Below are 56,603 nucleotides of genomic sequence, written 5' to 3'. Positions count from 1 at the left end.
TGCCGAACGGCTTGCTGCGCGTGCAGGGCGAGAAAACCCTGACCCTGAACCAGGGCGAGGAATTCGTGCGCCTGCGCGGCTACCTGCGCGCCGCCGATATCGATTCGAACAACCAGGTGTCATCGTTGCGCATCGCCAATGCACAGATCGCCTACTCCGGCCAGGGCACCCTGGCCGAAGCCAATACACCAGGCTGGCTGACGCGCTTCTTCGTCGGCCCATGGATGCCGTTTTAAGGTGACCTCATGAAATTTCGTTCCGCCCTGCCCCTGGCAGCCATGCTGGCCGTGCTCTCCGGCCTTGCCCTGCCCGCCAGCGCCGCGCAAGTGCTGCGCAACCTGGTCAGTATCGAGGGCGTGCGCGACAACCCGCTGGTCGGCTACGGCCTCGTCGTGGGCCTGAACGGCAGCGGCGACACCACCCAGGTGAAGTTTTCCAGCCAGTCCGTGGTCAACATGCTCAAGCAGTTCGGCGTCAAGATGCCGGACGGCGCCGAAGCGAAAAGCAAGAACGTCGCCACCGTCATGGTCAGCGCCGTGTTTCCACCAGGATACCGCCGTGGCCAGGCCATCGACGTCACCGTGTCGTCCTTGGGCGATGCGAAAAGCTTGCGCGGCGGCACCTTGTTGCTGACGCAATTGCGCGCGGCCGACAATGAAACGTATGCGCTGGCGCAAGGCAACGTCGTCGTCGGCGGCTTGAACGCCACCGGCAAGAGCGGCTCTTCCGTCACCGTCAACACGCCCACCTCGGGCCGCATTCCCAACGGCGCCAACATCGAGCGCGAGATTCTCAGCGATTTCTCGACCAAGCCGACCGTCACCCTGAACTTGCGCCACCCGCATTTCGAGACGGCCATCAATATCGTCGAAGCCGTCAACCGCCGCTTTGGCGCCGTCGCCACCACGCGCGACGCCACCAGCGTGGAAGTGCTGGCGCCTGAAAACCCGACCCAGCGCGTGGCCTTCATGGCCAAGCTTGAAGCGCTGTCCGTCGATGTCGGCGTCGATACGCCGAAAGTGGTCTTCAATTCGCGCACGGGCACCGTCGTCATCGCCGAAGGCTTGCGCGTGAAGGCGGCCGCCGTCACGCACGGCTCGCTCAAGGTCGTCATCTCCGAAAGCTCGGCAGTGAGCCAGCCGGCACCGTTCGGCCGCGGCCAGACCACCGTCACGCCGCAATCCAAAGTGTCCGTCGACCAGGGCAACGGCAATATGTTCAAATGGCCGGCCGGCGCCAAGCTGCAATCGATCATCGACGTGGTCAACAGCCTGGGCGCTTCGCCTGATGATATCATGGCAATTTTACAAGCCCTCGACCAGGCTGGCGCCATCGAAGGCGAACTGGTGGTCATATGATCAACATCAACGACAGCAGCAGCGCCCTGCCCTCGGCGCTCGACGACAAATCCCCTGCGGCCGCCGCGCCGGCCGATCCCCGCTATGCGGCCAAGGCCACCGAGGCGGCCGTCAAGTTCGAAGCCTTCTTCATCTCGCACATGCTGCGCCAGATGCGTTCTGGCACGCGCGAGATGGCGGGCGAGGACAGCGTCTTCAAGGACCCCGTCAACAGCGACATGCTGGAAATGGCCGACAACCTGGTGGCCGACAAGATGGCTGGCCAGCGCGCCTTCGGCATCGCTGACGCCATCCTGCGCCAGCTGCTGCCGGCAGCCGGCGCCCCCGTGGCCGCCAAAAGCACTGTCAAGACCGACAATATTGCGGCCCCGCTTAATAAATCCGTCTGAAGCGTCGCCTGTACAAGGTAACAACGATTCAATGCCTGCCCACCCGCATGCGCCACACTCTTCACGAAAGAAACTTGCCCAATGAGCATCATCAGCAATGCATTGTCAGGCAGCATCGCCGCCCAGGCCGCACTCAATGCGGCCAGCCAGAACATCGCCAACCTGCAAACGGCGGGCTATACCCGTCAAGGCGTGCTGTTGTCTTCGCTTGGCGCCACCGCCGGCGTACGCTCGGCCGGCAATGGCGTGGAAGTGTCCGCCCTGCTGCGCTTTGCCGATGCTTATAAAAGCCAGCAAATGTGGCGCGCCGCGTCCGACCAGGGCGCCCGTTCGCAGACCCAGCCTTACCTGACCCAGCTCGAGCGCGTGATGGGCGACGATGCCTCCAGCATCAGCAACGGCATCGACGGCTTTTTCGCCGCACTCAACGCCTCGGCCGTCGACCCGACCTCGACACCGCTGCGCCAGCAGATCATCACCTCCGCCGACGCCATGTCGCAACGCTTCAACAGCATCAGCACCGTCATGGGCAACCAGTTGCTGTCGCTGCAGCAACAACGCGCAGCGATCGTGCCGCAAGCCAATACGACGCTGGCCAATATCGCCGCACTGAACCAGCGCATCAGCGCCTCCACGGCCTCGGGTACGAACGTGTCGTCGCTGATGGATGCGCGCGACCAGCTGATCGACGGCCTGGCCTCGCAAATGGGCATCGACGTCCTCGACCAGCCGGACGGCTCGCGCAATATTTCGCTGAAGTCAGGTCAGCCGCTGGTGATCGGCAGCCTGGCCGGCACCTTGACCAGCAACATGACGAACACGGGCGAGCAAACCCTGAGCCTCGATTTCGCCAAGTCGTCGTACACCCTCGATCTGGTCGCCATCGGCGGCCAGATGGGCGGCCTGGGCGAGTTTGAGAAAAATACCCTGAAACCGCTGCAACAGTCGCTGCAAGACATGGCCACCCAGTTGACCAGCAAGGTCAACGCACAGCTGGCCTTGGGCAAGACCATGGCCGGCACATCCGGCGCCCCCCTGCTGGCCTACGCGAATGGCAAGCTGAGCATTACTCCCGGCTTCAACGCCAAGGACCTGGCCCTGTCGCTGACGGGTGCGGCCGGCGACAGCGGCAACTTGCAAAAATTGATCGATATCAAGAATCAATCGATCAACGTCAGCTGGGTGGGTACGGTCCTGATGAGCGATGCGGATACGCAGCTGGTCGGCAAGCTGGCTATCTACAGCCAGCAGAACCAGGCCCTGCTGAAGACGTCCAACACAGTGCGCGCGCAAGCGATCGATGACTGGAAGTCCACCAGCGGCGTGAACAAGGACGAGGAAGCGATGAACCTGGTCGAATTCCAGAATATGTATCAGGCAAACATGAAAGTCATTTCCGTGGCGAATACCTTGTTTGATGCCACTTTGCAAATGATGGGTTAAGGAGAAGATCATGCGTGTCGCCAGCAGCCAGTACCAATCGCTGATTAATATTTCGCTTCAGCAAAATCAAGAACGCATCAATTACCTGACCCAGCAAATGTCGTCGGGCTTGCGCATCCAGCTGCCATCGGACGATCCGATCGGCAACGTGCGCATTTCGCGCCTGACGCGCGAGCAAGCCATGGTCACGCAATACCAGGACAATATCGCCACGGTGAAAGTGCGCCTGCTGAAGAACGAAAACTACCTGTCGAGCATGGTCACCGACATGGGCCAGGCACGTGATCTGCTGGTGTGGGCCGCCGACGGCGGCAATGCGCCGGACGACCTGAATGCGATGACGCAATCGCTGATCGCCATGCGCGACAGCGTGCTGTACACGGCCAACCTGAAGGATCAGGAAGGCCGCTACATGTTTTCCGGCACCGCTACCGACCAACCCGCCATCAAATACGATCCGGCGGCAACTGCAGGTTCGCGCTATACCTACATCGGCAATACCGACACGCAGACCGTGGTGGTGGGCAATGGCGTGACGCAGGCGGCCAACGTCGACGTGAAGAACCTGGAAGTATGGCTGAACAAGATCGACCAGGCCATCACCACGCTGGGCGTGCCTGGCGTCAGCCCGAACGATCCGGCCGTGCGCAGCGTGGTGGGTGCGGCGCTCGATGGCACCGATGACGGCATGGATTTACTCTCCGGCAAGATCGCCATCTTCGGCGGCGCGCAAAACATCCTCACCACGCTCTCCGGCAACCTGGCCAATGTGTCGCTGTCGAACAATTCGGCCCTGCTGGACCTGAAAAAGACCGACATGGGCGCGGCGGCCATTGAACTGACCGGCTACCAGACGGCCTTGCAGGCAACCTATAAAGCCTACGCCAAGGTTGGCACCATTTCCCTGTTTGATCTTCTCTGACCATCATGCAAATCGTTCAGACCTCCTCCTCTTCCGGCGTCAATGCCAAAGGCGCCGGCACAGCGCGCGTCGTCGATGACGCGTCCGCCGCGGTCAAAGGCAGCGCCAGCGCGCGCAGCGAAGCGCCGGCAGCGAGGAGTTCGACGGCGAGCCTGCAGCGTGGCCTGAGCAACTGGGATCACCAGTTGCAGGGAGAAATTTCTAACGCGCAACAAACCCTCGACTACCTGGAACGCAGCAGCAGTCAGTTGCAAGCGCTGAAAAGCGAGCTGGCGGCCAAGCTGGCCGCGCGCCAGGGCCGCGAAGGACAAGTCGAGGCCAGAGTACGCCAGTTCAGCAATACCTGGCGTCAGCGCGCCAGCGCCTCGGGCGGCACGCTCGATGCGCAACTCAGCTATACCAGCCCGCAGGCGGCACAGCAGAACTTCAGCATCCGCGGCCTGACCATGGCCAGCCTGCAGGAAGGCCCGCAGGAAGTGCTGGCCTTTTCCGTCGGCGGCGCGAACCAGGCCTTGCGCTCGGTGAATATCGAACCTGGCCTGAGCGCGAACGAAATCGTCTCGCGCTTCGACCGCGCACTGATGCCGTCCGGCATCGGCGTCAAGCTGGGCGAGAATGGCGAACTGGTGTTCAGCACCTCGGAAGCGGCCTGGACCAACGTGCGCGACAGCCTGTCCGTGCGCGGCAGCGGCATCCGCTACCCGACCGGCCAGATGAGCCGAGTGCGCACGGATGCGGAACCGGCCGCCATTTCCCCGGAAGAATGGCATACCGGCGATACGGAAGCGCTGCGCGCCACCTTGCAGCAAGTGGTGCAGGCGCTGGCGCAGTTGCAGGCGGCGCGCAGCTCCGTCAGCCTGGCCCTGGCGCAAGCCACGGGACGGGTGGCCCGCGCGCAACCGGTGCAAGTGCACGTCAGCATGGATACCCTGGCGGAAAACTTCACGGAAAAGGCCAGCCAGCCCGGCTATGAATCGCTGCTGGCGATCAGCTCGGCGCTGGTCGGCATCAGCCGCGAGCGCGTCGTCGCGCTGCTGGGCCTGGATTAAAAACGCCGGCCCGCCGCCAGCATCGCACTCAACTGCTCCACAGGCACCGCGCCTGAAAATACATAACCCTGCGCATAATCGCAACCGGCGGCCCGCAGCAAGTCACGCTGCGCGGCCGTTTCCACGCCTTCCGCCACCACTGTCAGGCCCAGTCCCTGCGCCAGGTTGATGATGGCCACGCAGACGGCCAGCGCAGCGTCGCCCGGCCCCAGTTCCCGCACCAGCGAGGGGTCGAGCTTGAGTACCTCGAGATCGCCCCGCTTCAGGCAGGCCAGCGAGGCGCTGCCGGCACCAAAGTCGTCGAGCGCCAGCGCCAGGCCCATGGCGTGGAACTGGCGCAGGCGGTCGGCCACCTGGCGCGCCTCGTCGAGCAGCACGGCTTCCGTTGTTTCGATGACGATGGCGCCCGGCGCCAGGCCCGCCCGCGTCAGCGCATTGCCCCAATCCTGGTACAGCGCGGCATCGCAGCGAAATTCCACGGCCGACTTGTTGATACAGACCTGGAACACGGCGCCATGCGCGTCTTGCCACTGCCGTGCCTGGCGCACGACCTGTCGAAAGACCCATTCGCCGATATCGATGATCAGGCCGTTGGCCTCGGCAAAGCCGATGAAATCGGCGGGCACAAGCAAGCCGCGCAGCGGATGGCGCCAGCGCAGCAGCGCCTCGGCCCGCTCGATGCTGCCGTCGCACAGGCGGATGATGGGCTGGTAATGCACCTCGAACTGTTCCTGCGCCAGCGCCAGGCGCATCTCGCGCACCGTGCTGCGGCGCAGGTCGGCTGCCTGCTGCAAGGCGGGCGTGAAATAGCTGTAGCCATTGCGCCCCGCGCTCTTGGCCGCATACATGGCCTGGTCGGCATGCCGCAGCAAGGTGTCCGTTGCCTCGGCGTCGGCCGGATACAGCGCCACGCCCACGCTGGCCGACACTTGCGCCGTGTCGCCGTCGAGCACGAAAGGCAGGGCCAGCGCCGTCGTCAATTCCTGCAGCACGCGCTCGATGCCGCCCAGCTGCCCCACGCCGGCCAGGATGACGGTGAACTCGTCGCCGCCCAGGCGCGACACCGTATCCGTGGAACGCACGCGCTCGCTGATGCGCAGCGCCGCCTGGCGCAGCAGCATGTCGCCCTTCTCGTGGCCGAGGCGGTCATTCACCTGCTTGAAATGGTCGAGATCGATGAACAGCAGGGCCAGGCAAGCGCCTTCGCGGCTGGCGTGGCGCGCCTCGTGCTGCAAGCGATCGAGGAACATATGGCGGTTCGGCAGTCCCGTCAACGGGTCGAAATTGGCTTGCCGCCAGATGCGCTCGGACGCGGCGCGCTGCGCCGTGATGTCGCTGACCAGCGCCAGCGCGCCCAGGTAGGTGCCGCCGGAATCGAAGATGGGATTGGTGGCCAGGGTGGCCCACAAGGTGCTGCCGTCACGCCGCTGGAACTTGAATTCATGGCGCTCGACGATGCCATCCTGGCGCCGCGCGATGTTGCGCTCCAGGATGGCGCGCCCCTCGTCATCCATGAAGGCGGCCAGCGGCTGGCCCAGCATGTCCTCGATCTGGCAAGCGAGCATGTGCGCCATCTTCGGATTGACAAAGCTGGTCAGCGCCTGCGCATCGATTTCCCAGATGCCCTCCTCGGCGCTGTGCACGATGCGCCGGAAACGCTCTTCGCTGCGTTCGAGCGCGGCCAGCTTGCCCTCGGCCTGCTCCAGCACCAGGCGCAGGGCCTGGCCGTTCGGATCGGCGCTGCCCAGCAGGCTGACGGGCAAGCCTGCCTCGCGCACGCCGGGGCGCAGCCGCACCTGCAGCTGGATGCGTTCGGGCTCGCTGCTATTGAGCACGCGCTGCACGAACTGCTCGAAATCGTGCCGGAACGCCTCATGCACATACGAACGGAACAACACGTGGCCAAGGCGTTCGCGCACCAGGCCGAACAATTCGGCCGCCACCAGGTTGACCTGCACGATCGCGCCATCGAGACCGAGCACGAAATAGGCGACCGGCGCCAGCAGGTATAAATCGTTGAAGTAGGCCTGCTCGCGTTCGGCCTTCACCCGTTCCGGGCTGAAGACGCCATCGTCAAGCAAGGGCATGGCCGGCCATGGCACGGGGGCCTGGCCATGCAGGGAGGAATCCGGAGCTGAGACCGCATGCGGTGTATTGTCCATGGCTATCCTTTGCACCACCGCCCAGGCAATCAGGCGGATGCTGTCCCGAGACTAGCATGCGCAACGCTCAGTGTCGAGCGATGCATGCCAGCATGCCATCCAGCACAGGCGCAGCGGCCGCCAGGATGGCTAGGCGCGCGGCGCAGCCGGGCGCGAGCGGCCATGCTTGAGCGCGTGCAGGCCTGTCCGCAAGGCAAGCAGGCAAGCATCGCCGAATAACGCCGCGCCGCCGTTGAGGCGCCGCCGCAATACCCGTGCCGCCATCCGGTAGCGGCCGGAGCGATACAGCTGCTTGATCAGCCCGCGCGCGACTGGCGCATGCAGCGTGGCATCGTCGCACTTGCGCAGGTAGTCGGTCAGTTCCGCGTCGTCCAGTACTTCGCCAAAGTTGAAAAAACCATGGAATCCGAACGTGGGACCGGCCGGCATAATGCCTTCGAAGGCAAAGCTCGAGGCCAGGCCGGCATCGGCGAAACGCACGCCAAACTCCTGGCGCAGACGGTCGCCATGCAGTTCGCAGATCGCATAATCCTCTGGATGGGGTTGCGTGATGGCCAGCTGCGGCAAAACGTCATACAGGCGCCGCGAACGCAGCGAAAAGCCACCATTGCCGACAGCCACGGGGCGATGCGACCACGGTGCGCCGATATAATCGCAGTCCAGGAAAGCGCTCTGCCATTGGCGCGCATCCACAATGAAACTGTCCCACTGCATGACGAGCGCATGCGTGCCGCTGAAATGGGCGCCCAGTTCATGCACCATGAATGCCGAATACGCTTCCACGCTCTCGATGGGGGCGATCAGCACCTGGCGTATATGCGGGGGCAAGTCATGCCGGCGGGAAGTGAACAGCAGGCATTCCTTGAAATCGGCGCCGGCCAGGCAGCGCTCGATGGCAAAGCTGGCCAGCTCGGGATAACGCGTTTCCACACACACCAGGCTGATGTTACGAAGGTCCAGTTTGTCATTATGCATTACAGGCTTTTCATCGGAGTGCAGGTGGAAGGCATGCCAGGCGCGGGCATGGCTTATTTTGCAACGCCCGCATGATACAGCGCAAACGGGAGCGGGACAAGGGGTATGGCCGCGCGAACGGCTCAGCGGCCCATGCCGCGCCGGCGCAAGCCGAAATCATGGCCCACCACCAGCAAGGTACTGGCCACCAGGCTCGATAGCCCCACGATCAGCTGGATCAATTTGTCGTCAGGCAAGATCCACAGCGACGAGTCCGGCGTCTCGCAGCCCGTGGCCGCGCTGATCAGGGGAGAGACCCAGGCCGCGTCCGGCGTCACGTCCAGCACGACGGCGCCGTCGGCGCTTGTCTGCATATAGATATCGCCGCCCTCGGCCAGGGTAAAGCAGATGCCCACGCCCGTTTCCGTGGCGCGGATATTGTCCTGCATGCTGCGGTTATGTTCTTCGATCCACACCTCCACGTCGTATGGCGTTTCCAGGTGCTCCCACGGACGGGGGCGGAAACGGGGACGTTCGTCCGCGCTGGCGAGGGTGTCGGGAACGTCGGGGATGTTGCTGTCTGCTGCGCCTTGCATGCTGGTTGACCTTTTCTGCGGTGATGCGGCGGGACCGGTTGCCTGCCAGCCGCCATTATCCACCGTTCACGGCATGCATGGTATTCCCACGGCGAATCCATCAGAAAAACTGACAGCTATCGACTTCAAACATCAGCACACCTGACTTAAAATACGCGCCATCTCTTCTTTACAGGCTTTACATGCAAGGCATCAAACGCAAAATCGTCTACGTCACCGCCTTTGAAATCATCGGCATGGCCATTTCCACGGCTTGGCTGACCCTGCTTTCGGGCGAGTCGCCCACCAGCACGGGGCCGCTGGCCATCATGATCACCACCATTGCCGTGATCTGGAACCTGCTCTACAACACGGCCTTCGAATACTGGGAAATCCGGCAAGTGTCGCGCACGCGCACCGTCTGGCGCCGCATCCTGCATGCAATCGGCTTCCAGATCACCTTGGTGATTTACCTGATCCCATTGATCGCCTGGTGGCTCGACATCAGCTTGTGGCAGGCGTTCGTGCTGGACTTCGCCCTGATGCTGATCATCCCGTGCTACAGCTTCATTTTTAATTATTTCTTCGACGGCCTGTTCGGTGTGCCCCTGTCGGCGCAGCAGCCGAAGGAAGAGCCAGCGGACGTTCAGGCCGCTTCGCTGAGTAACTGAAGAAAGGACCGCGCCGCCATGCCCAGCGGCCGGTCCTTCATCCACACCAGGTGGATGGGCACGACCAGACCATTGCCCGTATTCTTGAACGCCACGCAGCGCACCCGCCCCGCCGCCAGAGAATGCTGGATGGCCGAGGCGGCAAAGTTGCCCCATCCCAAGCCCGCTTCCACCATCGCCAGCGCCATCGGCAAGCTGTCCGTGCGCCAATAGGACAGCCCCACCACGGGACGCGCATCGGCCAGGTCGAGTTCGCGACTGGCGACGATGATCTGACGCAAATTCACCAATTCCTCGATATACAAGGGCTGGCCGGCCGCGCTGGGCGGATGCTGGGTGGAAATAATCGCCAGCAAGGCATCGCTGCCCACCAGCTGGAACTGTTCCTCGTGATTGATGCGTCCGCCTGCGAAAGCCATGCAGGCGCTGATGCGCCCCCGGTGCAGCATGTCGAGCACATCGTCCTGCGGCGCCGTCAGCACTTCGATGTCGAGCAGCGGATGGCGCTGCGACAGCGCGCGCACGGCGGCCAGGAATGGCGTATGGTCAAGCTCGGCCGCAATGCCCAGCGAAATGCGGCTCTCCAGTCCCTGCGACAATTCCTGCACGTGCAGGTGCAACTGCTTCAACTGCTCGGCGATCAGGCGCGCGTGCGGTATCAGGGCCATCGCGGCCGGCGTGGGCACGGCTTCGCGCGCGCCCCGGTCAAACAGGGTGATGCCCAGTTCCGCCTCGATGTTGGCCATCGCCATGCTGACCGCCGACGGCGCCCGCCGCAAGGCGCGCGCGGCGGCCGAGAACGAGCCGCCGTCGACGACGGCCAGGAACAGTTCGATGTTATGGCTGGACAGTTTCATGGAATCGGAAAGTGGGAAGCGGAAAGCGGGCGGCACGTTTGCGCCGCTGGCGATAGAATGAAAGAAATCTCGATAGCAGGAGGAGCCATGACTCATCCACTTCCCTACCGCCGCGGCGGCTATGTCTCGGAATTCACGCGCTTTATCGACGGCTACCTGCGCGACCATCCCGAAGCGCAAACCAGCCAGCGCCTGGGCTGGCGCATTTACTGGGAACGCCCCGTGAATTTCGATGAATGGCGGCGCACCGAACGCGATAGCGTGCCGGAGCCGCCCTACCATTACGACTAAAAAGTCTTAGCCTTTCCAGGTGCGCTGCAAGCCCGTATCGGCATGGATCCAGCCGCCACGGGGGCCGGAGCGGTAATAAAAGCCCACGCCTCCCTGTTTGAAGCTGCGCACGAGCGAACCGAGCACTTCCGCGTTCAGATTTGCCACGCGGATGTCGGCGGCGCGGCCGGAAATGTGCAGCGACTGGCGCGCGGCCGGTACGCCCGCCTCGCGCAGGCGGCTGTTGGACTCGGCCGTGCGGTAGCCCGACAGGATCTCCAGCGGCTGCTCGATGCCGTAACGGGCCACGAACGCTTGCGTACCCCACAGGGTTTCCAGCAGTTTCGGGTCGATGGGCGCCGTCTTCTTGCCATTCACGTCGCGCAGCAAGTGGCAAAGTTCCTGGTAGGCCGAATCGATGACCTCGCCATCTTTCCAGTACAGCAGCTTGGCTTTTTCATTGCTGGCCGGGCGCACCACTTCCAGGGTGCGGGGCTTGAGCCAGAATTCCAGGTCCAGCGCCTGCGCGTCGAAGATGTCGGGAGGCGGTTCCATCTCGGTGATGACCTGGCGCGACTGCGAGGTGACCGAGCGGTCAATGCTGGCCAGCTGCGTCGGCTGGGGTGGCACGCCCGTGCGCGGCGCGCGCGGCTTGGCGCTGGCCGAAGCCGAGGCGGGAGCGGCCGTGCGCGAGGCGCAGCCGATGAGCGGAGTGGCAACCAGGCCCAGCGCGGCCAAGCCCATACCGTGGTGTAGAAAATTTCTGCGCGATGCCATAGTCAGTCCAATATAACGATGGGAATACTATAGCGTATTGTGCCGCGAAGAAAAACCCTCAATGCCTATCGTGTCGCCCTCATTTCACCTTCGGGCGCCCTACGCGGCGGCGGCGCTGGCCACGCTGTCCCGATTTGCCTGCGCCAATGCCGTCAAAGGCTTGTCGAGCAGATAACCCTGGGTGACGATGGGCAATCCCGTGGCGGCGGCGATGCGCTGCAGCGCGGCCAGCGCGGCCGGCGTGTCGAGGCGTTTGAAAATGACGCGGATTTTCGCCGCATGGCACACGGTGACGAAGCTGGCGACGGCCTGCTCGTCGCTGAGGTTGCCCGCGTCAAGCTTGAATGCATGCGGATGCAGGCGCTCCAGCATGCCCGTGGCCTCCTGCACGCTGGCCACGTTGATGGCCAGGCGGAAGCCGTTGCGGCGGTAATTGTCGGCCACATAGTTGAGCAGCCAGCCCTGGTTCGGCGTCACCGTCGGCAATTGCAGCACGATGCGCTCGATGGGCAAGCCCAGCGCGTCGAGGATGCGCTGGAAGGCGTGGCCGTGATTGCTGCTGACGGCGCTCAGCAGGCGGTCATGCACGTTCAGATACAGGTCGGCTTCCTCCGCTTCGCTCTGGCGGAAAAAATTAATGGCGTGCAGCATGCGGCACAGCCGGTCCAGCTCCACGGATTCATCGTCGCTGGCCGCGTGATCGAGCAAGCGCCACAGCGACAAGCCTTCGTCCGCCTTCGACACGCTGCGCGCCAGCCCCTCGAACGCCACCAGCTTGCCGCTTTCCAATTCGCGCAGCGGCTGGAAAGCGCTGGTCATGGTGCAATTGAAAAAGCGCCCCAGCGCCCTGCCCTCCCCGTCGAGCCAGACGCTGGTGCCGGCCTGGGTTTGGTGCGACAGGCGGGCCAGGTAATTTTTCAGGACGGGAAATGGCATACGTGCTCCTTCATCGGGCTGCGCCAGCTGCCCTCATGGGGAAGACGGCGCCAAAGTGTGCAGAGTAAGGCAGCGCCAACCAAAGGAGAACGAATGGTTTCGCCATTTGATATGCGCCCAGCACATATGGGATGCGGCGACCAGCGCATAACGATACTCGGAAACATTCCTTCCAGCCACCTGCCCCGGCCTTTACTGTGCTCATGTACCGATACCATCAGGAAGGGCCGCCATGTGCCAGTTACTCGCAATGAACAGCAGCAAGCCCGCGGCGCTGGGTTTTTCCTTTGCCGGCTTTGCCGAACGGGGCGGACGCACGGACGAGCACCGCGACGGCTGGGGCATCGCCTATCATTCCAGTAGCGGCTGCACCCTGCTGACGGATCACCTGGCTGCCATCGATTCGCCGCTGGCAGCCCGGGTGCAGCAGCATCCCGTGAAGGCGAAAAACATCGTCGCGCACATCCGCAAGGCCACGCAGGGCCGCATCGCGCCGGAAAACACGCATCCGTTCGCTCGCGACCTGTGGGGCAAGACCTGGTCGTTCGCCCACAATGGCGACTTGAAAACGTGGCGCGCGCCCGCCAATGCGCACTACCGCGCCAGCGGCGACACGGACAGCGAGCAGGCCTTTTGCCACTTGCTGGCCCGTTTGCGCACGCGCTTCCCCTTGGGCGAACCCGCGCGCGCCGACTTGCGCGCCGCCATCGCCGAGGTCGCCACGGAAATCGCCGCGCACGGCACATTCAATTTCATCCTGTCGGACGGCGAGCTGCTGTTTGCCCACTGTTCCACGCATTTGCACTTCGTGATACGCGAATACCCGTTTTCCGTCGCGCAACTGATCGACTGCGAGCGCAGCATCGACTTTCGCCAGCATAATCACCTGGACGACCGCATCGCCGTCATCGCCACGCATCCGCTGACGCAAAACGAGGACTGGCTGGCGTTCGCGCCCGGCGAACTGAAACTGTTTGCGGGCGGCACTTTGCTGCCGGCAAACGAGAGCGTGCCGCAAGGCGTGTATATCCAGATCAGTTACTGAAGGGAAATATTCAAACGGAGGAAATGGCCCGCCGCCGGATGGGCGGGCTGAAGTGCAGAAAAGCCGTCAGGCCGAATTGCAGTTGCAAAAGCGCTTGCGCTTGGGGTCGCCGCTAGCGATACCCGCGGGGTCAATCTGTTTCCAGCAAAAAATCGTTTCCACGCCATACGGCGAACGCACATTGCCCGCCTCGACATACCCTTGCTTGACGAAAAAGGACTGGCTGCTGGCCGTGCTGTGCAGTTGCAGGGCCTTGATGCCCCACTCGCGCGCCTGCGCCTCCAGTTGCTCCACCAGCGCCTTGCCCGCGCCGCGGCCTTGCGCCTCGGGCAGCAGGTAGCACAGGGCCAGCTTGCCGGCGCGCGTCAGCAAGCCGACGCCGACAACGGCGCCCGCCTCGACTGCGACCAGCGAAAAATTGGTAGGCGACGCAAACCAGCACGCCACCATCTGCGGTGTTTTATTGCCCAGCCAGGCTTCCAGGATGGCCGGATCGTCCCGATGATCGAGGCTGCAGCATTCGACGATGGAGCGTCGTAATACGTTGCACGCCTCGAAAGCGTCGGTCGATGTTGCAATACGAATTTCAAGACTCATGTACGCTCACAAAATATTCCAGTTGCCGATGCAGACGGTTTTACCCCTGTATCGTGCGATTCGACTATACACCAAGCGGCGCTTTCGGGTTTTTTGCCGCGCGCCACGGACCGGTTTTGCCTATGGTGCGATGCCTGCAGACTAAGTGCTGATGCGCATCTTGCCCACGAATGTTTCCAGAAATCGATATCTGTTTTTTAGCGCAAACGGGAATCGAATCTAAGCATATTACGAAAAATTCGTTTCTTTTCCGGCCGGAATTTTAGACTATGTCTATCTATTCTCACAACAAGAGTTCAACATGACCCATTCCAACGCCGTATCGACTGCCGCAGCAACGCTCACCCAACGCTCGCGCCGCTGGTTCCTGGCCAGCGCCCTGGCCGCTTCCGCTGCCGCCATGAGCCTGCCGATGGCCGCCAGCGCCGCCGAACCCGTGGTCTTGCTGAACGCGTCCTACGACGTGATGCGCGAACTGTTCAAGGACGTGAATCCCGCATTTATTGCTGATTGGAAAGCCAAAACAGGCGAAACCATCACCATCAAGCAATCGCACGGCGGCTCCAGCAAGCAGGCGCGCTCCGTCGCCGATGGCCTGGAAGCGTCCGTCGTGACCATGAACCAGGCGAATGACATCGATATCCTCGTCGACCGCGGCCTCGTGGTGGCCGACTGGGCCAAGAAATTCCCGAACAATGCGGCGCCGTTTTACTCGACCATGGTGTACCTGGTGCGCAAAGGCAACCCGAAACACATCAAGGATTGGGACGACCTGGCCAAGCCCGGCATCAAGGTCATCGTGCCGAACCCGAAAACCTCGGGCAATGGCCGCTACACCTACCTGGCGGCGTGGGGTTATGCCGTGAAAAAAGGCGGCAGCGAAGCGCAGGCGCGCGACCTCGTCACCAAGCTGTTCAAGAACGTGCCCGTGCTGGACGGCGGCGGCCGCGGCGCCACCACCACCTTCACCCAGCGCGAAATCGGCGACGTGCTGGTGACGTTTGAAAATGAAGTGCAACTGGTGCGCGCCGAATTCGGCGACAACTTTGAAGTGGTGTATCCAAGCATCTCCATTTTGGCCGAGTCGCCGGTGGCCGTCGTCGACAAGGTCGTCGACCGCCGCGGCATCCGCAAGGAAGCCACGGCCTACCTGCAATACCTGTACTCGGAACCAGGCCAGGAATTGGTCGCCAAGCATTATTTGCGCCCCCGTTCGGCTGCCGTCGCCAAGAAATACGCGGCCAGCTTCAAGCCGATCACCCTGTTTACCATCGATGACGTCTTTGGCGGCTGGAAACAGGCGCAAAAGAAACACTTTGACGATGGCGGCGAGTTCGACAAGATTTATCAGAAGTAAGTTTGCGCCATATCAACAAAAAACCGGGATTTGTCCCGGTTTTTTCATGCCTCCACACATCACTGCTTCTTCAGCAGCAGCTTGAATTGCGGCACCCAGCGCCCATCCACCAGCATCTCGCTGGCCACCTCATAGGCATCGCCCGACGGCGTCCAGCGCACGCGATAGGTCAGCGTCTTGCCATTCGCGCCCACGTATTGCGTGGCGGGAAAGTCGAGGCCGCCGTCCGCCGGCAGCATCGTGCCGCGGCTATGGCCGCCGCTGTTTTCCACATACAGGAAGGCTACCTTGCCTGCGGCGGGATCGTGGTAATACGTGGTTTCGCCCACGTAGTCGGGCTTGCCGGGGCTGCGCACCGTGTGGACGTCGCGCAGCATCTGGCCGCCATACAGCCACTGGAAACAGTGCTCATCCGTTTGCTTCCCGCCAGGGAACTCGCCCTTCCAGCAATGCCCGGCCAGGAAAGCCATCGGTTGCAGGGCGGCAATGGGTTGCGCCAGCACGGCGACTGTGGGCAACAGCAAGAGCGACAGCAGGAATGGACGCATGGCACACCTCCGGTAGATGCTCGAGTATAGGCGAATAATATGCTTACAGCAGCGCTGGCGCACACTTTGCGCATATCGATATGCGCATCGATTCGTGGTCAAAAGCGTGCGCGCGCCGTACTCTGGCCTTGTCGCGCCGCATGGCGTATTACGGGCTCAAAGGAAATATCATGGCTATCTCGGAAGTGAATGTACGCAACCAGTTTCGCGGCAAGATCAAGGAAATCATCTTTGGGCCCGTGGTCTCGGAAGTGGATGTGGAAACGCCGCACGGCATCGTCACCTCGGTCATCACCTCGCGCTCGATCAAGGACCTGGACTTGAAAGTGGGTAGCGAAGTCATCGCGTTGGTGAAATCGACGGAAGTGTCGATCGCCAAGATCCAGTAGCCTTGCCCTGAACGGCCTCGCTGGCGGCCAGGCCGCCGGCCTCCCCGCGCGTCCTGGCCACTCAGCCCAGTTTGACGAGGTTCTGCAAGATCAACGGACCGCCCATACCCAGCAAAACGCCGCCTTCTGCGATTTTCCCCAGGTTCACGGCAGCAAACCCCAGCTGTTCCACCAGCCTGGCGACCGTGATGCCCGAGGCGGCATCGTTACTTGAGACAAACATCACGCGGCGCCCTCCCCCTTCTGCCGGGTCCGCCGCCAGCAAGCGTGCCGGTAGCTGGTTGAAGGTCTTGACCACGAGCGCATCCGGAAACGCAGCGGCCACCACATCGCTGGAGGCCTGTCCCTGCAGCTCCTCGATCGGGACCCCATACGTATTCATCGCGTCGATCACGATCTTGCCGTGCCAGTCCGCTGCCGCACCTGCCAGCGCCAGGTGGGCGCGGAAAGGAATGGCAAGGATAATCACCTTCGCCTCCAGCGCCTGCGCCACGTCCATGACGGTAACGAGGTCGCCCAGCTCGGTGCTCAATGCCGCCAGGGAGGCCGGGCCACGGCTATTCGCCAGCCCCACGGCAATACCGCTGCGCACGAACTGGCGGGCCAGGGCTGTGCCGACGTTACCGGCACCGATAATGGAATAACTCATGCTGATCCCCTGATTAATTAGTTGAATGAAAAGAGAAACAAAGCGCCCGCATACGGCTCAGGCAAGCCATGATGCGCGCTGGACCTCAATCTGAGAAGCCGGTATATTGCGATCTGATCCATCTCATATTCAGATACAGGAGTCCGTCATGCTGGATGGGGTTTCACTTGATCAACTTCGCACCTTCATTGCCGCAGTCGATGAAGGCAGCTTTTCGGCGGCCGCCCGCAAGCTGCACCGGGTGCAGTCGGCGGTCAGCGGCTGGGTGGGCAGCCTGGAAGGACAACTGGGCGTGCGGCTGTTCGACCGCGCTGGGCGCTTTCCGGTCCTGACGGCCGAAGGCGCGCTGCTGCTGGCCGATGCGCGCAGCATCGTCGCCGGCGTCGATACGCTCAAGGCGCGCGCCAGCCTGATGGCGTCGGGACTGGAAGCGGAATTGTCCGTCGTGGTCGATGTATTCTTCCCCACCGATGCCGTTACGCGGGCGGCCAAGGCCTTCGCGCAGCGCTTTCCGCTGACGCCGCTGCGCCTGTTCGTCGAAGGTTTGGGCGCCGGCTATCAGCCCGTGCTCGACGGGCGCTGCAGCGTCGGTATCCTGGCGGCGCTACCGCTGGCATTTCCTTCGCTGGCGACTGCCAGACTGGGCGAACTGCCGCTGGTGACGGTGGCCGCGCGGGACCACCCGCTGGCCAGCCTGGGCGGCCGCATTTCCAGGAGCGAACTGGCGAAACACGTGCAACTGGTGCTGACGGACCGCTCGGCACTGATGGCTGGCCAAGACTATGGCGTCTGGTCCCCCGCCACCTGGCGGCTGGCCGACCTTTCCACCAAACATGCCTTCCTGAAAGACGGCGTCGGCTGGGGCAGCATGCCGCTGCACCTGGTCGAGCGCGACATCCACGCAGGCGCGCTGGCGCTGCTCGACACCGAGGACATGGCATCGTCAGGCTTCATGCTGGCCATCCATGCCGTTCACCGGGCCGGCGCGCCGCCCGGGCCGGCCGGAAGGTGGTTCATCGACTATCTGCGCACCAGCACCGCCGCCGCCTTCAATCCCGGAACAAATACGTAAACGTGCGGCTGACGGGCAGCTTTTCCGTGCTGCCGCGCAGCAGCACCTGCATGCGTTCGGCATCGATGCGCTCGGCCGCCTCGATGGCTTTCACGTTGACCATGGTGCCACGGTGGATTTGCCAGAACTGTTCCGGATCGAGGCCGCCCAGCAAATCCTTCAACGGCGTGCGCACCAGCGCCTCCGAGCCGGCCAGCACCACACGCGTGTATTTTGTGTCGGCCTGGAAGAACAGCACGTCATTGATGTCGATCAAACGGATCTGCTTGCCCACGCTGGCCCTGATCCATTTCAATTTTTCGCGCGGCGGCGCCGGCAGCGCCGCGCGCAGCGATTGCAATAAATTCGCCATGTCGGCCGGCTGGGCGCCGAGCTTGTCGCGCAGCCGGGCCAGCGCCCGCTGCAGCCGCTCGGCCTGTACGGGTTTCAACAGGTAGTCGACGGCGCCCGCGTCAAACGCATCGACGGCGTACTGGTCGTAGGCCGTGACGAACACGACGTGGGCGCGCTTGCCGATGCGCTCGGCCACTTCCAGGCCCGACAGGCCAGGCATGCGGATGTCGAGGAAGACCACGTCCGGCTCATGCTCGAGAAAACCGTCCCAGGCATCGTTGCCGTTTTCCGCCACCAGCACGATGCGCGCCTCGGGCCAGGCCAGCGCCAGCATCGTTTGCAGGCGTTCGCGCATCAGGGGTTCGTCTTCGGCGATCAGGATGGTGGCATTCATGCGGCAAGTTCCTTGATATTCATCGGCAATACGATCTCGGCGAGCACGCCCTCGTCCTCGCGATTTTGCACGTGCAGGCTGGCAGCGGCTGCGGCCAGCTGCAGCCGGCGGCGCACATTCTCCAGGCCCAGGCCGCCTCCGGCCGCACTCGCGGCGCCCAGGCCCACACCGGTATCCTGCACGCGCAAGCGCATGGCGCCGTCCGCGTCCAGCAGGGCCGAGACGGCGATTTCGCCGCCCCGCAGCGATGGCTCGATGCCATGCTTGATGGCGTTTTCCACCAGGGTCAGCAAGATCATGCTGGGCACTTGCATCTGCGCCAGGCCGGGCGGCAAATCGAGGCGGAAGGACAGGCGCGTGCCCATGCGTACCTGCATCACTTGCAGATACGCTTGCACCACGTCGAATTCCGTTTGCAGGGGCACCTGGTCGGCGCGCATCTCGGCCAGGCTGGCGCGCAAGAAGGCGATCAGGTTGGCCGTCAGCGCGGCCGCCTGCACCGCCCCGCTGGCGCCCTGCTCGGCCAGCTGCTGCACGGCGCCCAGGGTGTTGAACAGGAAATGCGGTTCGATCTGCGCGCGCAGCAAACGCAGCTGCGATTCGCTCAGCTCGCGCGCCAGACGGTCGCGCTCGGCATCCTGCTGCAGCTGCAGGGCCAGCGCCTCGTACTGGCGGTTGCGCCACAGAACAACGATGGTCATCGGTATCATGTAGACCAGCCCGGCCGTCAGCGCGGCCCAGCCGCCCACGCGCGCACCGCGCTCGATGGCCACGCCGATGGAACTATTACCTTCCAGTATGGCGCGCAGCACGCCAATCGCCACACCGCCCAAGGCCGGCACCAGCAGTAGCAGCAGCAGCGTCTTGAACTTCTTTTGCGCCAGCTTGCGGTAATTGAACCAGACCCCCAGCACGCCCCAGGCCATCGCTAGGCCGAGCACATTGCTGAGCACCACGGCCTTGGTCCAGCCCACCTTGTCGGGCAGCAGCAGATGCAGCACGACGCCGACGATACTGAACAACAGCACCAGCCTGGCTGCCGCCAGGTAAAAGCCGGCGCCCCGGTACTTGAGCATGAAGGCGTGGAATTGCTGGCGCTCGATCGGCGTCAGGGTGACGAGGCGCAACGCCACCCAGCGCCGCCAGCCATGCGGCAACTGGGCCGCCGTGTCCGGATGCGCGAGCACCCTGAGGGTTTCATCGTCGTAACAGCGATACCATCCCGCAAATTTTTTCCACATGCTGCGTTCTCCTTGTCGTCTCAATCAGGCATGAACGCAGTCTACGGCGCCCTTGTTGCAGGGCATAGCGTGGGGCGACGAAGCACGAAGCGACAGGCATCAGCGACGAAACGCGCGGCGCCTGCCGGACCATGGCTGCCAATATTGCTGAAATAATACGAAGTTTCCAAGACGAAATCAATAATCGCGCAACAATTTTCACTACGGCAAGATTAGCCCCATTTATTTGCCAAATTGGCCGCAACGCCGCTTGTCACGGGCTTATACCGTAGACATCGCTTGATCTTTAATGGTATTGTTTAAGCTTGGCAAATATTGCCTCCGAGATACACGCCGCGTCCCCGCGCGGCCCGTTTCCGGATTTGCGCGCAGCGCCCACGATGGCGCCCCAAAACTGCTTTCCCACATACAATCCCATGCTCAAAAAAATGTTCGCCGCGGTGCTGATGACGCTTTCGACAGCGGCCATCGCCGTGCCCTTCGGTTCCCAGTCGATACTGGTGGTCGAAGACGGCACAGGCAAAGTCTTGCTTGAAAAAAATTCCAACGTGGTGGTACCCATCGCCTCGCTGACCAAACTCATGACGGCCATGGTCGTGCTCGACTCCAAGGCGAATATGCAGGAAGAGATCAGCATCGACCGCGAGGATGTCGACACCCTGAAACACAGCACCTCGCGCGTGCCCGTGGGCGCCACCCTGAGCCGCCACGACGTGCTGCAACTGGCGCTGATGTCATCCGACAACCGCGCCGCCGCCTCGCTGGCGCGCACCTTCCCCGGCGGCCCGACCGCGTTTGCCGTGGCCGTCAACGCCAAGATCAAGGCCCTGGGCATGCGCCAGACCGTGATCGAAGAGCCGACGGGCCTGTCGCCGAACAATCAGTCGACGGCGGCGGATCTCGTCAAAATGGCCGTGGCCGCCTCGCGCTACCCGGAAATCAGCCGCATCACGACGGACTCGAAGGACATCATCCAGATCAAGGGCCGCGACGTGGAATACCACAACACGAACCGCCTGGTGGGCGCCAAGGGCTGGGATATCGGCCTGTCGAAAACGGGCTATACGAATGAAGCGGGCCGCTGCCTGATCATGCGCATCAAGTCGGCCGGCAAGTTCGCCACCATGATCCTGCTCAACGCGCGCGCCAATTCCGTGCGCGCCATGGACGCCGTCAACATCCGCCGCATGCTTGCGGCCGAGAACGGCATCGAAGAACCGAAAGTGATGCGCGCCTCGGTCAGCCGGCACAAGAAGGCGCCGGCGAAACCTGGTAAACGCCGCCGCGCCCGCTGATTATTTCGCTTGCCGGTTGGTCATCACCACGCCGGCAATCGTCACCGCGCCGCCCACCAGCATCGAAACCAGCACGGGTTCGCCCAACAGCACTGCCGCCAGCACGATGCCGAATACGGGCACGAGGTTGTTGAACACGGCCGTGCGCGACGGACCCAGCGCTTTCACGCCCTCGTAATACCAGACAAAGCCGATTACCGTGCCGAACACGCCCAGGTAGCCGATGGCGGCCCACACTTGCCAGCCAAAGCTGTGCCATGGCACGTTCGGGAATTCCACCACCGCGCCCACCAGCAAAAAGGCCAGGCCCCACATCGACGCATACGTGGTGGCGGCAATCGGGCTCAAGCCCTTCAGCGCGACCCGGCCGATCAGGGTGTAGGCGGCCCAGCTGGAAATACCGCAAAACATGAACACTTCGCCCATGCCGATGCCGCCGCCCGTGCCATGCAGCACGCCGGCCAAGTCGCCGCGCGTGATGACGATGGCCGTGCCGCAAAACGCCAGCATGATGCCCAGCCACTTGAAGGAACCGAGCCGTTCGCGGAACAGGAAGGCCGAGGCCAGCGCCGTGACGATCGGGTTCAGGGCCACGAACAGAGCCGTGCGCCCGGCCGGCATGCGCGACAGGGCCGCCAGGAAGCACAGGTTGTACAGAAAGATGCCCGTCAGGCCAAGCGCGGCCGTCGTCATCAGCTGCTTGCGGTCCAGGCGCGGCAAGCCGCCTTCGAGTTTCCACGCCAGCACGAGCAGCAACAGCACGGCCACGCCGAAGCGTCCGCTGGCCGCCGTCATCGGAGGCATCTGCTGCGCCAGCACGCGGCCGGCGATAAAGGTACCGCCCCAGAACAGGGCGACGAAAATCAGTTTGAGATAGACGAGCGGCGATTGCACGGAAGGCAAGGCGGCGGAAGGTATGGCGGTAGTGCGCATGGAAAGTCCTATGATATCGCTTGTACAGCGGACGCTGTACATATATATTAATACTAATATTAACTCATGAAATAATGAGCAAATACTCATATCTCAAAGAAACCACACCATGACCTTCACGCAACTGGAAATCTTTACCCTGGTAGCCGAACTGCACGGTTTTTCCGCCGCCGCCGCGCAGCTGGGCATCAGCCAGTCAGCCGTCTCGCATGCCTTGAAAGCGCTGGAAAAGGAGATGGGCGTTGACCTCATCGTGCGCCACCAGGCCTCGGCCGAACTGACCGATGTGGGCCGCCAACTGCTCGTGCGTGCGCGCGAAATCCTCGGTTTGTCGGAAGCCATGCGCCAGGAAGCGGCCGACGTGCTGGGCCAGCGCCAGGGCACCCTGCGCATCGGCTCCTTCGGCCCGACGTCGTCGTTGAATCTGCTGCCGGCCATCACGGCGCAATTTCGCCTGCGCTATCCGGGCATCGACCTGCGCATCGACGAGGGCGCAGACCATGAAGTGGTGCAGTGGATACGCGAACGCAGGGTCGACGTCGGCTTCGTCGTGCTGCCCGACGAGCGTTTCGATACGGCGCCGCTGGTGGAAGACCAGATGATGGCGCTGGTGCCGCGCAGCCATGCGCTGGCCAGCGAAACGTCCATCACCCTGGCGCAGTTGTGCGAAGGTCCGTTCATCATGTCCGAAGCGGGATGCGCCTGCCTGATCGAACCGCTGTTCGCCAACGCGGGCTTGCAGCCGAACGTGCCCTACCGCATCAGCCAGGTGATCACCATCCTCGACATGGTCAGCCGCGGCGACGGCCTGTCCATCGTGGCCGAACTGGCCCTGCCGCAGCGCCTGCGCGAACAGTATCCGGAGCTGGTCGCCCTGCCGTTAAACCCGCCCGTCAGCCGCAAGGTGGGCCTGGCCGTGCGCGACCGGCGCCAGAACACGCCCGCCACCAACGCTTTTTTCGAGGTGGCGAAACAGATGGCGCCGACCCTGGCGCCCCGCCGCGCTTGAAAGTCCAAAAGAGCTTAAAACGTCTCCCACTCTTCGCTGCGCTCCGGCCTGGCGACGGGCACCGTTGCGGGACGGCTGGCGATGCGCGGCGCAATCGATGCGCGCGCCGCGGGCCTTGCCGGCGGTTGCTGCGGCGCCTGCCCGTCATCGAGCTTGAACACGCCCACCACCTGCGCCAGGGTGCTGGCCTGGTCTTGCAGGCTTTCCGCCGCGGCGGCCGCCTCTTCCACCAGGGCCGCGTTCTGCTGCGTCACCTGGTCCATCTGCGCAATCGCCTGGTTCACCTGCTCGATGCCCGAGCTTTGCTCTGCGCTGGCCGCCGTGATCTCACCCATGATGTCCGTTACACGGCGCACGCTGTCGACGATTTCCTGCATCGTCGCGCCAGCCTCGTCGACCAGGCGCGCGCCCGAGTCCACCTTGCCCACCGAATCGTCGATCAGCAGCTTGATTTCCTTCGCTGCGCCAGCGGATCTTTGAGCCAGATTACGCACCTCCGTCGCCACCACGGCAAAGCCGCGTCCCTGCTCGCCCGCGCGTGCCGCTTCCACGGCCGCATTCAAGGCCAGGATATTCGTCTGGAAGGCGATGCCGTCGATGACGCTGATGATGTCGACGATCTTCTTCGACGAGTCGTTGATCGAGGCCATGGTATCGACCACCTGTGCCACCACTTGCCCGCCCTTGCTGGCCACGCCGGACGCCGATTGCGCCATCTGATTGGCCTGGCGCGCATTGTCGGCATTCTGTTTCACCGTGCTGGTCAGCTCTTCCATCGAGGCTGCCGTCTCTTCCAGCGAACTGGCTTGCTGTTCCGTGCGCGATGACAGGTCCTGGTTGCCGGCGGCGATTTCCGATGACGAGACTTTCACCGATTCGCTGGCCGTGCGGATTTTTACGAGCACGGCGGCAATCTTGTCGATGAAGCGGTTGAAGGCGCCGGCGATCTGCGCCAGTTCATCCACGCCGGAAGCGTCGAGGCGGAGAGTCAGGTCGCCCTCGCCCGAGGCGATGTCGTCGAGCGCGTCGCGCACCAGTTCCAGGCGCTTGAGCATCCTGAACACCAGCAGCGACAGCAGCAGCGCCGCCAGCCCGGTCAGCAACGCGGCCGTGACGGTGGCCGTCGTCAGCATCGTCTGCAAGGCTTGCATGGCTTCCTGCTGGTCCAGCACCACGGCCAGCAGCCAGTCGGTGCCCGCCACGCGCGTGACATACAGCTTGCCGTCACGCTCATCGAGGCGCACGGCATCGCTCGTGCGCGTGCTTTCCAGGCGGTTGACCTGCGCGGCCGACAGCGACGCATCGAGTTTCGTCACCGGCTGCAGGCTCAGGTCCTTGTTCGCGTGGGCGATGATGGTGCCGCTCTGGTCGACGAGGAAGGCAAAGCTGTGCGGCGTCGGCTTGATCGCCACCACGTTGGCGATCACCGTATCGAGCAGCACGTCCGCGCCCGCCACGCCCAGCAGCGCCTCTTTCGGGCCGACGGGCGCCGTGAACGACACCACCAGCTTGTGGCTGGCCGCGTCCACGTACGGCGGCGTGAGCATCGGCACGCCCGCCTTGACGGTGTCCGTGTACCAGGCGCGCGCCGTGGGATCGAAATCAGCCGGACGGCCCGGATGGGTAAACACGGAGCGCTTGTCCGCGTAGCCGATGAACACTTCCGCGAAATCGCCAGCCTTTTCCGCGATCTGGAAGGCGCGCAGCGGATCGGGCGTCTCTGCCGACATGACAACGGACGCCATGACCTTTTTCTTGCCATCGACCCATTGCGCCAGCACGGCCGACTGGCTGTGCAGCAGCTGCTGCATCTGCTGGTCCGACGACGCCAGCATGCTGCTGCGCGTGGTGACGTAATTGGCGACCGAGAGGGCCAGCATGGACAGCACGACGATGGCCACGCAAATGAGCACCAGCCGCGTGCGAAGGGAAGACAACATGATGGACTCCTCGTTTCAATTTTAATGGCGTGAAACAGTGCTTTTGCACTACTTTCTCTACGAAAGCATTTTCACACAAAAATCGGAACAATTTCCATCAATATTCGGAATACAACACATATATTTCCATATGGAAACTCATCAAACCCAGTCCAGCCATCAGCCGATCAGCCCCCTCAAGCCGCTGGCCCGCTGCGTACGGCGCAGAATCGCATCGAACAGCACGGCCTGCGTAGGCGAGACGAGGGTAAAGAAGTCGCGCGCACGCGTGATGCCTGTATAGACCAGTTCGCGCGCCAGCATGGTGCCGCCTTCCTGCGGCAGCACCAGCACCGTATGGCGAAATTCCGAGCCCTGCGATTTGTGCACCGTCATGGCGAACGCCGTTTCCACATGGCGCAAGCGCGTGGCCAGCACGCTGCGCACGTTCTCGCCTTCCAGGAAGTACACGCGCAGGGAGCCGGGCCGCGCAGGGTCGCGCAAAGTCAGGCCGATGTCGCCATTGAACACGCCAGTGCCGTAGTCGTTGCGCGTGACCATCACGGGACGGCCCACATACCATTCGCTGCGGCGTATCAAGCCTTCCTTTTCCAGCCGCAGCTCGATGGCCGTGTTCAGGCCCGCCACGCCCCACTCGCCCTCGCGCACGGCGCACAGGATGCGGAATGCTTCAAACGCATGCAGCACGGCGCGCACCCAGTCGTCATGCTGCCCGTACGCGGCTTCGCCAGCATTCACCAGTTGCAAATACGGCTGATACCCGCCCGGCGCGTCAAGCCGCCCGCGCAAGGCCAGGCGCAGCACGTCTTCCTGCTGCGCCGGCACCGTCCACGCCAGCTGGCCGCCGCTGTCGCCGGCGAAGCACGCCCTGGCCAGGTCGGGCCTGCCGCCGTTCACGGCCAAGGCCAGTTCGCCGATCGGGCCGCTGAAACGGTGGCTGTGACGCAGCATCACCGTCTGCTGCGCCAGCGCACCGGCCGCTCCCGCAAAGGCGGCGGGAATGGCCACGCCGCTGGCCGCCTGCGCATACGCGATGGTGGCGTCCGTATAGCCGCCCGCTTGCGCGTCGTGGCACAAGTCACCCAGCACGGCGCCCGCCTCCACGGACGCCAGTTGGTCCTTGTCGCCGAGCAGGATCAGGATCGCCGTGGGCGGCAAGGCGTCAAGCACGGACGCCATCATCTCCAGGTGCACCATCGACGCCTCATCGACGATCAGCACGTCGACGTCGAGCGGATTACCCGCGTGGTGGGCAAAGGCGCGCGTATCGGGCCGCGCACCCAGCAAGCTATGCAGGGTACGGGCCGCGCCCATGCGCCGCGCCAGTTCCAGCAGGGGCAAGGCTTCCCCGACCTTTTCCGCCAGGCCGCTCAAGGCCTTGTCGATCGACTGCTTCAGGCGCGCGGCCGCCTTGCCCGTGGGCGCGGCCAGCGCGATGCGCAGCTGCTCCGGCTGCGGCGAGACGGCAAACAGCAAGGTCAGCAAACTGGCCACCGTGTACGTCTTGCCCGTCCCCGGCCCGCCCGTGATGATGGCCACCTTGCCGCGCAAGGCGATGGCGCACGCCACCTTTTGCCAGTCCGGGCCACCATCCTGCGTGGGCTGGTCGAACAGGGTGTCGAGCCATTGCCGCACCTGCGCCAGCGGCGGATTGGTCAAATCCTGCGCGCGCAGCGCGATTTTCTCGCCCACCAGGGTCTCGTCGCGCCAGTAGCGGCGCAGGTACAGGCGGTCGCCGTCGAGCACCAGCGGCTGGCGCATGTCGTGGGCATCCACCTGCCACACCTGCGGCGCGCCAGCCAGCAGCGCGCGCCAGCCATCGACGCTGTCCGGCAGCGGGCCGGAAACGGCCAGCACGCCATGCCACAGCTCCTCGCTCCAGCCCAGCAACTGCGACGGTTCGCCGGCCAGCTCGGCCAGCATCAAACAACTGTGGCCCCGCCCTTCCAGCTCGGACAGCACCACGCACGCCACGGCCACGGCGGGCGCATTTGGCGCCTGCTCGTCCAGGCTGGCGATGAAGCGGGCAAAGGCGGCGCTCAGGCGGCGCAGATGGCCATCCCCGGCGACGCCGTCGACATGGGCAAACAGGGCGTCCAGGGCCACGTCATGGTTCATGCTATTTCCACTTCTTCTGACAATAATTGATCGAGGCCGTCCAGCAGTTCCAGCTGCGGCGCCAGCCAGTAGCAGCCATGCGTATCCGCATTCGCGATACCGCGCAGGAACAGGAAGATGGCGCCGCCCAGGTGCTCGGCCGGGTCATACGCGTCGCCGAGGCGGCTTTTCAGCAGCCGGTGCAGGGCCAGCATGTAGATGGCGCCCTGGATATCGTAGCGGTGCTGCGCCATGCCAGCCGCCAGCGCGGCCGTGTGATAGGCCGCGTCGTTGGCGCCCAGTGCATTCGACTTGTAGTCGAGCACCCAGTAGCGGCCATCCTGTTCGATGACCAGGTCGGCAAAGCCTTTCAGCATGCCGTGCAGCTGGCGCCGCGGCAGCACGGGACGCGGCGCGCCGTCGAGCAGCAAACGCGTGCACAGCTGATCGAGCGCCGCCGTGGACAAATGCTCGCTGGGGAACCAGAACTCCATCTCGGACAGGGTGCTATTAAGCTGCGACAGAGACGCATCGAGCAGCGGCAGCGGCGTGACGGCGACTTCCCTGAGCCAGGCGATGGCGTCTTCCTGGCGATGGCCCCAGCCAGCCCGCTCGCAGCGCGCGGCCAGGCGCGTGTCGAAGTGCGCCTCGTGGACGCTGTCAAAACCTTCGCCGCCCATCCACTCGAGCTGCTCGTGCAGGAAGTTGCCGGGCACGGAGCCGCGCGGGAAGCGGTGCCACGGGGCGTCGCCCGTCTGCAGCGGCGAGGCGGCTGGCACGCCAGTGCCATCTTCCAGCAGGGTTTCTTCCAGCGCCCGCTGCGGCACGTGCGCGGCCGCCACGGCGCCGATCTGGCGCGTCAGCGAGGTAAAGCTGCCCACCGACCAGTCGCGTTCGAATTCGCCCGCGAACACGGGCGCGGGACGCAGCTCGGGGCGCCGCTCGACCCGGTCCAGCACCGTGCAGGCGTCGGGCTGCGCCAGCGCGCTGACATAGATGGCGTCGCAGCTGCCCGCCACCTGCTGCCAGCGCAGCAGCAGTTGCTCCGCCGGCAGCTTGTCGCCGCCCGTCAGCAGATAGCCGAGCGCCGATTCGTGCAAGGTGTTCTCGCCCGCCTTGCGCGCCGCCTGGGCGGCCACGCCCAGCCACAGGAAGTGGCGCGCGCGCGTCAGGGCCACATACAGCAAGCGCAAGTCTTCCTCGATGCGCGCCTCTTCGACCGCCGCCATGGCCTCGTCGGACAGGGACAGATCGAGGCGGCGTTCGCCTTCCTCGCCCGCATACTCGAAGAAGCTGCGGTTGCGTTTGTCCACCTTGCGCGCCGTGACGGCAAACGGCAGGTACACGAGCGGGTATTCGAGCCCCTTCGACTTGTGCACGGTGATGACTTTCACCAGCTCCGCATCGCTTTCCAGGCGCAGCACGCGCTCGTCACCGCCCTCGCCTTCGCCGGCGATCTGCTCGGCCAGCCAGCGTATCAGCGCCTGCTCGCCATCGAGCTGGCGGCTGGCCGATTGCAGCAATTCGGCCAGGTGCAGCAGATTCGTCAGACGCCGCTCGCCGCCCGTCTGCTGCAGCAGCATGGCCGGCAGCTGCAATTCGTGGATGAAGCGGCGCAGCATGGCCAGCACGCCCTGGCGCTGCCAGATCAGGTGCAGGGCCTTCAGTTGCTCGACCCGGCGTTCCCATTCCAGTTCATCGCTCGACAGCCGCGCCAGTTCGCCCAGCGACAGGCCGATGGTGCGCGTGGCAAACGCGGCGCGCGCCAGCCCCCCGTCGAGCGGGTTGGCCAGCGCTGCCAGCCAGCGCAGCACGTCTTGCGCTTCCTCGCTGTCGACGACGGAATCCTTGTCCGACAGGTAGACGCTGGCAACCCGGCGGCGCGCCAGCGCGCGGCGGATGGCCGCCGCCTCCTTGCGGTCGCGCACGAGGATGGCCACATCGGCCGGCTGCAGGCGCGTGAAACCGTCCGGGCCATCGAAACCTGCTTGCGCATCGCCCAGCATGGCGACGATGTGCTCGGCGCAGTGCTGCGCGAAATACTCGCGGTAGCTGTCGCCGCGCAGCCCTTCATCGCTGGCGCAGGCGGCCATCAGCGCCGGCATGGCGCCATCCTTTGTTACCAAAAATTCGGCGCGGCCCTTGGCATCGACGGCTTCGAACGGCAGCGGGTTCTCGCCGTTTTTCCGGTAGCGGAAGGCGCCGGCCGGCACCTCGTCGCGCTCGGCATGCAGGAACAGCTGGTTGACGGCCGCCACCAGCGGCGCCGTCGAACGGTAGTTGGTGCCCAGCTGGTAATGGCGCCCGTTTGTTGCGCGCCGCGCCGCCAGGTAGCTCTGGATGTCGGCGCCGCGAAAGCCGTAGATCGACTGTTTCGGGTCGCCGATCAAAAACAGGCCCAGGGCCGGGTCGTTGTCGGCGATGCGGTACAGCAGATTGAAAATCTGGTACTGGGCGGGCGCCGTATCCTGGAATTCATCGACCATCGCCAGCGGATACTGGTCGACGATGCGCTGGCGCAGGGCCGCGCCGTTTTCGCCAGCCAGCGCGTCGTGCAGGCGCTGCAGCATGTCGGCAAAGCCGAACTGGCGCGACTGGCGTTTCAATTGATCCATGCGCCGCGCGATGGCCGCCGCCGCATGCAGGTGCAGCTTGTGCGCCAGCGGCGTGAGGGCCGCCAGGGCGATCCCCAGCGCCTCGGTATGGTCGAAGCACTCGGGTACCTGCGCCGTGAAACTCTTGGCAAACGCATCCTCGATGCCGAACGGCGTCAAGCGCTCCCACGCCTTGGCCGTGATGGCCGGCTGCAGCAAGAGCGGATCCTGCGCCCAGCGGCGCAAGCCGTCGAACCACTTCGCCAGGTTTTCCGGCTTCATCTTGACGCCATTAAAACACTTGGGATTGGCGGCGCGGTGGTCATTGATCCAGGCGGCCATCCGGTCCACGCGCTCGACCCAGCCCGCCTTCAGGGTGGCCAGCTGCGCGGCCAGCGCCCGCTGTTCGCGCGCGATCAGCACGGACAACGGTTCCTCGTCCGCCATGCGCATGATGTCCGCGCGGCGCGCCAGCTCGCGCGCGCCCTTCTTCAGCGCCCCCACGTCGGGCCAGCAGGCCAGCAGCACGTCGAGCGCCTGCGGCGGCAAGGGATAGACTTGCTGGCGCCAGTAATCGTGGGCCGCATCCTCGAACAGGGCTTGCTCGTCGCTGACCAGTTCTTCGTCGAACAGGCTGCCACTGTCGAACGCGTGCTCGCGCAACATGCGCTGGCACCAGGCGTCGATGGTGAAAATGGCCGCTTCATCCATCGTCTCGGCGGCCAGCATCAGCCGGTGCGCGGCCTTTTGCCGCTCGCTCTCGTCCGGATAGGATTCGAGCAAGGCATCGAGAAACGGATCGCTGCCGCCAGACTCGTGGCGGAAATATGCGGCCGCCTCGATCAGGCGCTCGCGCACGCGGTTCGACAATTCGCGCGTGGCGGCGCGGGTAAACGTCATCACCAAAATGTCGGCCGGCAGCAGCGGACGCGTAAAACGGCTGTCGTCGTCGCCATGCCCCAGCACGAGCCGCACGTACAGCGCGGCGATGGTCCAGGTTTTACCGGTGCCGGCCGAGGCTTCGATCAGGCGCGAGCCATGCAGCGGGAACGCCAGGGGGTTGAGCAGATGGCTCGTCATTGTTCTTCTCCCGCACCATCATCGGGCGCGCTGATCGGGTCTATCGTAATGTGCTGCTGCAGCCAGTCGGCCAGCGGGCCATACAGCTCACGCGTGCAGTCTTCCCAGGCTTCTTCCGCGGCCAGCGCGGAAAACTCGGGCCACAGGCGCGCCAGGCACAGTTCGTCGCGCTCGCCAGACAGTTCAAAACCACCGTCATACACGGCGCGCGGGTCACCCTGCTGCACCAGCGCCAGGCCCGTCTTGCAGGCCGTCGGCAGCGGATGGTTCATGCCTTCGCGCCACAGCGCCAGCAAGGTGGCCAGCACGTCGCGCGAGCTGGCCGGATCGAGCGGCGCCATGCTGACGATGGCGTCGCGCGCCACCAGGTAGCCGGTGACGGGGAAACCGAGGGCGGCGGCGGCCAGCTGGCGCAGCCACATCAGCATCAGCTTGTCGCCCCGCGCCAGGCCGCCCTTGTCCGTCACTTTCGAGGATATCTGCATCAGCCAGGCCGTCTCCTGCCCGTTGCTGCACAATTTGTCGAGCCAGTCGTCGATCTGCAGCTCGCCAAACGGCAAGTTGATGGCGCGCTTGTCGGCCGCGTACGGGAACGAGGCGCGCAAGGACAGCCACGCGCTGCGCACGGGCACCAGCGCCTCGACCAATTGCGCCTGCACTTGCCGGCCGATCAGGCCGATGGGCAGCACGCCTTCGCGCGCCAGCTTCGCTGCGCGCGCTTCCAGGCTGGCGCGCACGTCATCAAGCGCTTCGACGGCGCCGCCGTCGTCCAGCATGGTGTCTTCCAGCAGATAGCGCTCGAGCGCATTCAGGCCGAACGGCTCTTCATCCTCGCCCAGCATGGCCGCATCGGCGAAATATACGCTCAAGCGGCGGCGGAAAAAGTATTTGACGGGCTGGCGCAAAAAGCTGGCAAGCTCACCCAGTTTCAAACGCGTGCCGGGATCGAGCTCGTAAAGGCCCAGCGGCAGCACGGCGGCCTGCGCATCGGCATCGGCATGCGCGACGCGCCATTCGCGCGCGTAGGTCAGCAAGCCATCGGCCTCGAAATAGCGGCGGCTGAACGGCTGCAGCGCGTGCTCGGTCGTCAGGCTTGCCAAATACCGGTCCAGCGACCAGCCGGCGGCCAGGTAATCGCGCAACTGCGACACGAGGACGGACGGCGGCTGCTCGGAATTGTCGCGCACATTGCGCCCCACCCAGCTCACGTACAGTTTGTCGCGCGCGGCCAGCAAGGCTTCGAGCATCAGGTAGCGGTCATCGTCGCGGCGCGAGCGGTCGCCCGGGCGCGCCATGCCGGGCAGCGCCAGCAAGTCGAAATCGGCCTTCGGCGCGCGGCGCGGGAAGTCGCCATCGTTCATGCCCAGCAGGCATACGACACGGAATGGCACGGCGCGCATCGGCATCAGGGTGCAGAAGGTCACGCCGCCGGAGACGAATTGATGGTTCAGGGTCGGCTCGTCCAGCGCGCCCAGCCACGCCACGCGCAGCACGGACAGCGGCACCTGCTCGACAAAGCCCGCGTGTTCGCAGGTTTCCAGCCAGCCCTGCAAGGCGCCTTCCAGCTGCGCCAGGGTCAAACGGTCGCCTTCGTCGTCGGCGTCAAAGAAGGCGGCCAGCAGCGCGCGCGCCTGCACGCCCCATTCGGCCGGCGTGCAGGCGCCGGCCAGCACGCTGCGCCAGTGCAGCAGCGCCTCGACCAGCTGCGCCAGCGAGCCCGCCAGCGCCGCATCGAGGCCGCCCACTTCCGCATACGGCTCGATGCCGCCAAAACTGGCACCACTGCCGCTGGCATAGCCGAGCAACATGCGCCGCACGCCGAAGATCCACGCATTCTGTTCGCCGGCCGCACCGAGCCCCAGGCCGGCACGGTGTGCCTGGTCCAGGCCCCAGCGCACGCCCGCCCCTTCGATCCAGGCGCCCAGAGTGGCCAGGTCGTCCGGCTGCAGACCAAAGCGGGCCGCCAGCGCCGGTACGTCGAGCAGGTCGCGCACTTCGCTCTGGCGGCAGCGCTGTTGCGGCAACTGCAGCAGCCATTCGAGCGCAACGAGCAGCGGGTTGACGCTGCGGTCCTTCACGTCGCCGATCTCGAACGGAATGAAACGCTCGTCATTGCGCCGGTACTGGCCGAAGACGGCGTGGATGGCGGCCGTGAACGTGTCGATGTCGGGCACCATCACCACCACGTCGCGCGGGCGCAAGCCCGTCTCGGCGCTGTGCGCGAACATGGCCAGCAGCTGGTCGTGCAGCACTTCCACTTCGCGCTGCACGCTGTGCGCCACATGAAATTCGATCGAGCGGTCGCCTGCCTCGGGCGGTGTCTGCTCGTGTTCGGCCAGCGGGCGCAGTTCGCGGATGGCCACCTGCACCTGCTGCAGCAGGGTCTCGCCCGTTTCCTCGCCAAACAGGTCGATGCGCAGGCTGTCGTCGCGCCCTTCGGCTTGCGCGTGTTCGTCGAATTCGTCGAGCATGCGGATGAAGTCGCGCCCTTGCCTGCCCCAGCTGGCCAGCAGCGGGTGGCTGTGCGCATGCAGTTCTTCGAGCGGAATTTGCGCCAGGTCGGTGCCGTTGCGCTGCCGCTGGCGTTTGTTTTGCGCGCGCAGCAAGTCGCGCCCGTCGATGATGTCGCCCCAGTAAAACTGGCATGGATTCGGCACGGCCAGCACCACCTGCGTGTGGCGCGCCAGCGCGGCCAGCGCCTGCAAGGTCTGGTACGGCAAGGCAGACACGCCAAACAGCACCACCCTGCGCGGCAGCTTGCCGGCAGGCGCATCGCCGGCGGCGATCGCCGCCAGGAAGGCGTCATGGATGTCGGCGCGGCCCGTGTCGCGCTCGAAAGCCTCGACGTCGGCCGCCACGGCGCGCCACAACTGCGCCTGCCAGCGCTGGTCCGCCTTCAATGGGATAGCTTCGCCGCGCGCCGTGCGCAACTGGTCACGCCCTGCGGCCCAGTCGGCCAGCCAGTCGGCGCGGTAGACCTGGTACTGGTCGAACAGGTCGGCCAGGCGCTCGGCCAGCTGCAGCCGGCGTTCGCTATCGCCATCGGCAAGGAAGTAGCGCAGCGGCTCAAACACCGGGTCGGCCAGCAGCGAGGGCAATAGACGCATCAAGCGCCACGTCAGCGGGGATTTGTCGAACGGCGACACGCGCGGGACGCGCTCGCGCCCCAGCATGCCGCGGTAGCTCTCCCACAGCAGGCGCGCCGGCAGCGCGATGCGCGTGGCGGCGCATACGCCCATCTCCTCGGCCAGGGCGATCTTCAGCCATTCGGCCACGCCGTTCGACTGCACCAGGAAGATATCCGTTTCCAGCGGTGCCAGCGGATGCTGGCGCAGCCACTGGAAGACGGCGGCGCGCAGCTGTTCCAGCTGGTTGCCATGCAGGATGAGGAGGCCGGGCGTGACGGGAGTATGCATGCTGATCCGATGGGTTGCCGCGCCTCCGGCCGGGTGGCCGGAGACGTCAAAGGCATATTATCGCCGCTGCCTGCGTCAGGGGGCGTCGCTGGCGGCAAATTCCACAGAAATTTGTTCCGCCACCTGCGCCAGCGCCGGTCCGAGGGCTGTCAACAGGGCGCGCGCCTGCTGCAGGTCGCCGCCCACGCGCAAACCTTCGATCGACGCGCACAGGCCGGCAAAGGCATGCGCGCCCACGGCCAGTGCCGACGATTTGCTGCGGTGGCCCAGGTCGGCCAGGCGCCCCAGGTCTTCCAGCGCCATGGCTTGCTCCATTTCGGCGATGCCGTCGCGCGCCGTGTCGAGAAACAGCTGGGTGTATTTGCGCATCTTCACGGGGTCATTGCTGAACGTGAGCGCCAGCGTGGCCAGGTCGAGGATGGCCGTGTCGCGCAACTCCGGCGAGGCTCCCGATGGCGGCGCCTTCGGCACTGCCACCAGCCTGTCACCCACGCGCGCATGGCCGATGCCGCCGATGCCTCCACGCAGCCGGAACCATTTCGCCAGCAGGTGAAACAGCAGATTCGGGGCGATCGGCTTGGTCACGAATTCGTCCATGCCCGCCTCCAGGCAGCGGGCGCGGTCTTCGCTGCCCGCATTGGCCGTCATGGCGATCACCAGCAAGCCGGCAAGCTGCGGATCGGCGCGGATGCGGCGCGTCGCCTCGAAGCCGTCCATCTCCGGCATCTGCACGTCCATCAGCACGCAGTCGTAGCGCTGGTGCGCCAGCAATTCCAGCGCTTCGCGGCCATTGCAGGCGACGCAGACGGTGGCGCCGGCGTCTTCCAGCAGTTCGCAGCCCACCTGCTGGCTGAAGACGTTGTCTTCCACCAGCAGGATGGAGGCGCCGCGGATCACGCCCAGTACTTCCGGCTCGACTTCGGCGATGCGCTCGTCGGCCGCCTGCGCGCTTTTCTCCAGGCGCGCCGTGAACCAGAAGGTGCTGCCCAGGCCAGGCTGGCTGTACACGCCCACCTTGCCGCCCATGAGCTCCACCAGCTGCTTGCTGATCACCAGCCCCAGGCCGCTGCCGCCATACTTGCGCGTGGTCGACGGGTCGGCCTGGTGGAAGGAGCGGAACAGCTGCGCCACCTCTTCCTGATTCATGCCGATGCCGCGGTCCTGCACCTCGAAGCGCAGCATGCCGTGGCTGCCCCGCTCCTCGGACTGGCGCACGCGCACGAAGATGCTGCCATTGTCGGAAAACTTGATGGCGTTGCTGGTCAGGTTCAGCAAGACCTGCTCCAGGCGCAGCGGGTCGCCACGCCAGCGCTGCGGCAGTTCCGGCGCGATATCGAACTGCAGTGCCAGGCCCTTGACGGCGGCCGCGTCGCCCAGCTGGCTGGCGATATTCGCCAGCAGGGTGTCGAGACGGAAGTCCAGCACTTCCAGTTCCAGCTTGCCCGCCTCGATCTTGGAAAAATCGAGAATATCGTTGATCAGGCCCAGCAAATGCTGGCCCGAATGGAAGATTTTCTGCAGATAGTCGCGCTGGCGCGCGTCGGCCACCGATTTCAGCGCCAGGTGCGCCATGCCGATGATGCTGTTCATCGGCGTGCGGATCTCATGGCTCATGTTCGACAGGAAGTCGCTCTTGGCCTGGCTGGCCGCGTCGGCCTGCTCCTTCAGGCGGTGCAGTTCCGTCACGTCCGTGGACAGGCCGATCAGGCCCGTGACGGGCCCGGGCAAGCCCAGCGGCACCTTCACGCTCCACAGGTGATGCACCTGGCCCTGCGCATCGACGAAACGCTCCTCGCCGACAAACTTGGCGCCGCTGTCGAACACCTGGCGCTCCGTCAGCTGCACCGACGCCGCCGCATCGCCGAGCATCAACTCGCCATCCTGGCGACCGATCAGCTGCTCCGCCGAACGGCCCAGTATCTTCGCCGTGCGCGCATTCACGTAGCGGTAGCGCAGGTCGGCATCCTTCATGTAGACGTAGGCGTCGACGCTGTCGAGCACCGTATCGAGCAGGGTGCGCTGCGCCACCGCGTTGCGGCGCGAACGGTACAAGGTAAAGATGTAGCCATAAATGAGCAGGGTGCCGGCCACGCCGACGGCCAGCGCCAGCCAGGGAAAATAGCGGTCGAAGGGGCTGTACAGTTCCGCCTTGCGCACGCGGAAATGGGCTTTCCACAGGCCGCCCTGGTATGCCACGGGCAGCACCTGGTCGAAATAGTCGGCATCGCTGCCCGGTTGCGGCGGCGGTGCAGCCAGATCGTCGTCGTCATTGAACAGCAGGCGGTCCTGCGGCGTGATGCGCCAGACGCCATCGGCAGGCTGCGCTTCGGCGGCGCTGTACAGGGTCAGGTGCAGCGGCTCCAGGGCGCTGCGTTCGAGCGCGCTGTGCACCAGCTGCGCCACGCCAAAGCCGATGCCGACGGAGCCCTGGTAGGCGGCGCGGCGCTCGGCCACGCTGCCTTGCGGCATGCCGTTGCGGTACACGGGCAGGCGCATGCCCAGGCCAATGTGCGCGGGCGGCCCCTTGATCATGATCACCTGGCCTGACGCGCTGACCTCGCCGCTGTCGCGCGCCTGCGCCAGGGATTGCGCCACCAGCGGGTTGGCGCCGATATCGACGCCCATGCGTTCGGCCAGCAGGGAATCGGGTTCCAGGTAAGTGAGCACCGTGTATTCCGGCCGCTCCCCCGCCGGACGAATGGTGAAGGCGGGATAGCCGCGCGGCGCCAGGCTGGTGTCACCGCGCACGCCGGAGACATAGGCCGCGCGCTGCGCCTGCGTCAGCGCCACCGCGTAGTTGACCGACTCGATGGCCGGGAACTGGCGCGCGATATCGAGGCCGGCCACGTAATCGTGGAACTGCCGGCGCGTCAGCTGCTCGCTGGTGCGGAACAGGGCTTCGAGGCCCCGCAACAGGTCGGAATAGCTTTTTACGCGCGTGATCAGGCTATGCTGGGCGCCATGCGTGAGGTTGTCGAAACGCTGTTCGGCGTCGTCATTGACCGTGCGCGCCGCACCCGCGTACAGGGCGCCGCCCACCGCCAATGCCAGCAGCAAGCCACCCGCCCAGATCCTGATGCCTGATCCCGTCCCGCCCTTGCTCAAAGTGTGCATTGTCGATCGCTTATTCCGGTTTCCTTGAATGTGCGGCGCCCCGCCGCCCAGCAAGTACGAGGATACTATCAAAGCCCCTGCCCCACGCGCTTGTGAAAGAAAAAAAGCGCGTCCGATGGTTGCCCTGGAAAACACCGGGCGCCTAGGTCCCCGGCAACGCCCCGGCCAGGAAGTCGCAAAAGGCGCGCACCTTTTCCTGCACGTGGCGTCCGTCGGGCGTCAAGGCATACACGCCGCGCCTGGCCATGCCGTGCGACGGCAGCACGCGCACCAGGGCGCCGCTGGCCAGCAGCGGGGCGGCGACGAATGACGGCAGCGCCCCCACGCCGATGCCCGCCACCAGCATGTCGGCCAGCAGCAGGCTGCTGTCAGCGGAAAAGCGCACGGGCAGGACAATGCTGCTGCTCCCTTCCGGCCCGGCCAGCTGCCAGACGCCGGGGCTGTCGGCCAGCCGGTAGGCCAGGCAATCGTGGCCGTGCAAGTCCTGCGCCAGCCGGGGCGTGCCGCGCAGCGCCAGATAGGCGGGCGATGCGCAAATCATTTGCTCGATGTCGCCCAGGCGGCGCGCCACTAGGGACGAATCGGCCAGCGCGGCGCGGATGCGCAGCGACACGTCATAGCCCTCGCCCACCACGTCGCGCAGGCGGTCGTCCAGGGTCATCTCGATTTTGACGTCCGGATAGCGGGCCATGAACACCGGCAGCAGCGGCGACAGCACCTTCAGGCCAAACGACAGCGGCGCATTCACGCGCAGCCGCCCCGCCACCTTGCCGGTACAGCCGCGCGTGCCCAGTTCCAGCGCATCGATTTCATCGAGCAGGCGGCAGCATTCAGCATAGTAGGCGCGCCCGCCGTCCGACAAGCTCATGCGCCGCGTCGTGCGCACCAGCAGCACCGTGCCCAGATGCGCCTCCAGCTGGCGCACCTGCTTGCTGATGGCCGCCGCCGACTGATTCAGGTCCAGCGCCGCCTTGCTGAAGCTGTCGCGCTCGACCACCTTGCGAAACACGCGCATGTGCGCCAGGACATCCATGATTATTTCCATCCAGTTGAATATCTTATTATTTTATCGCTGATTATCATTAAAATGGAAAACAATATGATGGCGGCTTCTTCATTCATGTCACGCAAGGAGTACCCCATGTTCAAACCATCCGCCGCCCTTTCCGCCCTGCTGCTGGCCCTGCTGGCCGCCACAGTGCAAGCCGCCCCGGCCGCCGCCCTGCCCGAAGTGGGCATCAGCCCCTGGGGGCCGAAAGACGAAATCGGCCGCCTGAACCTGATGACGCCGACATCGCGCGCCGCCATCCTGGCGCGCATCGACGGCGGCAAGAGCTACGACCTGGCCGTCGATTTTTATATCGGCATGCCCAGCTGGCAGGCGGCAGGCGATCCGCCCTACCAGATGTGGATGACGCACACGCCGAAGGGCAACGTGGTGGCTGACTCGATGCATGTGGGCGAACAGATGAACCGCCACGTCAGTTACACGGGTTCGGCCGTGTCCATGTATGCACACATGGGCACGCATATCGACGCGCTCAACCATTTCGGCTTGAACGGCAAGATCTGGAACGGTTTTACGGAAGAGCAATACCTGGGCGACCGGGGCTGGACCGTGACGGGCGCGGAAAAACTGCCGCCCATCATCGCGCGCGGCGTGCTGATCGACGTGGCCGTGGCCAAAGGATTGCAACAGTTGCCCGACAATTACCGCGTCACGCGGCAAGACTTGCGCGCCGCGCTGGCCAAACAGAAGGTCACGCTGGAAAAGGGCGATGTGGTGCTGATACGCACGGGCCGCATGCAGCACTATGAGCAGGCGCAAGCGTACATGGCGAATCCGCCCGGCCTGTCGCTCGATGCAGCGAAATTCCTTGTGGAAGATGGCGGCGCCATGGTGGTGGGCGCGGACAACCTCAGTTTCGAAGCGTTTCCGTCCGAAGTGGCGGGCAACTACCTGCCCGTGCACACGTATCTGCTGGCGCAGCAGGGCACGCCCATCCTGGAACTGGTCGACCTGGAAGGCTTGTCACGCGACAAGGTCTACCAGTTTGCCTTCATCGGCGCCTCGCTGAAATTCCGCGGCGGCGATGCGGCCCCCATCCGTCCCGTAGCCCTGCCGATCCGCTGAGTTCAAACCGAGGCAGCCTGCAATGTGCTTGCACCATGGTCATCCCAGGCATCGGCGCAGCGCACCACGTCGCCCACGACGATGATGCTGGGGCTGCCCAGGCCGCTGACCTGCAAGTCGGCGGGCAAATCCCGCAGAGTGCTCAGCAATTCGCGCTGGGCTGCCAGGCTGGCCGATTGCACCACGGCCACGGGCGTGCCCGGCGCCATGCCGCCGGCCAGCAAGCCCGCCTGGATGGCGGCCACCCTGGCCACGCCCATGTAGATGACGAGGGTGAGGCCGCTTTGCGCCAGCGCAAGCCAGTTCGGTTCCGACGCGCTATCCTTGCCGTGACCCGTGACGAAAATCGCGCCCTGGCTCCAACTGCGGTGCGTCAGCGGCACGCCGATGGACGATGGCGCGGCCAGGCCGCTGCTGATACCGGGGATCACCTCGACGGCCACGCCGTGGCTGCGCAGATAGGCGCGCTCTTCGCCGCCGCGCCCGAACAGATACGGGTCGCCCCCTTTCAGGCGCACCACGTGCAGGCCGGCACGGGCTTCGGCCAGCATCAGGCGTTCGATGAAGGCTTGCGGCGTGGACGCGCAGCCGCCCCGCTTGCCCACCTCGACCACGCGCACGCCTTGTGCCGCATGCGCGAGGATGGCCGGGTTGACGAGGTCATCGATCAGCACCACGTCGGCCCGCGCGATGGCCTTCACCGCCTTGAGGGTCAACAGGTCCGGGTCGCCGGGACCGGCGCCGACCAGGGTCACGCTTCCAAATTGCGCCATGATGCACTCTCCAATCAGAAAAAATGGCCGATGGCAAACGATGCCGCGTAGGCTTCCGGCGCGCTGCCGTCCCACACGACGCCGTCGCACAGGGTCGAGCTGCGCATGGCGGCCTTTGGTACTGGCGTGGCAGTCATTTCCGCCGCCTGGCGGTACAGGTCGATGCGGTTGACTTGCCTTGCCACCGCCAGGTAATCGGGCTCGTCGCGCAGCAACCCCCAGCGCCGGTGCTGGGTCATGAACCACATGCCGTCCGACAAATACGGGAAATTCACGGCGCCGTCGCCGTAAAACTTCAAGCCGTGCGCCTCGTCCCAGGTCTTGCCCAGGCCATCCTGGTAGTGACCGAGGATGCGTGGCGCCAGCATTTCCTGCGGCGTATGCAGATAAGCGGGCTCGGCCAGAGTGGCCGCCATCGCCAGCCGGTTGGCGTCGCTGGCGTCGATCCAGCGGCCCGCCTCGAGCACGGCGGCAATCAGGGCGCGGCAGCTGTTCGGATGCTGCTGGGCAAACGCTGCGCTGGTCCCCAGCACCTTGCCCGGATGATCGGGCCAGATGGCCCCGCTGGTGGTGGCCGTCACGCCCACGCCATCGACGATGGCCTTGTAGCCCCATGGTTCGCCGGCGCAAAAACCATCCATCTGTCCCGCGCGCAAGGCGGCCACCATCTGCGACGGCGGCACGGTCATCACGCGCGCGTCGCGCAGCGGATCGATGCCCTGCGCGGCCAGCCAGTATTGCAGCAGCATCGCGTGGTTACCGGTCGGGAAAGTATGCGCAAACGCAAACGGCCGCGCGGCCCCGCGCATGTGCCGCGCCAAGGTGGGACCATCGTGGGCGCCCTCGCGCGCCAGCGCCGCCGACAGGGTGACGGCCTGGCCGCTGTGATTGAGATTCATCAATACGGCCATGTCGTGCTGCTGCCCGCCTATGCCCATCTGCACGCCATACACGAGACCGTACAACACGTGGGCAGCGTCGAGTTCGCCGCTATTCAATTTGTCGCGCACGCCGGCCCACGACATCTCCCGGCTCAGTTCGATCTTGATGCCGTACTTTTCATCGAGGCCCAGTTTTGAGGCCATCACCAGCGAGGCGCAATCGGTCAGCGGCAGGTAGCCGATGCGTATCGTCTGTTTTTCCGGTTGCAGGGATCGCCTCACCTGGGTGCCATGTCCCGCCTCTTTGCCCGCTTGCTCTGTCATACCATTCCTTGCTGATAAGTACTGTTTTGCCGCGCCACCGTGGGCAAGGCTCTCCCCGACCAGCAGCAAGGACCGTGCCTGTGCATATCCAGTCCGAGGCAGCTGGAAACGCACCGCAATGGTGCACTGCACCAGCATGTATCAGAAAGTGGACGATTCATCCCAGCAAGTCCTCCACGTCGAGGATACGCTGGGCGATCTCTGCCAGTTTGAGTTTCTTGTTCATGGCCATGCTGCGCAAGCGCTGATAAGCCTGGTCTTCCGTCAAGCCGTGATGCGTCATCAGCAAGCCCTTGGCCCGTTCGATCACCTTGCGTTCGAGCAGCTTGTGCCGCGTGTCGAGCAATTCGGCGCGCAATTTTTCTTCCTGGCGAAAGCGCGCGAGGGCCACGTTCAGCACGGGTTGAATGCGCTCGGCCTGCAAGCCGGCCACGATATAGGCGGATACGCCGGCCGCCATGGCCGCGTCGATGCTGGCCGTGGCGCCGTCTTCGGTAAACAATACGATGGGACGGCGCTCGTCACGCGTGGCGATGACGATGTGCTCAAGCACGTCGCGTGCATCCGATTCGGCGTCGATGATGATGAGGTCAGGCTGCAGCTGCGCAATGCGCTCGGGAAGGTAGAGGTCGGCAGGCAGGGAGGCAACGATATCGTAGCCCGATTCCAGCAAGCCGATGCGCAAGGCATTGCCGCGCTGCACCTGGGCCGCCAAAGCCGCATTCTCGTGCACGCCGTGCTCGACGATGGTGTTGACGACAACGATGCGCAAAGGCTGGGTACGGCTGGACGTCATGGGAGCGATCTGCAATGGCTAAACACAACCATTGCAGTAAGCAAGAAGCGAACCAGATGTTTTTACTTCAGGGTCGGCATGGCAAACTCGGCGCCGGCGGCCGTGGAAGCGGGCCAGCGCTGCGTGACGGCCTTCTGTTTCGTATAGAAGCGCACGGATTCCGGGCCATGCGCGTGATGGTCGCCAAACAGGCTGCGCTTCCAGCCGCCGAAGCTGTGGAAAGCCATCGGCACGGGAATCGGCACGTTGACGCCTACCATGCCCACCTGCACCCGGTGCGTGTACTCGCGCGCCGTGTTGCCATCGCGCGTGTAGATCGCCGTGCCGTTGCCGTACTCATGCGCGTTGACGAGATCCAGCGCCGTGGCAAAATCGGGCACGCGCACGATGCACAGGACGGGCCCGAAAATTTCTTCCTTGTAGATCGTCATTTCCGGCGTCACATGGTCGAACAGGCTGCCGCCAAGGAAAAAGCCGTTTTCGTGGCCGGGCAGCACGAAACCGCGTCCGTCACTGACCAGTTTCGCGCCTTCTTTCACGCCTGTGGCGATGTAGCCGGCAATTTTATCCTTGTGCACTTGCGTGACGACAGGCCCCATCTCGGCCGACAAATCCATGCCCTGCGTGATTTTCAAGGCGGCGATGCGCGGCACCAGCGCCTCGACCAGCTGGTCCGCCACATTGCCGACCGCCACGACGACGGAAATGGCCATGCAGCGCTCGCCGGCCGAGCCAAACGCCGCGCCCATCAAGGCGTCCACCGTCTGCGGGATATCCGCATCCGGCATGACGACCATGTGATTTTTCGCGCCACCGAGCGCCTGCACACGCTTGCCCTGCGCGCAGCCGGTGGCATAGATGTATTCGGCAATCGGCGTGGAACCGACAAAGCTGACGGCGCGCACATCCGGGTGGTGCAACAAGCCATCCACGGCTTCCTTGTCGCCCTGCACCACGTTAAAGACGCCGTCGGGCAAGCCCGCATCCGTCAACAGTTGTGCCAGCAGCAGGCTGGCGGACGGGTCGCGCTCCGATGGTTTCAAGACGAAAGTATTGCCGCAGGCAATCGCCATCGGGAACATCCACATTGGCACCATCACGGGAAAGTTGAAGGGCGTGATACCGACGCAGACACCGAGCGCCTGGCGGATCGACCAGGCATCGATGCCGCCGGCCACTTGTTCCGAATATTCCCCCTTCATCATTTGCGGGATGCCGCAGGCAAATTCCACTACTTCGATGCCGCGCGTCACTTCCCCTTTGGCATCCGTAAACACCTTGCCGTGCTCTGCCGTGATCAGCGCGGCCAATTGATCCGAGTGTTCTTCCAGCAATTCCTTAAACTTGAACATGACGCGGGCGCGGCGCAACGGCGACGTTTGCGACCAGGCGGGAAACGCTGCGTGGGCGGCGGCCACAGCCGCGTTCAGTTCGGAAGGCGTGGCCAGCGCCACCTTCGCCGTCACGGCGCCCGTGGCGGGATTGAAGACGTCGCTCGTGCGCTCGGAGCGCCAAGCCATGGGGTTGCCACCAATAAAGTGGCCGATCTGTTGCGTTGTCATTGCAGTTCCTTTATTTGGTATTCATCAGCCATTCATGGGCCGGGTCGTTCTTGAAATGCCAGACCCGCTTGGGGCCGGCCATCACGTTCAGGTAATAGCCATCGTAGCCATACGGCACGGTCACGGGGTGGTAGCCCCTGGGCACCATCACCACGTCGTGGTTTTCCACGGCCATGGCTTCATCGATGGAACGGTCGTCCGTGTAGACTCTTTGGTAGGCAAAGCCCTGCTCCGGATTGAGGCGGTGGTAATACGTTTCTTCCAGCGAACTTTCCAGCGGCACATTGTCGCTGTCGTGCTTGTGCGGCGGATAGCTCGATGAATGGCCGGACGGCGTAACCACCTCGACCACCAGCAAGCCGTCCGCCTCGGCCGTCTGCGGCAGGATGTCGCACACATAGCGCGTGTTGGCGCCCTTGCCGCGCACGGAGCGCGTCATGGTCGATGGCTCGATCAGGCGCGCCGGACGCTGGGTCGTGGCCGGTGCGCTGCACAGCGCCACTTCCGCAGCGCTCACCGCCGTGATGCTGACCTTGGTTTCCAATGGGACATACACGGCGTAGGGTGAGATGTCTTCAAAAACGCTGGCGCGATTGCCGATGGCTTCCCAGCTCTGTTCGCCCGCCAGCACGGTGACCGTGCCCGTCAACACGACGATGCACAGTTCGCGGCTGCCCGTCTCCAGGTTCAGGGACTCGCCGGCGGCCAGCCGATGCGCGGCGAAACCGACATGCGTCCAGCCGGCCGACTCGGGCGTCACCTCGACGATGGCCTGGCCTTGGCCCGCTTTCACCAGCAGCGGGCTCATGCCGCCTCCCGGCCCAGGCGCGGGATGGCATCGACGAGGCGTGCCAGGTAATCGTGGCCCATCTTCGCGTATTCGTAGCTGGGCGCGACGGCCGGGTCCTGCTCCGCCTCCACCACCAGCCAGCCCTCGTAGCCGTGCAGATACAGACGCGTGAGGATGGCCGGGAAGTCGATGCTGCCGTCGCCCGGCACGCTGAAGGCCCCGTTGATGACTGCTTGCAGGAAGCTCCAGTGGCCATTGCGGGCCAGTTTCACCACGTTGGGGCGCACATCCTTGCAATGCACATGGCAAATCCTGTCAATATGTTTGTTCAGCACCGCCAGCGCATCGCCGCCCGCAAAGGTGATATGACCCGTATCAAACAACAAGCCCACTTCCGGCCCCGTCAAGGCCATCAGCTGATCCACGTCAGCCGGGGTTTCCACATAGGCCCCCATATGATGGTGATAGGCAAGCCGCACGCCGTTGTCGAGCAAGTGCTTCGCAAACGCCGTCAATTTGTCGGCGTAGTCCTGCCACTGCTGCTGCGACTGGAAACGGGGGCGTTTATACAAAGGGCGCGCTTCACCCTGGATGGCGTCGGCCACTTCGCCGTAGACCATGACGGTGGCGCCGCTGTCGGCCAGCAAGCGCAAGTGCGATGCCACGGCGGCGATTTCCTCTTCCACGGAGCGGTGCGCCAGCCGTCCCGAATACCAGCCGGAGACGCAGGCAAGATTGTATTTGCCCAGCACGGCGTTCAGGGCCGGGGCATCCTTGGGAAACTTGTTGCCCAGTTCAAAGCCCACGTAGCCGATCTCGGCGCCTTCCTTGAGGGCCGTTTCCAGCGGGGTTTCTCCCCCCAGCGACGGCAAATCGTCGTTCATCCACGAGATCGGGTTGATGCCGATCTTCACATTCCATGTCGGTGCGTTCATTTTTGTTGTCCTTGGCGGTCAAGTTCATAACGGGCGCGCGCAGCTTGCACGCCGGCTTGCGTGGAGACCTCGGGCACGGCCACTTCCCACCAGCAACCGCCCTCTTCGGTCGTGCGCGTGTCGTCCGTATCGATGCAGATCAGATAGGTACGCGTAGCGGCGCGGGCGCGCAGCATCGCCTGCTCCAGCTCGGCAATGTTGGCCACGTGTTCGGACAGCGCCCCCAGCGATTGGGCATGCAGGGCGAAGTCGATATGCGGCGCGCCATCAGGCAGCATATTGTTGAATGATGGATTGCCGCACGCCTGCTGCAAGCGGTTGATGCAGCCATAGCCCCGGTTGTCGAGCACGACGATGATGAGTTTTTTGTCCAGCATGACGGAAGTGGCGATTTCCGAATTCATCATCAGATAACTGCCATCGCCCACCATGACGATCACTTCGCGCTCGGGCTTGGCCATCTTGACGCCGAGGCCGCCGGCGATTTCATAGCCCATGCACGAGTAGCCGTATTCCATGTGGTAGCCGCCCGGCGTCGACGTTCTCCACAGTTTATGCAGTTCGGCCGGCAGAGTCCCTGCCGCGCAGACGACGATATCGTTGCTGGTCGAGTCCGGTGAAGAGCGCTGCACGGCGCCGATGACTTCACCGTCGTACGGCAAGCCGGCCACGTCACGCTTGCCGGTGATGCTTGCAACCGTCGCGCGCCAGGCATGGCCCGCCTGCTGCGCCCGGTCCAGCCATAGTCCCGCGCTGTTCCAGCTGCCCAGCAGCCGCGACATGCCTTGCAAGCCAAGTGTCGCGTCCGCTTGCAAACCCAGACCCCGGCGTTTCATCGCGTCAAAATGGTTGACGTTCAGGCTGACCAGTTGCGCTTGCGCAAACAGGGAATTCGAGCCCGTCGTGAAATCCTGCAGGCGCGTGCCGATGGCCAGCACCACGTCCGCCTCCGCCGCCAGCGCGTTCGCTGCAGGCGAGCCCGTCACGCCGATGGCGCCCAGCTGCAAAGGGTGATCCCATGGCAAGGAACTTTTACCGGCCTGGGTTTCCGCCACGGGAATGCCATGGCGCTCGGCAAAGGCCTGCAAGGCGGCGCTGGCCTGGCCATACAGCACGCCGCCACCGGCCAGTATCAGCGGTTGCTTCGCGTTCTTCAACAACGCTGCCGCTTCTTCCAGTTCCTGCTCGACGGGCGGCACGGCGCGGAAACGCACGATGCGCGGCGAAAAGAATTCTTCCGGATAGTCATACGCCATCGTCTGCACGTCTTGCGGCTGAGATAAAGTGACGGGACCGCAGGCGGCCGGGTCCGTCAAGGCGGCAATCGCCCGTGGCAAGGCCGTCAGCAACTGCTCCGGATAGACGATGCGGTCGAAATAGCGCGATAAAGGTTTAAACGCGTCATTCACCGACACGCTGCCATCCGTGGCATCTTCCAGCTGCTGCAGCACCGGGTCCGGCGCGCGCGAGACGAACACGTCGCCCGGCAACAGCAATACCGGCAGGCGGTTCACGTGGGCCAGCGCGGCGGCCGTCAGCAAGTTGGTCGCGCCAGGACCGATGGAGCTGGTGACAGCCATCATGCGCCGGCGCATGTGGGCTTTCGCATAGGCAATGGCCGAGTGCGCCATCGCCTGTTCATTATGGGCGCGGTAAGTCGGGAAGCTGTCACGGTATTGATACAGCGCCTCGCCCAGGCCCGCCACGTTGCCGTGGCCAAAGATGGCGAAAGCGCCGCCGAACAGCGGCTGTCCATCGTCCGTGCGCAAGGCAGCCAGGTAGCGCACCAGGGCCTGCGCCATGGTCAGGCGGATGGTGGCGCTCATGCTGCACGCTCCAGGCGGTTGCGCGTACGCTGCCACAGGGCAATGAGCTGCTCGAAGTTGGCGCGCACTGCGGCGATCAAGCCCGCATCGTCGAGTTCCCCGGCCAGCCAGCGGCGGCTCGGCTCCTGGAAGATGGTGCGACCGACCATGAAACCCTTGCAAGTACGGCTGGCACTGGCCTGTTCAAAACTGTCGGCCAGGGCGGTAATCGGCGCATTCAAGCCCAGCAGGACGACGCCACGGCAATACGGATCGCGCTCATGCACCAGGGCATCGATGGCTTGCCATTGCTGGGCTGACATGCTTTCCAGCTTCCACCATTCCGGGTAAATACCGAGGTTGTACAGGCGCTTGACGGCGCGCACGACCGTGTCGTCGCCCTGCGGCAAGGCTTCCGACGGTATGACTTCCAGCAACAGTTCGTGACCGCTCACTTGCGCCGCATCGTACAGGGCCTTGATCTGCGCTTCCTGTTCCAGCCGGTTTTCCACGGCATCGTCCGGATGCAGTTGCACCAGGCACTTGATCACATGTTCCTTCGGCCAGCTGAGCAGGTGCGAACCGATGGAACGGCCCCAGTCAAATTGCAGCGGGTTCGATCCCGGCAACTCCACGGGGCGGCCTATCCACCAGCCCCGCCCCGTCGCATCGTTGAGCGCATCGACGCCATAGCGGCCATCGATCAGCACGCCCGTCTTGCCGGCCAGTTGCAAGGTCGTTTCCGTCTGCGCGACGGCTTGCACCATCAATTGTTTCAGGGCCGCAATGGCCGACTCGGGCGCACCCGTCTGTTGCGCCAGCTCAAAGAATTGCGTGCGGTGATCAAAGGCAAATACGCACAACTCATCCCATTGCTTGCGCGCCACTGTCGTACGGTGCAGGCGCGACAAGGTCGCGTCCTGGTCCGGCTGCGTCAGTTTCACCGCATTGGCGAGGAAATAGTCGAGTTCGACAGGCGACGGCATGGCCGGCGCACAGCCGTGGCGCGACACGACCAGGGCGCCGCAGCCGTTCGCGTAGCGGCAGCACGCTTCGTAATCCTCGCCGCGCAGCCAGCCTTTCAGGAAGCCGGACATAAACGCGTCGCCCGCGCCCAGCACATTCAGCACTTCCACGCGCACGCCGCGGTAGTTATACGCGTCATCGAGACTGGCCGGCACCACATTGTCGATGACGGCGCTGCCCAGCGGGCCTCGCTTGACGACCAGGGTGGCCAGAGTGGCGGCCCGCACGGCGCGCAAGCTGGCCATGATGTCGGCGCCGCCGCCGGCGATCATGAATTCCTCTTCCGTGCCGACGATCAGGTCGAACTGCGGCAAGATGCTTTGCAGATGTTTGGTCACGCCGTCGTTCGAGACGAAACGCGTTTCGCCATCGGCCTTGCCCGACAAGCCCCACAGCACGGGCCGGTAATCGATGTCGAGCACAGTGCGCACATTGTTCGCGCGGGCCAGTTTCAAGGCTTGCGTGCTGACGGCATGCATGGCAGACGTGGAGAAATGCGTGCCGGTGATCAACAACGCCTTGCTGGAGGCAATGAAGTCCGCATCCACCGAAGAGGCTTCGATGGCCATGTCGGCGCAATTTTCACGGTAAAAAATCAGGGGAAAGGTGTTTTTATCCTTGATACCCAGCATGACTAAAGCCGTCAGGCGGTCGCGGTCGATGCCCACGTGGCTGACGTCGCAACCCTCCTTCGACAAGGTGTCAGTGAGGAAACGCCCCATGTGGTCGTCGCCCACTTTCGACAGCATGGCTGACTTGAGGCCCAGGCGGGCCGTGCCGAAGGCGATATTCGCCGACGAACCGCCCAGGTATTTGGCGAAACTGGTGACATCTTCCAGGGTGCTGCCGATCTGCTGCGCGTACAGGTCCACCGCCAGGCGGCCCAGGCAGATCACGTCCAGCGCCCGCCCCAGGGCAAATTGTGTGGAATTATTCATGGCTATCCTTAAATCGTGACACCGTCGAGTTCACTCATCAGCGTTTGCATTTCCGCACCGCCCGCCATCATGTCGAGTACTTCATCCTTGGAAACGGTTTCCTTGGTGTAAGTGCCCAGCGACTTGCCCCGGTTCAAGAGAGTGAACGAGTCGCCCACGGGATAGGCATGGTGCACATTGTGGGTAATAAAGATCACGGACAAGCCCCGTTCGCGCGCCTTGTAAATCAGTTTCAGGACATTGAACGACTGCTTCACGCCCAGCGCGGCCGTCGGCTCGTCGAGAATCAGGACGCGCGCGCCGAAGTGGATGGCGCGGGCAATGGCCAGGCATTGCCGCTCGCCGCCCGACATCGTGCCCACGGCCTGATGCGGATCGCGCACCATGATGCCCATCTCGGCCAGCTTGTCGCGCGCCGTGGTGGCCGCATATTCCATATCCATCACGGGCAGCACGCCGAACATTTTCCGCATCGGTTCGCGGCCCATGAAGAAATTGCGCGCCACGGACAGCAGGGGCACCAGCGCCAGGTCCTGGTAGACGGTGGCCACGCCCAGGTCGAGCGCCTCTTTCGGCGAATTGAAGCTGACGGGCTTGCCGTCAACCAGATACTCACCGCTGGTGGGCCTGTGCACGCCGGCCAGGGTCTTGATCAGGGTCGACTTGCCGGCGCCGTTGTCACCGAGCAGGCAATGCACTTCGCCCGGTTTCAAGCGCAGGGTGACGTTTTGCAGGGCGATGACGGAGCCGAAACGTTTGCTGATGTTTTCCAGCGCAAGGATGTATTCGCTCATGGCTTATCTCGCTTCCGTGACACGGGCACGGACAAAGTTGTTGAACAGTACCGCGATCAGCAGCATGACGCCGAGGAAGACGCGGAACCAGTCCGAATTGATATTGGTATAAGTAATGCCGATCTGCACCACGCCGAAGATCAGCGCGCCGAAGCAGGCGCCGACGACGGAACCGTAGCCGCCCGTCAGCAAGGCGCCGCCGATGACAGCCGCGATGATGGCTTCGAATTCCTTTTGCATGCCGCGGTCGGCGGCGGCCGAACCCACGTCAAATACTTGCAGCGTGGCAAACAGGCAGGCGCAGAAGGCGGTGAAGACGAACAGCGATACCTTGATGGTTTTCACCGGTACGCCCACGTTCTTGGCCGCGTTGGCGTCGCCGCCGACGGCGAAGATCCAGTTGCCGATGCGGGTGCGGGCCAGGACGAAGCCGGACACGAGCGCCAGGCCGGCCCACCAGACGATGACCTTGGGGATGCCCTTGACCAGCGGCGCACCATTGTCGAGCGCCGTGATCCAGCCCGCCTTGGCCATCCAGGCGAATAGCGAAGTGCCCACTTCGCCATGGAACAGGGTCGTGGCCAGCCAGTCGTCGGCGGCCAGCGCGCCGATGCCGCTGACGATGGTGCGGTTGGCAAACATGATGGACAGCGCCAGGGTCAGGCCGCGCAGGATGAACAAAAAGGCCAGGGTGACGATAAACGAAGGCAAGCGCGTCTTGATGACCAGGTAGCCGTTGAGCCAGCCCAGCGCCATGGAACCGGCAAAGGCGAACAGGATGGCGGCCCACACTGGCCAGTGGAAGTAGACGGAAGGAATGGCGATCATCATGCCGGCAAAGCCGATCATGGAACCGATCGACAGGTCGAATTCGCCGGCGATCATCAGCACGCAGGCGCCGATGGCGATGATGCCCAGGTAGGCGGCCACTTGCGCCCAGTTGATCACGCCGTCGAGGTTGAACATGCCAGAGTCGCCTGCTGTCAGGACGAAGAAGGCGAACACCAGGATGGCGCCCGAGATCGAGGCGAACTCCGGGCGACTGAACAGCCGCTTCAGCCGGCTGACCTGCCCCACGCGCTCATCAAAGCCCTGCTTTTGCGGCGGCGTGCCCGAGGCGGCCATGCCACCCTGCTCCACGCTTAATTTCACGGTACTCATGCTATGTCTCCCTTGTTTTATAGCAACCTACCAGCCTCGACAACAATTCCAGGGCGGCAGGACCCGCGCGCCGGCAAGCTTGGCCTGCGCGCGGGGACTACAACTAAGTATTGATTGAATTGAAAAGCGGTTGCTTAACGGAACTGGCCGGCGTATTTCTCCACCTTGCCGATATTGTCCTTGGTGACATAACCAGGACCGGAACCGATATGGCGCGGGCCATACGATGGTGCCAGGCCGTACTCGGCCAGGCGTGCCTTGAACTTGGCGTTATTGATCAGCTTTTCGCGGATCTTGGCCAGGTCCGTGGTCTTGTCCTGCTTCATGATGGCCAGCACGGCAACGGGGATATAGCCTTGCAGGTACGGTTGCTGGTCGATCGCGAACTGGATGCTGCCATCCTTGATGCCTTTCGAGATGTCATCGGACAGGTCGAACGTGGCAAACCACATCTTGCCCTTCAAACCCATTTTTTCCAGCGCCTTCAACGAAGCGTGGGCCGAAGTGGGTCCCAACGCCAGCACGGCCTGGGTTTTCGGGTTGTTGCGCAGGTAGGCGCTCAGCTTGCTCTCGATGGTGGTCGGATCTTCGCCCGCATCCAAGGTAGCGGCCTTGAAATCGACGCCGATGGCCTCGGCAAAGCCGCGGCAGCGCTCGAACGACGATGGATTCGTCGCGTAGTGGTTGACGCAGACGAAGGATTTGATGCCGGCCGCCTTGGCTTTTTCGCCGGCGCCCTTGCCTGCCTCGAATTCAGGCTGGCCCACGTGCATCACGGCGCCCAGCTGCTCGCTTTGCGTCAGAGTACCGGAGTTGATCGTGACAAACGGAATCTTCTTGGCGGCAACCAGACCCAGCGGTTTTTGCAGCACGCTGAAGTCGGCGATGCTGACGATCACGCCGTCGTAGTTGCGGGCTGCCGATTGCTCGACCAGGCGCGCCATATCGGCCAGGTCGCCATTCGGCGGATTGCGGTAGTCGACGGTGACATTGAAGTCTTCGCCAGCTTGCTTGACGGAATTTTTGATCGTATTCCACCAGGAATCGGAATCAGGCGCATGGCTGATCAACACGAATTTCTCGCCCGCCGCGTGGCTGGCGCTCATGGCCAGACCCAGTCCCAGGCCGAGGCCCAGCACGGCCAGGCGCTTCAGAAATCCCTTACGCTTATTGCTTTGCATGAATGTCTCCTTGAAGGATTAATTTTTATAGTTGCCAGCTTTTGTCGCGTGTCAGCGGGGAGCCGGAATACTGGCAAGACCCGATGCACTGCGCACAGCTTAGGCCACAAAAAAGACAAATGCAATAAAATTTTCAAAATAAATTTAAATAGAAAATCATTTCTATTTTCTGAATTCACTCCTATAATTCTCGCCAGAACCAGCCGCACGGAATTGATACACCGTCGCGGCCCAGCAAGCACACAGAGGAAAAAAACCATGGCAGCCACCGCCCCCATCGAACAGCTGATGCAGCACATTGCCGCCGAGTACGACAATCTGTCGCGCCAGTTGAAAGTCATCGCCCAATACATCGAGAAGCACCGGGCCAGCCTGATGCTCGAGCGCATCAGCGACATCGCTGCCGCCTGCGACGTGCAGCCGTCGGCCATCGTGCGCTTCGCGCAGCGCTTCGGCTACACGGGTTTCAGCGAAATGCAGGATGTCTTCCGCCAAGCTTATACGGACCAGGCCGGCGCCACGCCCGACTATCAGCAACGCATCCGCAAGCTCATTTCCACGCGCGACGCCGCCCTCAGTGCGGGCGACCTGACGCGCGAATTCGTTGGCGCCAGCCGCGCCGGCCTCGACGACCTGGCCGCCGGACTCGACGACGCGCAACTGGAAGCGGCCGTCAACCTGCTGCTGAAAGCGGAAAACATCTATGTGATCGGCGTGCGCCGGTCCTTCCCGATCGCCTCCTACATCGCCTACGCGCTGGAGCACACGGACAAGCGCGTGCACCTGATTAGCGGACTGGGCGGCATGCACCGCGAACAGATGCGCAGCGTGCGCGAACGCGATGTGGCGATCGCCATCAGTTTCTCGCCTTACGGCAAGGAAACCCAGCAGTGCATCAAGGCGGCGCAAGACAAGGGCGCCAAGGTCCTGGTGATTACTGACAGCAAGCTGGCCCCGCTCGCGCGGGCCGCCGACGCGCTGCTCACCGTCACCGAGGGCAGCGCCTTCGCCTTCCGCTCGCTGACCAGCACCATCTGCCTGTGCCAGGCGCTGTTCATCGCGCTGGCATACAAATTAGAGCTCGACATCGAAGAAATCCACACCCCAGGAGAACATGATGATTGAAGTAGCGTTGTTCGGCGCCGGACGCATCGGCAAAATCCACGCGGCCAACCTGGCCGCCCAACCCGGCGTGCAGTTCAAGTATGTGGTAGACGTCAACCAGGAAGCGGCCGCCGCGCTGGCTGGCTTGCATGGCGGCAGCAGCGCGACGGTCGAGGCGGCACTGGCCGACCCGGCCGTCAAGGCCGTCGTCATCGCTTCCAGCACGGACACGCATGCGGACCTGATCCTGCGCTCGGCCGCCGCCGGCAAGGCCATCTTTTGCGAAAAACCCGTCGACCTGACCATCGACCGTGCGCGCGCCTGCGCCGCCGCCGTCAAGGAAGCCAAGGTGCTGTGCATGCTGGGCTTCCAGCGCCGCTACGACCCCACTTTCAATGCCGTCAAGACACGCATCGAAGCGGGCGAAATCGGCACGCCCGAATTGCTGGTCGTCACCAGCCGCGATCCTGGCCCGCCACCCGTCAGCTACATCAAGGTATCGGGCGGCATCTTCAAGGATATGCTGATCCACGATTTCGACATCTTCCGCTGGATACTCGACGATGAAGCCGTCAGCGTGCACGCCACGGGCAGCTGCCTGGTGGACCCCGCCATCGGCGAGGCGGGCGACCTGGACACGGCCGTCGTCACCATCCGCACGGCCAAGGGACGCTTGTGCCAGATCAATGCCTCGCGCCGCGCCGCCTACGGCTACGACCAGCGTTTTGAGGTGCTGGGCAGCGCCGGCATGCTACAAGCGGGCAACCACAAGCCGACGGAAGTGACGGCGTATGGCTCAGTGAACGTCAGCGTGGACAAGCCGGAAGATTTTTTCCTGGAACGTTATCGCGTGGCTTACGCACAGGAAATGGCGCACTTCTTTGACGCCCTCAGCCACGGCACGCCGCTGCGCACCACCGTCCACGATGGCTTGAAGGCACTGGAACTGGCCGAAGCAGCCACCTTGTCGTGGCGCGAACAGCGCGTGGTCACTTTATAAACCAATAATAAAAATACCTGGAGACACCATGTCATCCCCAACATTAAAAGTCGGCATCGTCGGCCTGGGCCGGCTGGGCCAGCGCCACGCCATCAACCTGGCGCAGCGCGTGCCGAATGCCGAAGTCGTGGCCGCCTGCAGCCCCGTACCAGCAGAACTGGACTGGGCAGCCAGCACGCTCGGCATCACCACCGGTTATGCCGACTACGACGCCCTGCTGGCCCATCCGGGCCTGGATGCCGTCTTCCTCGTCACGCCCACCTCGCTGCACGCGGACCAGATCATCGCCGCCCTGCGCGCCGGAAAACACGTGTTTTGCGAAAAGCCGCTGTCGCTGGACCTGGCCGACTGCCTGAAAGTGGAAGCGGAAGCGGCGCGCCATCCGCAGCTGACCATCATGATCGGCTTCGTGCGGCGTTTTGACGCCAGCTACCATGACGCGCAGCAAAAGATCGCCCAAGGCCTGATCGGCAAGCCTTACCTTGTCCGTTCGCAAACCTGCGACCAGAACGACCCCAGCGGCGCCTTCATGCGCTTCGCCCCCACCAGCGGCGGCATCTTCCTCGATTGCAGCGTGCACGATATCGACCTGGCGCGCTGGCTGCTGGGCAACCCCGTGCCCAAGCGTGTGTATGCGAGCGGCACCAATGCCATCCACACGGGCTTGCAGGCGTTCGGCGACGTCGACAACGGCCTGGCCACGGTCGAGTTTGCCGATGGCAGCATGGCCAGCTTCATGGCCTCGCGCACCATGGCGCATGGACATGAAACCCTGACGGAAGTGTTCGGCACGGGCGGCCGCCTGGCCGTGGGCAGCAATCCAAGCCTGAATCGGGTGGAGATTTCGGATGCGCATGGCGTACGCAATGAATGCACGCCGGACTTCTATGCCCGCTTCGCCGACGCCTTTTTGATCGAGGCGCAGGAATTCACGGATGCGGCGCTGGGCCGGCGCACCTTGTCGCTGACCTTGCACGATGCGACGGAAGCGACGCGCATCGGCCTGGCCATGACGCAGGCGATGCGCGAGGCACGACCCGTGGAGTTTTAAGCCGCCAGGGGATTCAGGCAGCCGGCGCGGGAAATGGACGCTCGGGCTGCCTGGGTTCCACGGCCAGGCGCAAGCCCATGGCATCGAGGATGGCCGTCAAGGTGCTCAAGGAGGGATTGCCATCGGGCGACAAGGTGCGGTACAGCTGGGTAGGATTGAGCTTGGCCGCCTGCGCCACGGCGGGCACGCCGCCAAAGGCGCGCGTCAGCTGGCGCAGCACGGCCAGCAGTTCGCCGTGGTCGCCATCGACGAGGATATTGTTGATGAGTTCCAGGGCGAAGGCGGGATCGTCGCAGTACAGCTCAGCCATCGCCTCGTCATGCGAGCGGTCTCTTGCTGGTTTGCTCATGACCTCTTTCACGTCCTCTTTCATCTTCCCTCTCCTTCCAGTCGTGCCAGCAGGCACAGGCGTATTCGATATCTTTCGACTGCGTGCGCTTGTCTCCGCCACACAATAATAAAATGATCTGCCCGTCAGCGATGGCGTAATACACGCGGTAGCCAGGCCCCACATCGATGCGCAACTCCCACACACCGTCGCGGCAAAACTTGTGGTCGCCAAAATTGCCGGGAATCATACGCAGTACCCGGCGCACGATGGCTACCCTGGCCGTATTGTCGCGCTGGCGCTTCAGCCATTCCGTATACAAATCCCTGCCCGATGATGTCAGGTAGTGCCGTATCTCGTACATCATATTCGTCCATAAACGAAGAAAGATCAAGGGTAAAATCACGTGTACATGTAAAAAAAGTAGGCCGCCCATCTTGCTACCAAACCCGCGCACACAGGCCGCGAATGCCGGGTTCACTGAGCTACATCAAGATGCGTTTTTCTAATTGTTATAGGGAAATGATGTCGCGTGTGTACATCGCATCTGCATG

The 56,603-nt window shown here is 63.9% G+C and carries 49 protein-coding genes (1 of these 49 running past the window's edge); 18 read left to right on the top strand and 31 right to left on the bottom strand.

Going from position 1 to position 56,603, the window contains the following annotated elements:
• The 6 genes from flgH to SJI03_RS24315 form a co-directional block, all read left to right on the top strand.
• Nucleotides 1-236, top strand: partial view of a flagellar basal body L-ring protein FlgH gene (gene flgH / locus SJI03_RS24340; RefSeq protein ID WP_099380232.1) — the 3' portion only. The gene continues 427 nt to the left of window position 1, outside the view; 236 of the gene's 663 nt are visible here — the last part of the coding sequence; its start codon lies beyond the left edge, outside the window; its stop codon occupies nucleotides 234-236.
• 9 nt (nucleotides 237-245) lie between these two features.
• The gene (locus SJI03_RS24335) at nucleotides 246-1,358 is read left to right on the top strand and encodes a flagellar basal body P-ring protein FlgI (RefSeq protein ID WP_099380195.1); all 1,113 of its coding nucleotides are present in this window, start codon (nucleotides 246-248) and stop codon (nucleotides 1,356-1,358) included.
• Nucleotides 1,355-1,747 (top strand): flagellar biosynthesis protein FlgJ, encoded by a 393-nt coding sequence (locus SJI03_RS24330; protein ID WP_416208785.1) that lies wholly within the window; start codon nucleotides 1,355-1,357, stop codon nucleotides 1,745-1,747. The genes SJI03_RS24335 and SJI03_RS24330 overlap by 4 nt, the downstream gene beginning before the upstream one ends.
• Nucleotides 1,748-1,828: 81 nt before the next feature.
• Nucleotides 1,829-3,190, top strand: a complete 1,362-nt coding sequence (gene flgK, locus SJI03_RS24325; protein WP_322428917.1) for a flagellar hook-associated protein FlgK — start codon at nucleotides 1,829-1,831, stop codon at nucleotides 3,188-3,190.
• 10 nt (nucleotides 3,191-3,200) lie between these two features.
• On the top strand, nucleotides 3,201-4,112 hold the full coding sequence (flgL, locus tag SJI03_RS24320) for a flagellar hook-associated protein FlgL (protein WP_099380197.1): 912 nt from the start codon (nucleotides 3,201-3,203) through the stop codon (nucleotides 4,110-4,112).
• 5 nt (nucleotides 4,113-4,117) lie between these two features.
• Nucleotides 4,118-5,161 (top strand): hypothetical protein, encoded by a 1,044-nt coding sequence (locus SJI03_RS24315; RefSeq protein ID WP_322428916.1) that lies wholly within the window; start codon nucleotides 4,118-4,120, stop codon nucleotides 5,159-5,161.
• Here the strand turns inward: SJI03_RS24315 and SJI03_RS24310 are convergent.
• The 3 genes from SJI03_RS24310 to SJI03_RS24300 all read right to left on the bottom strand — a co-directional run bounded on the left by SJI03_RS24310 (nucleotide 5,158) and on the right by SJI03_RS24300 (nucleotide 8,873).
• Entirely contained in the window at nucleotides 5,158-7,323 is a 2,166-nt protein-coding gene (locus SJI03_RS24310) for a putative bifunctional diguanylate cyclase/phosphodiesterase (RefSeq protein ID WP_322428915.1), read from the bottom strand. The genes SJI03_RS24315 and SJI03_RS24310 overlap by 4 nt on opposite strands.
• 129 nt (nucleotides 7,324-7,452) lie before the next feature.
• Nucleotides 7,453-8,298 carry a DUF5672 family protein gene (locus tag SJI03_RS24305; RefSeq protein WP_322428914.1) on the bottom strand — a complete coding sequence of 282 codons (846 nt, stop codon included), beginning with the start codon at nucleotides 8,296-8,298 and terminating at the stop codon, nucleotides 7,453-7,455.
• A gap of 122 nt (nucleotides 8,299-8,420) precedes the next feature.
• Nucleotides 8,421-8,873, bottom strand: a complete 453-nt coding sequence (locus SJI03_RS24300; RefSeq protein WP_322428913.1) for a hypothetical protein — start codon at nucleotides 8,871-8,873, stop codon at nucleotides 8,421-8,423.
• Between the two features lie 182 nt (nucleotides 8,874-9,055).
• Between SJI03_RS24300 and SJI03_RS24295 the strand changes: the two genes are divergently transcribed.
• Nucleotides 9,056-9,523: a PACE efflux transporter gene (locus SJI03_RS24295; protein WP_070291265.1), complete on the top strand. Its 468-nt coding sequence runs from the start codon at nucleotides 9,056-9,058 to the stop codon at nucleotides 9,521-9,523.
• On the opposite strand, the gene SJI03_RS24290 is transcribed toward SJI03_RS24295, so the two are convergent.
• The gene (locus SJI03_RS24290) at nucleotides 9,499-10,380 is read right to left on the bottom strand and encodes a LysR family transcriptional regulator (RefSeq protein WP_035826890.1); all 882 of its coding nucleotides are present in this window, start codon (nucleotides 10,378-10,380) and stop codon (nucleotides 9,499-9,501) included. The two genes, SJI03_RS24295 and SJI03_RS24290, sit on opposite strands and share 25 nt — an antisense overlap.
• Nucleotides 10,381-10,467: 87 nt before the next feature.
• On the opposite strand from SJI03_RS24290, the gene SJI03_RS24285 reads away from it, so the two are divergent.
• Complete coding sequence (locus SJI03_RS24285; protein WP_035817978.1) at nucleotides 10,468-10,671, top strand: DUF3460 family protein; 204 nt, start codon at nucleotides 10,468-10,470, stop codon at nucleotides 10,669-10,671.
• Nucleotides 10,672-10,677: 6 nt separating this feature from the next.
• Here the strand turns inward: SJI03_RS24285 and SJI03_RS24280 are convergent, their stop codons facing one another.
• Together SJI03_RS24280 and SJI03_RS24275 are read right to left on the bottom strand one after the other, a co-directional pair.
• Entirely contained in the window at nucleotides 10,678-11,427 is a 750-nt protein-coding gene (locus SJI03_RS24280) for a YcbK family protein (RefSeq protein ID WP_416208784.1), read from the bottom strand.
• 99 nt (nucleotides 11,428-11,526) lie between these two features.
• On the bottom strand, nucleotides 11,527-12,363 hold the full coding sequence (locus tag SJI03_RS24275; RefSeq protein ID WP_322428912.1) for an EAL domain-containing protein: 837 nt from the start codon (nucleotides 12,361-12,363) through the stop codon (nucleotides 11,527-11,529).
• A gap of 232 nt (nucleotides 12,364-12,595) precedes the next feature.
• On the opposite strand from SJI03_RS24275, the gene SJI03_RS24270 reads away from it, so the two are divergent.
• Nucleotides 12,596-13,408 (top strand): class II glutamine amidotransferase, encoded by an 813-nt coding sequence (locus SJI03_RS24270; protein ID WP_322428911.1) that lies wholly within the window; start codon nucleotides 12,596-12,598, stop codon nucleotides 13,406-13,408.
• Between the two features lie 66 nt (nucleotides 13,409-13,474).
• Here SJI03_RS24270 and SJI03_RS24265 read toward each other — a convergent pair whose 3' ends face one another.
• Complete coding sequence (locus tag SJI03_RS24265; protein WP_225240924.1) at nucleotides 13,475-14,005, bottom strand: GNAT family N-acetyltransferase; 531 nt, start codon at nucleotides 14,003-14,005, stop codon at nucleotides 13,475-13,477.
• Between the two features lie 301 nt (nucleotides 14,006-14,306).
• On the opposite strand from SJI03_RS24265, the gene SJI03_RS24260 reads away from it, so the two are divergent.
• Complete coding sequence (locus SJI03_RS24260) at nucleotides 14,307-15,362, top strand: sulfate ABC transporter substrate-binding protein (RefSeq protein WP_152252574.1); 1,056 nt, start codon at nucleotides 14,307-14,309, stop codon at nucleotides 15,360-15,362.
• Between the two features lie 59 nt (nucleotides 15,363-15,421).
• On the opposite strand, the gene SJI03_RS24255 is transcribed toward SJI03_RS24260, so the two are convergent.
• Complete coding sequence (locus SJI03_RS24255; protein ID WP_322428910.1) at nucleotides 15,422-15,910, bottom strand: hypothetical protein; 489 nt, start codon at nucleotides 15,908-15,910, stop codon at nucleotides 15,422-15,424.
• A 170-nt stretch (nucleotides 15,911-16,080) separates the two neighbouring features.
• Between SJI03_RS24255 and SJI03_RS24250 the strand changes: the two genes are divergently transcribed.
• The gene (locus tag SJI03_RS24250) at nucleotides 16,081-16,299 is read left to right on the top strand and encodes a TOBE domain-containing protein (RefSeq protein ID WP_034757699.1); all 219 of its coding nucleotides are present in this window, start codon (nucleotides 16,081-16,083) and stop codon (nucleotides 16,297-16,299) included.
• A gap of 61 nt (nucleotides 16,300-16,360) precedes the next feature.
• Here the strand turns inward: SJI03_RS24250 and SJI03_RS24245 are convergent, their stop codons facing one another.
• Nucleotides 16,361-16,948, bottom strand: coding sequence for an NADPH-dependent F420 reductase (locus SJI03_RS24245; protein WP_322428909.1), 588 nt, complete (start codon nucleotides 16,946-16,948; stop codon nucleotides 16,361-16,363).
• 148 nt (nucleotides 16,949-17,096) lie between these two features.
• Between SJI03_RS24245 and SJI03_RS24240 the strand changes: the two genes are divergently transcribed.
• Nucleotides 17,097-18,020, top strand: a complete 924-nt coding sequence (locus SJI03_RS24240; RefSeq protein ID WP_322428908.1) for a LysR family transcriptional regulator — start codon at nucleotides 17,097-17,099, stop codon at nucleotides 18,018-18,020.
• Here the strand turns inward: SJI03_RS24240 and SJI03_RS24235 are convergent.
• Nucleotides 17,998-18,747 (bottom strand): LytR/AlgR family response regulator transcription factor, encoded by a 750-nt coding sequence (locus SJI03_RS24235; protein WP_099380205.1) that lies wholly within the window; start codon nucleotides 18,745-18,747, stop codon nucleotides 17,998-18,000. The two genes, SJI03_RS24240 and SJI03_RS24235, sit on opposite strands and share 23 nt — an antisense overlap.
• Nucleotides 18,744-19,988, bottom strand: coding sequence for a sensor histidine kinase (locus tag SJI03_RS24230; protein WP_322428907.1), 1,245 nt, complete (start codon nucleotides 19,986-19,988; stop codon nucleotides 18,744-18,746). Before SJI03_RS24230 ends, SJI03_RS24235 begins: the two co-directional genes overlap by 4 nt.
• Before the next feature lie 416 nt (nucleotides 19,989-20,404).
• Here SJI03_RS24230 and SJI03_RS24225 point away from each other — a divergent pair, with 416 nt between their 5' ends.
• Nucleotides 20,405-21,283 carry a serine hydrolase gene (locus tag SJI03_RS24225; RefSeq protein WP_099380207.1) on the top strand — a complete coding sequence of 293 codons (879 nt, stop codon included), beginning with the start codon at nucleotides 20,405-20,407 and terminating at the stop codon, nucleotides 21,281-21,283.
• Here SJI03_RS24225 and SJI03_RS24220 read toward each other — a convergent pair whose 3' ends face one another.
• A complete protein-coding gene (locus SJI03_RS24220) occupies nucleotides 21,284-22,216 on the bottom strand; it encodes a DMT family transporter (RefSeq protein WP_099380208.1) in 933 nt (310 codons plus the stop codon).
• A 109-nt stretch (nucleotides 22,217-22,325) separates the two neighbouring features.
• On the opposite strand from SJI03_RS24220, the gene SJI03_RS24215 reads away from it, so the two are divergent.
• The gene (locus SJI03_RS24215; RefSeq protein WP_099380209.1) at nucleotides 22,326-23,225 is read left to right on the top strand and encodes a LysR family transcriptional regulator; all 900 of its coding nucleotides are present in this window, start codon (nucleotides 22,326-22,328) and stop codon (nucleotides 23,223-23,225) included.
• 14 nt (nucleotides 23,226-23,239) lie between these two features.
• Here SJI03_RS24215 and SJI03_RS24210 read toward each other — a convergent pair whose 3' ends face one another.
• The 6 genes from SJI03_RS24210 to SJI03_RS24185 form a co-directional block, all read right to left on the bottom strand.
• On the bottom strand, nucleotides 23,240-25,165 hold the full coding sequence (locus SJI03_RS24210) for a methyl-accepting chemotaxis protein (RefSeq protein WP_322428906.1): 1,926 nt from the start codon (nucleotides 25,163-25,165) through the stop codon (nucleotides 23,240-23,242).
• A gap of 159 nt (nucleotides 25,166-25,324) precedes the next feature.
• The gene (gene recD, locus SJI03_RS24205; protein WP_322428905.1) at nucleotides 25,325-27,283 is read right to left on the bottom strand and encodes an exodeoxyribonuclease V subunit alpha; all 1,959 of its coding nucleotides are present in this window, start codon (nucleotides 27,281-27,283) and stop codon (nucleotides 25,325-25,327) included.
• Nucleotides 27,280-30,936 (bottom strand): exodeoxyribonuclease V subunit beta, encoded by a 3,657-nt coding sequence (recB, locus tag SJI03_RS24200; RefSeq protein ID WP_322428904.1) that lies wholly within the window; start codon nucleotides 30,934-30,936, stop codon nucleotides 27,280-27,282. Before recB ends, recD begins: the two co-directional genes overlap by 4 nt.
• A complete protein-coding gene (gene recC / locus SJI03_RS24195; RefSeq protein WP_322428903.1) occupies nucleotides 30,933-34,352 on the bottom strand; it encodes an exodeoxyribonuclease V subunit gamma in 3,420 nt (1,139 codons plus the stop codon). Before recC ends, recB begins: the two co-directional genes overlap by 4 nt.
• 75 nt (nucleotides 34,353-34,427) lie before the next feature.
• Nucleotides 34,428-37,466 (bottom strand): CHASE domain-containing protein, encoded by a 3,039-nt coding sequence (locus SJI03_RS24190; RefSeq protein WP_322428902.1) that lies wholly within the window; start codon nucleotides 37,464-37,466, stop codon nucleotides 34,428-34,430.
• 142 nt (nucleotides 37,467-37,608) lie between these two features.
• Entirely contained in the window at nucleotides 37,609-38,499 is an 891-nt protein-coding gene (locus SJI03_RS24185) for a LysR family transcriptional regulator (RefSeq protein ID WP_322428901.1), read from the bottom strand.
• Nucleotides 38,500-38,607: 108 nt separating this feature from the next.
• On the opposite strand from SJI03_RS24185, the gene SJI03_RS24180 reads away from it, so the two are divergent.
• Nucleotides 38,608-39,600, top strand: coding sequence for a cyclase family protein (locus tag SJI03_RS24180; RefSeq protein ID WP_322428900.1), 993 nt, complete (start codon nucleotides 38,608-38,610; stop codon nucleotides 39,598-39,600).
• 2 nt (nucleotides 39,601-39,602) lie between these two features.
• On the opposite strand, the gene cobA is transcribed toward SJI03_RS24180, so the two are convergent.
• The 11 genes from cobA to SJI03_RS24125 form a co-directional block, all read right to left on the bottom strand.
• Entirely contained in the window at nucleotides 39,603-40,373 is a 771-nt protein-coding gene (gene cobA / locus SJI03_RS24175) for a uroporphyrinogen-III C-methyltransferase (protein WP_322428899.1), read from the bottom strand.
• Nucleotides 40,374-40,387: 14 nt separating this feature from the next.
• Nucleotides 40,388-41,578: a CmpA/NrtA family ABC transporter substrate-binding protein gene (locus tag SJI03_RS24170; RefSeq protein WP_322428898.1), complete on the bottom strand. Its 1,191-nt coding sequence runs from the start codon at nucleotides 41,576-41,578 to the stop codon at nucleotides 40,388-40,390.
• Between the two features lie 157 nt (nucleotides 41,579-41,735).
• Nucleotides 41,736-42,374, bottom strand: a complete 639-nt coding sequence (locus SJI03_RS24165; RefSeq protein WP_099380218.1) for an ANTAR domain-containing response regulator — start codon at nucleotides 42,372-42,374, stop codon at nucleotides 41,736-41,738.
• A gap of 62 nt (nucleotides 42,375-42,436) precedes the next feature.
• The gene (locus SJI03_RS24160; RefSeq protein WP_322428897.1) at nucleotides 42,437-43,936 is read right to left on the bottom strand and encodes a CoA-acylating methylmalonate-semialdehyde dehydrogenase; all 1,500 of its coding nucleotides are present in this window, start codon (nucleotides 43,934-43,936) and stop codon (nucleotides 42,437-42,439) included.
• A gap of 10 nt (nucleotides 43,937-43,946) precedes the next feature.
• Nucleotides 43,947-44,744: a 5-deoxy-glucuronate isomerase gene (iolB, locus tag SJI03_RS24155; protein ID WP_322428896.1), complete on the bottom strand. Its 798-nt coding sequence runs from the start codon at nucleotides 44,742-44,744 to the stop codon at nucleotides 43,947-43,949.
• Nucleotides 44,741-45,661 (bottom strand): myo-inosose-2 dehydratase, encoded by a 921-nt coding sequence (gene iolE, locus SJI03_RS24150; RefSeq protein WP_322428895.1) that lies wholly within the window; start codon nucleotides 45,659-45,661, stop codon nucleotides 44,741-44,743. The genes iolB and iolE overlap by 4 nt, the downstream gene beginning before the upstream one ends.
• Nucleotides 45,658-47,487 (bottom strand): 3D-(3,5/4)-trihydroxycyclohexane-1,2-dione acylhydrolase (decyclizing), encoded by a 1,830-nt coding sequence (gene iolD, locus SJI03_RS24145; protein WP_322428894.1) that lies wholly within the window; start codon nucleotides 47,485-47,487, stop codon nucleotides 45,658-45,660. The genes iolE and iolD overlap by 4 nt, the downstream gene beginning before the upstream one ends.
• Nucleotides 47,484-49,430 carry a bifunctional 5-dehydro-2-deoxygluconokinase/5-dehydro-2-deoxyphosphogluconate aldolase gene (locus SJI03_RS24140; RefSeq protein WP_322428893.1) on the bottom strand — a complete coding sequence of 649 codons (1,947 nt, stop codon included), beginning with the start codon at nucleotides 49,428-49,430 and terminating at the stop codon, nucleotides 47,484-47,486. The genes iolD and SJI03_RS24140 overlap by 4 nt, the downstream gene beginning before the upstream one ends.
• Before the next feature lie 8 nt (nucleotides 49,431-49,438).
• Entirely contained in the window at nucleotides 49,439-50,224 is a 786-nt protein-coding gene (locus SJI03_RS24135; RefSeq protein WP_322428892.1) for an ATP-binding cassette domain-containing protein, read from the bottom strand.
• 3 nt (nucleotides 50,225-50,227) lie between these two features.
• Nucleotides 50,228-51,349: an ABC transporter permease gene (locus SJI03_RS24130; protein WP_322428932.1), complete on the bottom strand. Its 1,122-nt coding sequence runs from the start codon at nucleotides 51,347-51,349 to the stop codon at nucleotides 50,228-50,230.
• 170 nt (nucleotides 51,350-51,519) lie between these two features.
• Complete coding sequence (locus SJI03_RS24125; RefSeq protein ID WP_099380225.1) at nucleotides 51,520-52,566, bottom strand: sugar ABC transporter substrate-binding protein; 1,047 nt, start codon at nucleotides 52,564-52,566, stop codon at nucleotides 51,520-51,522.
• Nucleotides 52,567-52,824: 258 nt separating this feature from the next.
• Here SJI03_RS24125 and SJI03_RS24120 point away from each other — a divergent pair, with 258 nt between their 5' ends.
• From SJI03_RS24120 to SJI03_RS24110, 3 genes are read left to right on the top strand one after another with little or no spacing between them, the layout of a single operon-like run.
• Nucleotides 52,825-53,691 (top strand): MurR/RpiR family transcriptional regulator, encoded by an 867-nt coding sequence (locus tag SJI03_RS24120; protein ID WP_034757651.1) that lies wholly within the window; start codon nucleotides 52,825-52,827, stop codon nucleotides 53,689-53,691.
• Nucleotides 53,684-54,670 (top strand): inositol 2-dehydrogenase, encoded by a 987-nt coding sequence (gene iolG, locus SJI03_RS24115; RefSeq protein WP_322428931.1) that lies wholly within the window; start codon nucleotides 53,684-53,686, stop codon nucleotides 54,668-54,670. The genes SJI03_RS24120 and iolG overlap by 8 nt, the downstream gene beginning before the upstream one ends.
• Before the next feature lie 28 nt (nucleotides 54,671-54,698).
• On the top strand, nucleotides 54,699-55,721 hold the full coding sequence (locus SJI03_RS24110; protein ID WP_322428891.1) for a Gfo/Idh/MocA family oxidoreductase: 1,023 nt from the start codon (nucleotides 54,699-54,701) through the stop codon (nucleotides 55,719-55,721).
• A 13-nt stretch (nucleotides 55,722-55,734) separates the two neighbouring features.
• Here the strand turns inward: SJI03_RS24110 and SJI03_RS24105 are convergent, their stop codons facing one another.
• A complete protein-coding gene (locus SJI03_RS24105) occupies nucleotides 55,735-56,070 on the bottom strand; it encodes an addiction module antidote protein (protein ID WP_322428890.1) in 336 nt (111 codons plus the stop codon).
• Nucleotides 56,039-56,413: a type II toxin-antitoxin system RelE/ParE family toxin gene (locus SJI03_RS24100; protein ID WP_322428930.1), complete on the bottom strand. Its 375-nt coding sequence runs from the start codon at nucleotides 56,411-56,413 to the stop codon at nucleotides 56,039-56,041. Before SJI03_RS24100 ends, SJI03_RS24105 begins: the two co-directional genes overlap by 32 nt.
• Nucleotides 56,414-56,603 lie beyond the last annotated feature (190 nt).

The organism is Janthinobacterium sp. GMG1 (genome assembly GCF_034427795.1).
In the GTDB taxonomy this organism is placed as follows: Bacteria; Pseudomonadota; Gammaproteobacteria; order Burkholderiales; family Burkholderiaceae_D; genus Janthinobacterium.
This window is presented reverse-complemented; position numbering and strand designations above follow the sequence as displayed.

Excerpts from the sequence above, each read along its gene's own strand:
- SJI03_RS24225 (WP_099380207.1), top strand. The coding sequence starts at position 20,405 with ATGCTCAAAAAAATGTTCGCCGCGGTGCTGATGACGCTTTCGACAGCG.
- iolG (WP_322428931.1), top strand. The coding sequence starts at position 53,684 with ATGATTGAAGTAGCGTTGTTCGGCGCCGGACGCATCGGCAAAATCCAC.
- SJI03_RS24135 (WP_322428892.1), bottom strand. The coding sequence starts at position 50,224 with ATGAGCGAATACATCCTTGCGCTGGAAAACATCAGCAAACGTTTCGGC.
- SJI03_RS24300 (WP_322428913.1), bottom strand. The coding sequence starts at position 8,873 with ATGCAAGGCGCAGCAGACAGCAACATCCCCGACGTTCCCGACACCCTC.
- SJI03_RS24245 (WP_322428909.1), bottom strand. The coding sequence starts at position 16,948 with ATGAGTTATTCCATTATCGGTGCCGGTAACGTCGGCACAGCCCTGGCC.
- recD (WP_322428905.1), bottom strand. The coding sequence starts at position 27,283 with ATGAACCATGACGTGGCCCTGGACGCCCTGTTTGCCCATGTCGACGGC.
- SJI03_RS24295 (WP_070291265.1), top strand. The coding sequence starts at position 9,056 with ATGCAAGGCATCAAACGCAAAATCGTCTACGTCACCGCCTTTGAAATC.
- SJI03_RS24140 (WP_322428893.1), bottom strand. The coding sequence starts at position 49,430 with ATGAATAATTCCACACAATTTGCCCTGGGGCGGGCGCTGGACGTGATC.
- SJI03_RS24160 (WP_322428897.1), bottom strand. The coding sequence starts at position 43,936 with ATGACAACGCAACAGATCGGCCACTTTATTGGTGGCAACCCCATGGCT.
- SJI03_RS24305 (WP_322428914.1), bottom strand. The coding sequence starts at position 8,298 with ATGCATAATGACAAACTGGACCTTCGTAACATCAGCCTGGTGTGTGTG.
- SJI03_RS24315 (WP_322428916.1), top strand. The coding sequence starts at position 4,118 with ATGCAAATCGTTCAGACCTCCTCCTCTTCCGGCGTCAATGCCAAAGGC.
- iolE (WP_322428895.1), bottom strand. The coding sequence starts at position 45,661 with ATGAACGCACCGACATGGAATGTGAAGATCGGCATCAACCCGATCTCG.
- SJI03_RS24230 (WP_322428907.1), bottom strand. The coding sequence starts at position 19,988 with ATGTGGAAAAAATTTGCGGGATGGTATCGCTGTTACGACGATGAAACC.
- SJI03_RS24275 (WP_322428912.1), bottom strand. The coding sequence starts at position 12,363 with ATGCCATTTCCCGTCCTGAAAAATTACCTGGCCCGCCTGTCGCACCAA.
- SJI03_RS24335 (WP_099380195.1), top strand. The coding sequence starts at position 246 with ATGAAATTTCGTTCCGCCCTGCCCCTGGCAGCCATGCTGGCCGTGCTC.
- iolB (WP_322428896.1), bottom strand. The coding sequence starts at position 44,744 with ATGAGCCCGCTGCTGGTGAAAGCGGGCCAAGGCCAGGCCATCGTCGAG.
- flgK (WP_322428917.1), top strand. The coding sequence starts at position 1,829 with ATGAGCATCATCAGCAATGCATTGTCAGGCAGCATCGCCGCCCAGGCC.
- SJI03_RS24170 (WP_322428898.1), bottom strand. The coding sequence starts at position 41,578 with ATGACAGAGCAAGCGGGCAAAGAGGCGGGACATGGCACCCAGGTGAGG.
- SJI03_RS24265 (WP_225240924.1), bottom strand. The coding sequence starts at position 14,005 with ATGAGTCTTGAAATTCGTATTGCAACATCGACCGACGCTTTCGAGGCG.
- SJI03_RS24110 (WP_322428891.1), top strand. The coding sequence starts at position 54,699 with ATGTCATCCCCAACATTAAAAGTCGGCATCGTCGGCCTGGGCCGGCTG.
- flgL (WP_099380197.1), top strand. The coding sequence starts at position 3,201 with ATGCGTGTCGCCAGCAGCCAGTACCAATCGCTGATTAATATTTCGCTT.
- SJI03_RS24190 (WP_322428902.1), bottom strand. The coding sequence starts at position 37,466 with ATGCACACTTTGAGCAAGGGCGGGACGGGATCAGGCATCAGGATCTGG.
- SJI03_RS24255 (WP_322428910.1), bottom strand. The coding sequence starts at position 15,910 with ATGCGTCCATTCCTGCTGTCGCTCTTGCTGTTGCCCACAGTCGCCGTG.
- SJI03_RS24310 (WP_322428915.1), bottom strand. The coding sequence starts at position 7,323 with ATGGACAATACACCGCATGCGGTCTCAGCTCCGGATTCCTCCCTGCAT.
- SJI03_RS24240 (WP_322428908.1), top strand. The coding sequence starts at position 17,097 with ATGCTGGATGGGGTTTCACTTGATCAACTTCGCACCTTCATTGCCGCA.
- SJI03_RS24185 (WP_322428901.1), bottom strand. The coding sequence starts at position 38,499 with ATGGATGTCCTGGCGCACATGCGCGTGTTTCGCAAGGTGGTCGAGCGC.
- SJI03_RS24120 (WP_034757651.1), top strand. The coding sequence starts at position 52,825 with ATGGCAGCCACCGCCCCCATCGAACAGCTGATGCAGCACATTGCCGCC.
- SJI03_RS24260 (WP_152252574.1), top strand. The coding sequence starts at position 14,307 with ATGACCCATTCCAACGCCGTATCGACTGCCGCAGCAACGCTCACCCAA.
- SJI03_RS24280 (WP_416208784.1), bottom strand. The coding sequence starts at position 11,427 with ATGGCATCGCGCAGAAATTTTCTACACCACGGTATGGGCTTGGCCGCG.
- SJI03_RS24100 (WP_322428930.1), bottom strand. The coding sequence starts at position 56,413 with ATGTACGAGATACGGCACTACCTGACATCATCGGGCAGGGATTTGTAT.
- SJI03_RS24105 (WP_322428890.1), bottom strand. The coding sequence starts at position 56,070 with ATGAGCAAACCAGCAAGAGACCGCTCGCATGACGAGGCGATGGCTGAG.
- SJI03_RS24165 (WP_099380218.1), bottom strand. The coding sequence starts at position 42,374 with ATGACGTCCAGCCGTACCCAGCCTTTGCGCATCGTTGTCGTCAACACC.
- SJI03_RS24215 (WP_099380209.1), top strand. The coding sequence starts at position 22,326 with ATGACCTTCACGCAACTGGAAATCTTTACCCTGGTAGCCGAACTGCAC.
- cobA (WP_322428899.1), bottom strand. The coding sequence starts at position 40,373 with ATGGCGCAATTTGGAAGCGTGACCCTGGTCGGCGCCGGTCCCGGCGAC.
- SJI03_RS24220 (WP_099380208.1), bottom strand. The coding sequence starts at position 22,216 with ATGCGCACTACCGCCATACCTTCCGCCGCCTTGCCTTCCGTGCAATCG.
- iolD (WP_322428894.1), bottom strand. The coding sequence starts at position 47,487 with ATGAGCGCCACCATCCGCCTGACCATGGCGCAGGCCCTGGTGCGCTAC.
- SJI03_RS24125 (WP_099380225.1), bottom strand. The coding sequence starts at position 52,566 with ATGCAAAGCAATAAGCGTAAGGGATTTCTGAAGCGCCTGGCCGTGCTG.
- recB (WP_322428904.1), bottom strand. The coding sequence starts at position 30,936 with ATGACGAGCCATCTGCTCAACCCCCTGGCGTTCCCGCTGCATGGCTCG.
- SJI03_RS24130 (WP_322428932.1), bottom strand. The coding sequence starts at position 51,349 with ATGGCCGCCTCGGGCACGCCGCCGCAAAAGCAGGGCTTTGATGAGCGC.
- SJI03_RS24330 (WP_416208785.1), top strand. The coding sequence starts at position 1,355 with ATGATCAACATCAACGACAGCAGCAGCGCCCTGCCCTCGGCGCTCGAC.
- SJI03_RS24290 (WP_035826890.1), bottom strand. The coding sequence starts at position 10,380 with ATGAAACTGTCCAGCCATAACATCGAACTGTTCCTGGCCGTCGTCGAC.
- SJI03_RS24180 (WP_322428900.1), top strand. The coding sequence starts at position 38,608 with ATGTTCAAACCATCCGCCGCCCTTTCCGCCCTGCTGCTGGCCCTGCTG.
- SJI03_RS24210 (WP_322428906.1), bottom strand. The coding sequence starts at position 25,165 with ATGTTGTCTTCCCTTCGCACGCGGCTGGTGCTCATTTGCGTGGCCATC.
- SJI03_RS24270 (WP_322428911.1), top strand. The coding sequence starts at position 12,596 with ATGTGCCAGTTACTCGCAATGAACAGCAGCAAGCCCGCGGCGCTGGGT.
- SJI03_RS24285 (WP_035817978.1), top strand. The coding sequence starts at position 10,468 with ATGACTCATCCACTTCCCTACCGCCGCGGCGGCTATGTCTCGGAATTC.
- SJI03_RS24250 (WP_034757699.1), top strand. The coding sequence starts at position 16,081 with ATGGCTATCTCGGAAGTGAATGTACGCAACCAGTTTCGCGGCAAGATC.
- recC (WP_322428903.1), bottom strand. The coding sequence starts at position 34,352 with ATGCATACTCCCGTCACGCCCGGCCTCCTCATCCTGCATGGCAACCAG.
- SJI03_RS24235 (WP_099380205.1), bottom strand. The coding sequence starts at position 18,747 with ATGAATGCCACCATCCTGATCGCCGAAGACGAACCCCTGATGCGCGAA.